Here is a 56,637-nt window from a genome sequence, read left to right as displayed (position 1 = left end):
CTGGCCTCGGTCCGCCGCGCCCTCCCCTCCGGCTCCCCGTCCTGCTGGGACATGACGATCCTGGCCTACTGGGCCTGGTCGGCCTTCGACGCCCAGGGCCCCAACACCATGCACTCGGCCCAGGGCGCGGGCGGCCTCGGCTACGGCTTCCCGGCGGCCATCGGCGCGGCGACGGCGGACCCGACCCGCCCGGTGCTGGCGGTCTCGGGCGACGGCGGAGCCCTGTACTCGATCGCCGAACTGGCCACGGCCAAGCAGTACGACCTCCCGGTCACCTGGCTGATCATCGACGACGGCGGCTACGGCATCCTCCGCGAGTACATGACGGACGCCTTCGGCCGGCCGACCGCCACGGAACTGACCCGCCCGGACTACGTGGCCCTCGCGGAGTCCTTCGGCGTACCGGGGGTCCGCACGACCCCGGAGACGCTGGAGGCCGACCTGACGAAGGCGCTGACCGCGCCGGGTCCGTCGGTGGTCGTACTCCCGGCGGTGCTGCGGATGTTCGCACCTACGCATCTGGACTAGGGCAGGGTTCCCACGTCGGGGGAGGGCTCTTTCAGGGCTTCGACGAAGCGGGTGAAGGCTCCGGCCGGGAACACGAGGGTGGCCCTGGCCGGGGCTTTCGAGTCGCGGACGGCTATGTGGGCGTCCAGGTCGGCCACTTCGACGCAGGCGTCCCCCTGACCGCCGCCCGAGTAGGAGGACTTCCGCCAGATCCCGGGGATCAGCATGCCTACAGCTCCTTCGCCAGCCGGTGGATGAAGTCACGCGAACGATCGGGGCGGAGTGCCACCGCCTCCACCCTACGAAAGAGCGTTCGGTAGCGGCTGAGCTGAGCCTCGGCATCGATGTAGACGGGGCCGTTCGGGCCGTCACGGATGACGGTGTCGAGCTTGGGAACGGGGCCGCCCGCGTACACCATGGCACTTCCGGCGCCGCCGAAGCCGTCCAGGTCGAAGGGGATGACTCGCACGGTGATGTGGTCGGCTTCGGAGGACTCGAGGATGCGATTGAGCTGACCACGTGCCGTGAGCCGGTCACCGACCCTGATGCGCAGCGCCGCCTCGTGGATCACCGCCTCGTACGGAACAGGGTCCGGGCGTTCGATGACGACCCTCCGCTTCATCCGGTGCTCCACCCAGAGGTCCACGTCGCCGGTCGGGAACTCGGGGTTGACGTAGGAGAAGAGGTGACGCGCGTATTCAGCGGTCTGGAGGAGGCCCGGAACGTGCAGGAACTCCACGTCCCATCGGCAGGTGGCGTGGTGCTCCAGTTCAGGGAGGTCCAAGAAGGGCGTCGGCAGTTGCCCTCGGTACTCCTCCCACCAGCCTTGCGTCCGGTCGGTGGCGATCGCCACCAAGGCCTCGATCAACTCGGCGTCGTGGCAGGCGTAGTTGGTGGCCATCCGGCGCAGACGCTGCTCGCTCACTCCTGAGGTGCCGGACTCGATCTGACTGATCTGAACCGAGTTCACGCCGAGCATGACGGCCGCCTCGCGGGAGCTGAGGCCGGCTGCTTCGCGGAGCCTGCGCAGTTCCACGGCCAACCGCAACTGTCGCGCTGTGGGCTCGCGCTTGGTCCCCATCGGTCGCTCCTCGGTGTTCAACGCGTCTGACTCAGCGACTCGTTCGGGGTCAGATTACGGGATCGGCTTGCCTGCCCTTAATTCTAAGGTCTACCGTCGGTGACGTAGCGCACACACAGCGGAAGCGCACCGCCCCGTCCTGCCATGACGGCCGCGGCAGAGCCACCGCGTGCCAACATCCCATCCCGCAACCGGAGTTGACGACCCATGCCCGAAACCTGGGACTACACGCTCTACATCCCCAACGACCGCAGAGCCGTGACCGTCAGCCGCGGCACCCTCCGCCTGATCCTCACCTTGCACGGGCTGTCCGGCTTGGTCGAGACGGCCGAACTCCTCGCGACGGAACTGGTGTCGAACGCCGTACTGCACACGAAGGGGCCGGCAGCGCTCAGGGTCCGCCGTACCCCGGAGGGTGTGGTGTGGATCGGCGCGTGGGACACCGACCCCGCTCCGCCGGATCCGCCCCGTCCGCTGGACCAGGTGGCGGAACTGGAGGGAGGACGGGGGCTGGGGCTCGTGAAGGCCTGCGCGGACTACTGGGGCTGGCAGCCGTCGGCCCGCTTCGGGGACCGGGGGAAGTACGTGTGGTGTGAACTGGGCGCCGCCTGAGGACGCGACCGAGGCCTGAGGTGGGCCGCGCCGCCTCAGGCCCCCTCCGCCGTCGAAGGGCTCAGCAGCCGCCCGGCCCCACCCCGTCCATCCGGCCGCCGAAGTCGCCCCGGTACTGCGAGCGCCAGTCGCCGTTGAAGACGTCGCGTTTCTCCACCGGGCCCCAGTTGATGAAGCAGGCGCGGGTCGAGGCGACGAAGGAGCCCACGTGGTCGTGGAGGTTCGGCGGCAGGTCGCGGTAGCCGCTGCGGGCCGTCCACTCCCAGTAGTCGCCGCCGAAGCCCTCGCCGCTCCAGAAGCAGACGGAGCCGTCGGGGCAGGCGGGCTGGGCGGCGCGGGCCGACGCGGCGTGCGCGGGCAGCAGTACGGCGGTCAAGGCGAGGGTGGCGGCCAGCGTCCAGGAGCGGAGCTGCTTCATGGGCTCTCCAGAGGGGGAGTCGGAAGGCCCGGCAGTGTGGTGCGCCGGGCATCGCCATGGTGGGGGCGGACCGCCGGGACACGCCCGGGGGCAAGATCGCCGTCGCCGGTGTGAGGGAAGAAGTGGGACTAGTCGGACCGCGGGCGCCTGCGGCCCGGCCGGTTCCCGCGCGGGCCCCCGGACGCCGGCGGTCGCCCGGTGACGGGTCCTTGAGCCGGCCCTGACCGCAGGGCCGTCTCCCCGCTGTCAGAGCTTGCGGGCGATGAGGTCCTCGCCGCTCTCGGTGCGGACGATGAGGTTCCATGCCCTGGCGCCGCCGTCGTCGCCGTCCCACCAGGTCACGAACGCCCCGGCCAGGTCCTTCACTTCGGCCTTCGCGCTGGTGTCGGTGTAGGAGGTGGCGAGTTCGACGTCGTAGTCGTGCGGCCCGAGGTGGACGAGGACCACCCGGCCGGCGTGCTCCGCCGCCTGCTTCTTCCCGTGCGCGGCGGCCCAGGACCGGAATCGGGCGAGGACGTCCGGGTCCGGTTCCCGGCGTGTCACCTGAGCGGTCGGCGGATGCCGGTCCGTGTCGTGTCCCACGCCCTGCTGGCAGCCCAGCACCCAGGCACCGCGGTCCTTCTCCACGACCTCGCGCGGTTCGGCCTTCAGCGACCGGTGGACGCAGCCTCCCCACACGACCTCGCGGACAGCGGCACCCTTCCCGCCGTCCTTGAAGATCTTCTCGCCCTCACGCCAGCCGGCGTCGTACGCCGCCGCGTAGCCGGGTTCGGCGGCGGTGCGGGACGCGGACGACTCCGGCGCGTCACCGCCGCCGCTGCCGCAGGACACGGCGGCCAGGCCGAGCAGGGCCGCTGCGAAGGCACGCCTGAGCGACCGTGCCTGTGTGGGTGCGCGCATGGCCCGTTTCCCCTCCCGATGCCTTGACCGTCCAGCCGGTTAGAGGGAGTTCGCGGCCCCTTGGTTGCCTCCTTAATTCGCCTTTACGTTCGAGGACGGGCGCGGCTAGGGTGCGAGATCGCGACTCGACGGGCCGGACTGACCACCGGCCCGTCAACATGCCCAACAAGGGGGAAACTTGAGGCTGAGACACAGCCTGTTCACCGCTGCCACCGCAATGGTGGCCACCCTGGTCCCGACGACCGCCTGGGCCGACTCGACACCGTCGGTGACAGCGGGACCGACCACTTCACCATTCAGCCCGTCACCGGCCGCCTCGCCGTCGGGTGACGCGGCATCCGCCACTCCGGAAGGGCCGGCCACGCTCTCGGCGAGCCCGGGGACGACCACGGCGTCACCCTCCGACTCCGGAACACCGGGCACGCCCAGCGCATCACCCAGCGCGAGCGCCACGGCCGACGACACGGAACCGGCGACGGAGCTGGAGAAGTTCTGGACGCCGGAGCGCATGGCGCAGGCCGAGCCGGTCGAGGAGGACCAGCCGGACGAGGAGGGCCGGCCCCTGCCGGAACAGACGGCCCCTTCCGGAAGCGGCAGGGCCGTCGCCCGGACCTCGCCCTCGCACACGTTCGAGGGCATCAAGGAGGTGGGCACGTTCTTCTGGCAGGACAGCGACCTGAAATACCGCTTCTGTGCCGGCACGGTCGTCCCGTCCCCGGGCAAGGACCTGGTACTGACCGCGGCGCACTGCTTCGACAGCACCGACCAGCACAAGAAGCTCGTGTTCGTCCCCAAGCACCACCGGGCCGACCCCAAGCCGTACGGCCTCTTCCCGATCAAGGTCGGGCAGATCTACGCCGACCCCCGCTACCTGCGCAAGGGCGGTGACCACGACTACACCGACCTGGACTTCGCCCTGCTGAAGACCGAGCCGCGTTCGGACGGCAAGAAGGTCCAGGACGTGGTGGGAGCCATACCGATCGGTTACGGCACGGGCTTCGACCATCCCAAGACCCGGGTGATCGGCTACCCGTGGCTCCCGGACGACGACGGCAAGTACAAGCCGCACCAGGATCCCCTGGACTGCACGTCCCCGATGAAGAAGTTCACCGCCGACAGCTCCGGCGGCTGGAAGGGCGGCACGTTCTCGCAGATCGACTGCAAGGGCTACGTACGCGGCACCTCCGGCGGCCCCTTCATCATCGGCGGTGACGACCCCAAGGTGATCGGTGTGACCGGCGGCTGGCAGACCGGGGGGCACAGCGACGACACCTCGTACTCCTCGTACTTCGACACCGACCTGAAGCGGATCTACGACGCCGCGGTGGCGGGGAAGAAGCCCGCCCCGATCGTCCTGCCCGCCGCTTCGACGTGGAAGCACGCGAAGGACATCGCCTCCGGCTACTTCGCCCTGGACGGGCCGGTCTCCGACGACCGCATGGACATGTTCGTCCTCTGGTCGGACGGCGAGCTGACGATCTACCGCGGTGCGGACAAGGGCCTGAACTACTTCGACAAGGAGATCAGGGTCCAGAAGCCCAACAAGCTGTGGGCGGATCACGCCATGCAGGTCGTGGCCGGTGACTTCACCGGCGACAACGGTTCCGACCTCATCGTGGTGTGGACGGACGGCGAAGTCACGCTGTACCCCTCCGTCGACGAGAAGGGTTTCCACGGCGAGACCCGGATCGTGGCGCCCAATCCCACGTGGAAGCACGCCACGGCGGTGACGGCCGGCCGGTACGGCGGCAACAAGTGGCAGGACGACCTCGTCGTGCGCTGGTCCGACGGCGAGCTGACCGTCTACCAGAACACCGGCACGAAGCTCGGCAAGGAGATCAAGGTCGCCAGCAAGAACAAGCTGTGGACCCACGCCGTCGAGATCGGATCCGGCGACTACACGCAGGGCGACACCTGGGACCTCGTCGTGCGCTGGTCCGACGGCGAACTGACCTGTTACGACGACTTCACCGGCACCGGTGACTCCTGGGGCGAGCACAAGTGGAAGGCGCCCAACGACCTGTGGGAGCACGCCATGCTCGTCACGGGCGGTGACTTCAGCGACAACCCCTGGCCGGACGACACACTCGTCCGCTGGTCCGACGGTGAGCTGAGCCTCTACACCGAGGGCAACAAGTCCGGCATCGGGGCGGAACACCAGCTGGTCACCCCGTGACCGGCAGGCCCCTCCCCGACGCCGTCCGGCGCCGCCGGACATCACCCGTCCCGATCAGCACCCGCATGCGCGGAAGGAGCACCATGAGCAGCGCGCCACGCGCACTCGCCGTCACCGCACTCACCGCCGGCCTGCTGGCAGCGCCCATGACGATCGGCGCGGCCAGTGCGGCCAGTGCGGCCACGACGACCAGTGCCGCCAGTGCGGCCGGCGGGGACTGCACGACCTGGGTGAGCAATTCCGGGCAGACCGGGAACGTCAAGTGCACCAGCCCGGGCACCGCCATGCGCCAGCACCGGGCCATCGTGACCTGCATCAACGGTGCCGGTCACAAGTTCACGGTCACCGGTGGATGGGTGTACGCGGGCCACACCTCTTCCGCCACGTGCTCGGCCGGCGGTACGGCCGGAGTGCTCGGCATCTCCTACGACCGCAGGACGAAGGGCTAGCCACAGGCCATCCAGTGGGCCGGGGGCGGCCGGATCACCGACCGCCCCCGGCCCGCCGGGTCGAGGCCGGACGGGTCCTGGGCGGAGCCCGCGGGCCGGCCGGTGGGAGCCGGGCGAGGAACTCCCCTCCGGCGAACGCGCGTACAACTTTCGAGCGTCCTGGCGAGTCCAGTCAGGCAGCGCACGGGTGCGCTCAACGGCGTTCAGGGGGACGCCCGTACGACCACCAAGGGGGACTTTCCATGACTTACCGGACATCGGGCCGGGCGGGCGTGCTCGCCGCCGCCGTCAGTGCCGCGCTGCTCATACCGGCCGTGACCGCCGCGACCCCGGCCGCCGCGACCACGCCCACCGTCAGCTGCACGTCCGCCAAGGCGGGGCTGGCCGCGAAGCTGAAGAAGGACATCACGGCCGCCCTCGCGAACCGCAGGGGCACCGTCGCCGTCGGCCTGTACGACCGCAGCACCAAGACCACCTGCACCCTGCGGGCCACCAGCGCCTACGACTCGGCCAGCACCGTCAAGGTCACCGTGCTCGCCACGCTGCTGTGGGACGCCAAGAAGCACAACCGGTACCTGACGAGCACCGAGCAGTCGCTCGCCAAGGCCATGATCACGCAGTCCGACAACACCGCGACCAGCAAGCTCTGGAAGCAGCTCGGCATGACGAAGATCAAGGGCTTCCTGTCCGCCGCCGGCATGACCAAGACCGTGCCGGGCTCGGGCGGCTACTGGGGTCTGACCCAGGAGAACGTCAACGACGAGCAGAAGCTGCTCGGTCTGGTCACCGCCAAGAACAGCGTGCTCAGCGACAACGCCCGCTCCTACATCCTGAAGCTGATGGGCCAGGTCGTCTCCTCGCAGCGCTGGGGCACCCCGGCCGGAGCGCCGTCGTCCGTCTCCGTGCACGTGAAGAACGGCTGGCTGCAGCGCTCCACGCACGGCTGGCGGGTGCACAGCCTGGGCACCTTCAACGGGGCCGGCCACGACTACACCATCACCGTGCTGACGCAGGACAACAGCACCATGAGCTACGGCGTCACCACCATCCAGAACGTCGCCAAGGCGATCCACAAGGACCTGGTGCCGGCCACCTCCGGGATGACCCGCTTCACCCCGACCAGCCGGCCGCACGAGGCGTTCGTCGCGGTGCCGCCGCAGGGCTGAGCCCAGGGCCCCGCGGCGGCGTCCGCCGGGGGCCCCGCCCCTTCCCCGCCGGCGTCCTCAGCCGGCGGGGACGGTGAGCGCCACGGTGTCGCCGCCCGTCACGGCGAACGTGCCGGACTTCCCCGCGGCGACCGTGTCGCTGTGGACCACCACGCCCGCCGGGGTCCTCTCCGTCAGAGTGAGGGTCCGGTCCGTGAGGTTGGTGACCGCGAACCGGGTGGCGCCGGCCTGGACGCCGTCGCCCTGTTCCGTGATGCCGGGCAGGAACACGAACGTCTGCAGGGTCACCAGGTTGCCCGCGCTGCCCTTCTGAACGATCAGCACGTCCCCGGTGGCCGCCGCCGCCGGGCCCGCCGAGGCCGCGGCGGTGCCGAGCCCCGCCAACAGCGCGAGAACGGCTCCGACCGCGGCGCGGCGTCTGCCGGTTGAGGTCCTCATCGTCTTCCCCTCCCTGGTCGTGCCCCCGGCCCGCTTCGGGACGGCGGCCGTGGCGCAGAGCCTCGCCGGACCGGCCGCGGTCGTGGAAGAGGCACGGCAGGGCGCACGAGGGCACACGGACGGCGTCGAGCCCGCCGGAAGCAGTCGACGCCGCCCGGTCCGCGACGTACGGCCATCCCCCTGATCGCTCCAACTCCCGTACTGCGAACATGCGTACAGCCGTCGTACGCCCCCGGTCGCCGCGCCGAGCGGTGCCGGGCGCACCCGACGGTGTCCGCAGGACGACCGAAAGACCGTCAAGGGGGAAGCACTTCATGACCCACCGGATATCCGGCCGAACCGGGGCGCTCGCGTCCGCCCTCGGTGCCACGCTGCTGGTCTCCGCCGTCGCCGCCGTCCCGGCCGCGGCGGCACCCACGACCGGCGTCAGCTGCACATCCGCCAAGACGGGGCTCGCCGCCAGACTGCAGAAGGACATCACGGCCGCCCTGGCCGGCCGCACGGGAACCGTCGCCGTCGGCCTGTACGACCGCTCCACGGACACGACCTGCACGCTGAACGCCGCCACCGCGTTCGACTCGGCCAGCACCGTGAAGGTCACCGTGCTCGCCACGCTGCTGTGGGACGCGAAGAAGAGCAACCGGTACCTGACCGACACCGAGGACGAACTCGCCACGGCCATGATCACCGAGTCGGACAACGACGCGACCAGCAAGCTGTGGAAGCAGCTCGGCACCGCGAAGATCCAGGGTTTCCTGACGGCGACCGGCATGACGAAGACCGTGCCCGGTGCGGACGGCTACTGGGGGCTGACCCAGGAGAACGTCACCGACGAGCAGAAGCTGCTGAAGCTGGTCACCGCCAGGAACAGCGTGCTGAGCGACAACTCCCGTGCCTACATGCTGAAGCTGATGGGACAGGTCGTCGCTGACCAGCGCTGGGGCACCCCGGCCGGTGCGCCGTCGTCCGTCTCGGTGCACGTGAAGAACGGCTGGCTGCAGCGCTCCACGCACGGCTGGCGGGTGCACAGCCTGGGCACCTTCAACGGCGCCGGCCACGACTACGTGATCACCGTGCTCACCCAGGACGCCGCCACCATGGACTACGGCGTCACCACCATCCAGAACGTCGCCAGGGCGATCCACAAGGACCTGGTGCCGGCCGCGCCCGGTGTCACCCGCTACACCCCGACCGACTCGCCGGGCGAGGCGTCCGTCGCCGTGCCGCCGCGGGGCTGAGGTCCCCCCGGGACGGCCCCCGCCGCGGTGTCACCGGGGCCGTACCCGGCGGAGCGGTTTGTTGCGCGGGGATGAAATCCGCTCCCCGCGGCGTTGGTGTCTTCCGGCAGAGCAGGTCGAAAGGAAGGCACCGGCGTGGCAGCGGAACGGGGATGGGCCAGGCGTCTGGCGGCATACGCCTGGCGGTATCCGAAGGACGTCGTCCTCGCCCTCGGCTCCTCGCTCGCCGGCATGGCGGTCATGGCCGTCGTCCCGCTGATCACCAAGGTGATCATCGACGACGTGATCGGCGGCCACACCCGGTCCATGGCCCCCTGGGCCGGCGCCCTCGTGGGCGCCGCCCTCCTCGTCTACGCCCTCGCCTACACCCGCCGCTTCTACGGCGGCCGGCTCGCGCTCGACGTCCAGCACGACCTGCGCACCGCGATGTACGGCACGATCACCCGGCTGGACGGCCGCCGCCAGGACGAGCTGTCCACCGGGCAGGTCGTCGGCCGCGCCACCAGCGACCTCCAGCTGATCCAGAGCCTGCTCTTCATGCTCCCGATGACCATCGGGAACGTCCTGCTCTTCCTGATCTCCCTGGTGATCATGGCGTGGCTGTCGCTGCCGCTGACCCTGGTCGCCCTGGCCGTCGCGCCCGCCCTCGGCTGGATCGCGGGGCGCAGCCGCCGCAGGCTGCACCCCGCGACCTGGTACGCCCAGGCCCAGGCCGCCGCCGTGGCCGGTGTGGTCGACGGCGCCGTGAGCGGGGTCCGCGTGGTGAAGGGCTTCGGGCAGGAGGACCAGGAGACGGACAAGCTGCGCGAGGTCGGCCGCCGGCTCTTCGCGGGGCGCCTGCGCACGATCCGCCTGAACAGCAGGTACACCCCGGCCCTCCAGGCCGTCCCGGCGCTCGGCCAGGTCGCCATGCTGGCCCTCGGCGGCTGGCTCGCCGTACGCGGTCACATCACCCTCGGCACCTTCGTCGCCTTCTCCACCTACCTGGCCCAGCTCGTCGGCCCGGTCCGCATGCTCGCGGTGGTCCTCACGATCGGCCAGCAGGCCCGGGCGGGCACCGAGCGCGTCCTGGAGCTGATCGACACCGAGCCGACCCTGAGGGACGGCACCAAGGAGCTGCCCGCCGAGGCGCCCGCTACCGTCGAGTTCGACGGCGTGTCCTTCGGCTACGACCGCGAGCGCCCGGTGCTGGAAGGGCTCAGCTTCGAGATCCGGCCGGGCGAGACCCTCGCCGTCGTCGGCTCCTCCGGCTCCGGAAAGTCCACCCTCTCCCTGCTCCTGCCGCGCTTCTACGACGTCACCCACGGCGCCGTCCTCGTCGGCGGCCACGACGTCCGCGAGCTGACCCTGGACTCGCTGCGGGCCGCGATCGGACTGGTCCCGGAGGATTCGTTCCTCTTCTCCGACACCGTCCGCAATAACATCGCCTACGGCCGCCCCGACGCCACCCAGGAGGAGATCGAGGCCGCCGCCCGCGCCGCACAGGCGGATCGTTTCATCGCCGAGCTGCCCGCCGGCTACGACACCAAGGTCGGCGAGCACGGCCTCACCCTCTCCGGCGGCCAGCGCCAGCGCGTCGCACTCGCCCGCGCCCTGCTCACCGACCCCCGCCTGCTGGTCCTGGACGACGCCACCTCCGCCGTCGACGCCCGCGTCGAGCACGAGATCCACGAGGCGCTGAAGCACGTCATGCGGGGCCGTACGACCCTGCTCATCGCCCACCGCCGCTCCACCCTCAACCTCGCCGACCGCATCGCCGTACTGGACGGCGGCCGGCTCGCCGACCTCGGCACCCACGAGGAGCTCCAGCAGCGCTCGGCCCTCTACCGCCGCCTGCTCACCGACCCCGACGAGCTGGGCGGGGTCTCCCCGGGCCACGCCCGCCCCGCCGAGCCGCCGCAGGACACCTCCCTGCGCGACGAGCTGGACGCCGAGTTCGACGCCGAGCGGGGCGTGACCCCCCGGCTGTGGAGCGGCGACCGCGCGCCCAAGGACACCGCGCTGTCCGGCACCCCGGCGACCCCCGAGCTGCTCGCCCAGGTGGCGGCGCTGCCCCCGGCCACCGACACCCCCGACATCGACGAGGGCCGCGCGGTCCTGCCCGAGGACTCCTACGGCCTGCGCCGCCTGCTGCGCGGCTTCGGCCTGCCGCTGCTGGTCAGCCTGCTGCTGGTCGCCGTGGACGCGGGCGCCGGGCTGCTGCTGCCGGTGCTGATCCGGCACGGCATCGACTCCGGCGTCACCAAGGCGGCGCTCGGCGCGGTCTGGTCGGCCTCCCTGCTCGGCCTGCTGACCGTGCTCGTGCAGTGGACCGCGCAGACCGGCGAGACCCGGATGACCGGCCGCACCGGCGAACGCGTGCTGTACACGCTGCGGCTGAAGATCTTCGCGCAGCTCCAGCGGCTCGGCCTGGACTACTACGAGCGCGAGCTGACCGGCCGGATCATGACCCGGATGACCACGGACGTCGACGCGCTCTCCACCTTCCTGCAGACCGGCCTGGTCACCGCGTTCGTCTCCGTCGTCACCTTCTTCGGGATCATGGTCGCGCTGCTGGTGCTCGACCTCCGGCTGGCGCTGGTCGTCTTCACCACCCTGCCCCCGCTGGTCGTGGCCACCTTCTTCTTCCGCCGGGCGAGCGTGAAGGCGTACGAACTCGCCCGCGAGCGGGTGTCCGCGGTCAACGCCGACCTGCAGGAGACCGTGGCGGGGCTGCGGATCGTGCAGGCCTTCCGGCGGGAGCGGGACGGCCGGCGACGGTTCGCCGAGCGCAGCGACGGCTACCGGCGCGCCCGCGTCCACGGCCAGCGGCTGATATCCGTCTACTTCCCCTTCGTGCAGCTGCTGTCCTCCGTCGCCGCCGCGGCCGTGCTGATCGCGGGCGCCGGCCGGATCGAGGCGGCCACGCTGACCACCGGCGCCCTGGTGGCCTACCTGCTCTACATCGACCTGTTCTTCGCACCCGTCCAGCAGCTCTCCCAGGTCTTCGACGGCTACCAGCAGTCCACGGTCTCGCTGCGCCGCATCCAGGAGCTGCTGCGCGAGCCGACGTCCACCCGGTCCGCCGACGAGCCCCTCGACGTGCCGTCACTGCGCGGGGACATCGCCTTCGAGGGCGTCCACTTCGCCTACGGCGACGAGGAGGAGGCGCTGTCGGGCATCGACCTGACGATCCCGGCCGGGCAGACGGTCGCGTTCGTCGGCGAGACCGGCGCCGGCAAGTCGACCCTGGTCAAGCTGGTCGCGCGGTTCTACGACCCGACGGCCGGGCGGGTCACGGCCGACGGCACCGACCTGCGCGCCCTGGACCTCACCGCCTACCGGCACCGGCTCGGGGTCGTGCCGCAGGAGGCGTACCTCTTCCCGGGCACCGTCCGCGACGCCATCGCCTACGGCCGCCCCGACGCCACCGACGCCGAGGTGGAGGCGGCGGCCCGCGCGGTCGGTGCGCACGAGATGATCGCCATGCTGGACGGCGGCTATCTGCACGAGGTCGCCGAGCGCGGCCGGAACCTCTCCGCGGGCCAGCGCCAGCTCATCGCCCTCGCCCGCGCCGAGCTGGTCGACCCGGACATCCTGCTGCTCGACGAGGCCACGGCCGCCCTGGACCTCGCCACCGAGGCGCAGGTCAACCAGGCCACCGACCGCCTGGCCGGCCGCCGGACCACCCTGGTCGTCGCCCACCGGCTCACCACGGCCGCGCGGGCGGACCGGGTGGTGGTCATGGACCACGGCCGGGTCGCCGAGGACGGCACGCACGCGGAGCTGCTGGCCCGCGGCGGCCGCTACGCCGAGCTGTGGCGGACCTTCGTCGGCCGGTCCGAGCCGGAGGAGCCGGTGGGCGCCTCCCGCTGACCCCCGGCTGACTCGTCCTGATGACGGTCGTGCAACCATCCGGCACAGGTGTGCGTCCGTACATCAGTACGGGCGCGGGCGTGACCGCGGTGACGGGGAGGACGACAGTGGAGAGTGGTGCGATACGCCGGCGGTTCGCGCTCGGTGCGGCCGTACTGGCCGCGTCCGGCGTGTTGGCGTTCACGGCGGCGGGTACCGCGCAGGCCGGCCCGGCCGTCGGCTGCGCCGGGCACGAGGTGAAGACCCTGCCCTTCAAAACCGGGATCACCCACGTCTACCGGCACAGCGGCTTCGTCTGCGCCGTCACGGTCGCCAGGAAGCCCGGCGCCGTCCAGACCATGTCGGTCAGCGTGCAGGCCCGCGGCAGCCGGCCGGCCGTCGACAAGGGCCGCTACCGCCACCACGCCGGCCCGGTGACCGTGCTCGCCGGCCACCGCTGCGTCCTGATCAAGGGCGCGGTCGGCCGTCACTCGACCGACTCCGGCTGGATCCTGTGCTGAGCACTCCTCAATTCCCTCTGGTGGGGCAGCAGTTGCTGGGATAGCTTCCGGCGCACATCTGTCTCACAGGGGAGAGTGCGCATGCGCAAGGCGCTCAGATGGCTGCTGGCGCTCACGGTCTTCATAGGCACGCTGAGCACGGCGGCCGGCGCGGCCACCGCCGCCGGGTCCGAGCCCACCGACATCAAGGACCGGCTCCTGTCGATACCCGGCATGAGCCTGGTCCAGGAGAAGCCGTACCCCGGCTACCGCTACTTCGTCCTGAACTACACCCAGCCCGTCGACCACCGCCACCCGGACCGGGGCACCTTCCAGCAGCGCATCACCGTGCTGCACAAGGACGTGAGCCGCCCCACCGTCTTCTACACCAGCGGCTACAACGTCTCCACCACCCCCTCCCGCCGCGAACCCACCCAGATCGTGGACGGCAACCAGGTCTCCCTGGAGTACCGCTTCTTCACCCCGTCCCGCCCCGCCCCGGCCGACTGGTCCACGCTCGACATCCGGCAGGCCGCCAGTGACCAGCACCGCGTCTACGAGGCGCTGAAGCCGCTCTACTCCGCCAACTGGCTGGCCACCGGCGGCTCCAAGGGCGGCATGACCGCCACCTACTACGAGCGCTTCTACCCGCACGACATGGACGGCGTGGTGGCCTACGTCGCCCCCGACGACGTCGTGAACAACGAGGACTCCGCCTACGACCGCTTCTTCGCGCGGGTCGGCACGAAGGAGTGCCGGGACCGGCTGAACGCCGTCCAGCGGGAGGCGCTGGTGCGCCGCGAGCCGCTGGAGAAGCGGTACGCGCAGTACGCCGCCGACAACGGCTACACGTTCACCACCATCGGCGGCCTCGACCGGGCCTACGAGGCGGTCGTCCTCGACTACGTCTGGGGCTTCTGGCAGTACAGCCTGCTCAAGGACTGCGACACCGTCCCGGCGCACGCGGCCACCGCGACCGACGACGAGATCTGGACCTCGGTCGACACCATCTCCGGCTTCTCCGCCTACACCGACCAGGGCCTGGAGACGTACACGCCGTACTACTACCAGGCGGGCACCCAGCTGGGCGCCCCCACGATCCACTTCCCCGCCATCGAGGGCAGGCTGATCCGCTACGGCTACCAGCCCCCGCGCAACTTCGTGCCCCGCTCCATCCCGATGCGCTTTCAGCCGCGGGCGATGCGCGACGTGGACGGCTGGGTCCGCCACCACGCCGCGCACATGCTCTTCGTCTACGGCCAGAACGACCCCTGGGGCTCCGAGCGCTTCCGGCTCGGCAAGGGCGCCCGTGACTCCTACGTCCTCACCGCGCCCGGCATGAACCACGGCGCCAACGTCGCGGGCCTGGTCCCGGACCAGAAGACCCTCGCCACGGCCCGCATCCTGAAGTGGGCGGGCCTGTCCCCGGCCGCCGTGGCGCAGGCGAGGCCGCTGGCCCGGTACGACGCGAGGCTGGACGTCCGGGACGCGGAGCGGGAGCCCGCGCTGCGGCCGTGAGACGCGGCTAGTACGTCAGCCCGTACCCGATCGGGTACAGCACCCCGGCCGGGTCGTCCGCCCGCTGCACCGGTACCGGCAGCCTCCCGCGCGGTGCGACCCGGCCGGCGATGACCCGTGCGGCGGCGCGCAGTTCGACGTCCGTCCAGCAGTAGGTGGCCAGGCAGGCCCGGACGGAGGGCAACTGCGCGACGTCGTACGGGTTGCGGATCGCCACCGCGGCCACCGGCCTGCCCGTCGCCAGCAGGCGCTCCACCAGGGTCCGCTGGGCGTTGCCCGCCGTCACGTTGTACGTGGCGACGACCACCGCGTCCGCGTCCCGCGCCGCCGTGACCGCCTTGTCGACGGTCGCCGCGGAGGGCGCGGTGCCGGTGGACAGGGCGGTGGCGTCGAAGCCCAGCTCGGTGAGGGCGGCGGCCAGGACGCCGGTGGGCGGGCCGGTGGTGCCCGACGGGGAGGCGGGGTCGGCGCCGACGACCAGCAGCCTGCGTTGCGCGCGGCGGTCGAAGGGCAGCGTGCCGTCCTCGTTGACCAGCAGGGTGGTGGTGCGCTCGGCGATGCGGTCGGCCGTGGCCAGGTGGGACCTGGTGCCCACCGTGCGGTCGACACCGGCGTGGCTCGCCCAGGGGGCGTCGAACAGTCCGCGCCGGGCCTTCAGGCGCAGGATGCGCAGGACCGATGCGTCCAGCCGGTCCTCGGTCAGCTCGTCCTCCTGCACCGCCTTCAGCACCGCGTGCCAGGCCACGTCGAGCGAGGGCGGGTTGAGCAGCTGGTCCACGCCGGCCTTGAGGGCGAGCACCGGCACCCGGTCGTCACCGTACTTCGTGCGCACGCCCTGCATGCCGAGGGAGTCGGTGATGACGACCCCGTCGTAGCCGAGTTCCTCCCGCAGGATGCCGGTGAGGACGGGGTGGGAGAGGGTCGCCGGGTCCCCGGAGTCGTCCAGCGCCGGGAACTGGATGTGCGCGGTCATGACCGAGTCGATCCCGGCCGCGATCGCCGCCCGGAAGGGCACCGCGTCCAGCCGCTCCCACAGCTCCCGGCTGTGCGTGATGACCGGGAAGCCGTAGTGGCTGTCGACGGCGGTGTCCCCGTGGCCCGGGAAGTGCTTGGCGGTCGCCGCCACCCCGGCCGACTGATAGCCCCTCACCTCGGCGGCGACCAGGGCGGCCACCGCGTCCGGGTCGGCCCCGAAGGAGCGGACGCCGATGACCGGGTTGGCCGGGTTGACGTTCACGTCGGCGTCGGGGGAGTAGTCCTGGTTGATGCCCATCGCGCGCAGCTCGGCGCCCGAGATCCGGCCGAGGGCGCGGGCGTCGGCGCGCGAGCGGCCCGCCCCGAGCGCCATCGCGCCGGGGAAGAGCGTGGCGGGCTTGCCGACCCGGCACACCGCGCCGTGCTCCTGGTCGGTGGCGATGAGCACCGGCAGACCGCGCGGCTGGTCCAGCGACGCCCGCTGGATGCCGTTGGACAGGTCGGCGATCTGGTGCGGGTCGCGGGTGTTGTGCGCCCAGGAGAAGTAGATGATGCCGCCGACCCGGTACTTCGCGACCAGCTCGGCGGCGGTGCGGACGCCGATCTCCTCGAGGTTGGCGTCGACGTCCGCCTGGTCGGGGGCGGTGGCGGAGTGGCCGTACACCCGCATCACGAAGAGCTGGCCGACCTTCTCCTCCAGCGTCATGCGGGAGACCAGGGCGCGCAGCCGGCGTTCGCCGGGGACGAGGTGACCGGTGCCGTGGGCGGCGGCGTGGGCGGTCGTCGGGACGGTGAGTGCGGCGGTGAGGCCCGCGGTCGCGGCGAGGACGGCGCGTCTGGACGGCCGTGCGGTGTTTCCCGTGCTGTCCGTGCCGGTGTCGCTTCCCGTGCTGGAGTCGTGCACGTGCGCTCCTTCCAGAGGAGAACCGCTGAAGGAAACTTCCGAGGAGTCACCAATATCCGGGAAGTTTCTTTCCGTCAAGGGAATGCACACTAACCAGGAAGGCGCCCGCGACCGTGCATTCACGGGGGCGCGTCCAGCCCCTGGAATCCGGTCCCGGCACGCCCGACGGGCCGTCATGATTGCTGTCATGCCCGCAGTCGAGATCCCCGGATCCAAGTCCATCACCGCCCGCGCGCTGTTCCTCGCCGCCGCGGCCGACGGCACCAGCACCCTGGTGCGTCCGCTGCGCTCCGACGACACGGAGGGCTTCGCCGAGGGCCTGATCCGGCTCGGCTACCGCGTCGCCCGTGAGCCCGGCGCCTGGCGGATCGAGGGCCGCCCGCAGGGACCGGCGCACACCGAGGCCGACGTCTTCTGCCGCGACGGCGCCACCACCGCCCGCTTCCTGCCCACCCTGGCCGCCGCCGGCCACGGCACCTACCGTTTCGACGCCTCCCCGCAGATGCGCCGCCGCCCCCTCGGCCCGCTCACCCGCGCCCTGCGCGACCTCGGCGTCGACCTGCGCCACGAGGACGCCGAGGGACACCACCCGCTCACCGTCCACGCGGCCGGCGTCGAGGGCGGCGAGGTCGTGCTGGACGCCGGCCAGTCCTCCCAGTACCTGACCGCGCTGCTGCTGCTCGGCCCGCTGACCCGCACCGGCCTGCGGATCCGGGTCACCGACCTGGTCTCGGCGCCGTACGTGGAGATCACCCTGGCGATGATGCGCGCGTTCGGCGTGGACGTCGTCCACGACGGCACGGTGTACGACGTCCCGCCCGGCGGCTACCGCGCCACCACCTACCCCGTCGAACCGGACGCCTCCACCGCGAGCTACTTCTTCGCCGCGGCGGCCGTCACCCCGGGCCGTGAGATCACCGTGCCCGGCCTCGGCACGGGCGCCCTCCAGGGCGACCTGCGCTTCGTGGAGGTGCTGCGCCGGATGGGCGCGCACGTGGAGATCACCGAGGACGCCACGACGGTACGCGGCACCGGCGAACTGCGCGGCCTGACGGTGAACATGCGGGACATCTCCGACACCATGCCGACGCTGGCCGCGCTCGCGCCCTTCGCCTCCGGACCGGTCCGCATCGAGGACGTCGCCAACACCCGGGTGAAGGAGTGCGACCGCCTGGAGGCCTGCGCGGAGAACCTCCGGCGGCTCGGCGTGGACGTGACCACCGGCCCCGACTGGATCGAGATCCGCCCCGGCACACCCGCCCCCGGAGCCGAGATCAAGACCTTCGGCGACCACCGCGTCGTGATGTCCTTCGCCGTGACCGCCCTGCGGACCCCGGGCCTCACCTACGACGACCCCGGCTGCGTACGCAAGACCTTCCCCGGCTTCCACGAGGCGTTCGCGGCCCTGCCCACCGCCGGCCGGCCGTGACAGAGGCACCCAGGAGAGGCTCACCCGCATGACCCCACGCTCGTACCTGATCCTGCACGGCTGGCAGAACCACCGCCCCCGGGCGCACTGGCAGCACTGGCTCGCCGACCGGCTCACCGCCGCCGGCCACCGGGTCGACTACCCGCAGCTGCCCGACGCCGACGACCCCGACCTGGACGTGTGGCTGGCCGAACTAGCCCGGCACCTGGAGGAGCCGGACGGCCCGGGGGAGCGGGTCGTGGTCGCGCACAGCCTCTCCGCCGTGCTGTGGCTGCACGCCGCCGCCCGCGGCATGAAGCAGCTGCACCACGCCGACCGGGTGCTGCTGGTCGCACCCCCCTCCGGCTCCGTCCTCGCCCGCCACCCCGAGGTGGCCGCCTTCGTCCCGCCCGCGCCCGGCTTCACCCTGCCCGGCCCGGCCCGGCTGGTCGCGGGCGACGACGACCCGTACTGCCCCGAGGGCGCGGGCCCGCTGTTCGCCCAACGCCTCGGCGTCCCCGCCGACATCCTGCCCGGCGCCGCCCACCTCGACCTGGACGCCGGGTACGGTTCCTGGCCGGCCGTCCTGGACTGGTGCCTCGACGGCACCGCACCGCTCACGGCCCGTCCGGCACCCCGGTAGCCCGGGCCCGCAGCTCCGGCGTCGACGTCGCGACCGCCGCCACCGCGAGGACACACAACAGACCGCCGCTGATCAGCGCGGTCGTGCCCGAGGTCCAGCCGGCCAGCAGTCCGCCGCGCACGTTGCCGAGGCTCGGACCGGCCTGACCGACGATCTGCTCGGCCGCCGTCACCCGGCCGAGCAGCGCGTCCGGGGTCCGGGTCTGCACGATCGTGGAGCGGGCCACCACCGCCGTGGCGTCCGCCGCACCGGCGACCGTGAGCAGGGCGAGACCGAGCCACGGGCTGCGTACGAGACCGAACAGGACCAGCGCCGCTCCCCAGCCGGCGGACGCGCACAGCATCACCGGCCCCGGCCGGGCGAGCCGGGTCAGCGGTCCGGACAGCGCGGTCGCGGCGACCCCGCCCACCGCCAGCGCCGACAGGAACAGGCCCAGGGTGCGCGGATCGTCGCCGAACCGCTCGGCGTTGACCAGCGGGAACAGGCTCACCGGGAACGACAGCACGGTGGCGGCGAGGTCGGTGAGCAGCGCGCCCCGCACCACCCGGTGCCCGGCCAGGAACCGCAGCCCGTCCAGCACCCCGTGCACCCCGGCCCGCGACGGCTCGCCCTGCGGCGGCAGCGCGGGCAGCCCGCGGGCGCCGTAGAAGGCGAGTCCGAAGCTGAGGGCGTCCAGCAGGTAGCAGACCCCGATGCCGAACCAGCCCAGCAGCAGTCCGGCCAGAGCCGGCCCGAGCAGCATCATCGACTGCCCGGTGACCTGCTGGAGCGCCAGCCCGGCGGCCACCTGCTCCTTGGGCAGCAAACGCGGTACGAACACCCCGGCGGCCGGGGCCCCGAGCGCGCCGAAGCCCGACTGCACGGCGACGAGCAGCAGGACGACCATCACCGGCACGTGCCCGCCGAACCCCTGCACGGCGAGCAGCAGCGAGCACGCCGCCTGTCCGACGGTCGCCGCGAGGAAGACCCGGCGCCGGTCGGCCCGGTCCACCCACGCCCCGGCGAACAGCCCGAAGACCACCAGCGGGAGCGCCTGCGCGAGCCCCACCGCCCCGGTCCACGCGGTGCTGTGGGTCATGTCCCACACCTGGTACATGACCGTCACCATGGTCATGAACCCGCCGAGCACGGACACCGTCCGGCCGATCAGCAGGCGCCGGAAGACGGGCGAGGTGCGCAGGGGGCGTACGTCGACGAGCGAGCGGGCGAGGCTCATGACCGAGGGTGGGCGCGGGGCGCCGGGTGCTGGATCACCGGGGGAGGGTAGCCGCCTGCCCGGGGGCCGGCCAGTTCTTTTCCGTGCTACGCGGCCTCGCCCAGCAGCCGCGCCAGATGCTCACGGCCGGCGGCCAGGAGCCCGGGCAGCGGTTCGGCGGCCTCGTACCAGCGCTTCTCGTACTCCCAGCACAGCCAGCCGTCCCAGCCCCGCCGGCACAGCACGTCCACGCACTCGGTGAGCGGCAGCACGCCCGCGCCGAGCGGCACCGGGGTGGTGTCCTCGGCGGAGGCGATGTCCTTGACCTGGACGTAGCCCAGGTGCGGGGCGAGGGCCGCGTAGCTGTCCGACGGCTGCTCACCGCCCAGCCAGGTGTGCATGACGTCCCACAGCGCGCCCACCTGCCGGTGCCCGACCGGGCCGAGGATCCGGATCGCGTCGGCGCCGGTGCGGTGCGAGTCGTGGGTCTCCAGCAGGATCCGCACGCCCAGCGCGGCGGCGTCCTCCGCCGCGGTGCCGAGCCGCCGGGCGGCGACCGCGTCCGACTCCTCGCGGGGCCGGTCCGGGTCGGCGCCGGGGAAGACCCGGACGAAGGGCGCGCCCAGGTCGTGGGCGAGCCGCAGGAGGTCCCGGATCTCCGCCAGCACGGGCGCGTCCTCACCCGGGGCGGCGACGCGCGCGTACCCGGCGAGACCGAGCACCTCGATCCCGGCCCCCCGGAACAGGGCCGCGGTCTCGGCCCGTTCGGCGGGCGACAGGCCCGGATGGACGGGTTCCTCGGGGTGGGCGCGCAGTTCGACGCCGTGGTAGCCGTGCGCGGTCGCGAGCGCCAGGACCTCCTGGACGGGCAGACCGGGGACACCGAGAGTGGAGAACGCCAGCTTCATGGAATCGGAACCTACCCCTCAGCCGCCGTGGGCATGCAGTTCCAGCCGCCGGTCATGGCCGACGAGGTCGTGGCCGAGGGAGCGGAGGGGGTGCTCGGCGGTCAGGACGAAGCCGTGCCGCCGGTACAGGCCGCGGGCGCCGGCCAGGACGTCGTTGGTCCACAGCACCGGCTCGCGCGCGATCAGCCGGCCCTCCTCGGACCGGTCGAGGATCCGGCTCAGGTGCCCGGCGTCCCGACCGAGCCCGCCGTGCCCGGCACGGCCACGGCGTCGACCCCCGCGTCCCGCAGCCGCCGCGCGAGCCACTCGGTCTCGGGCAGCGTCCCGCCGTACCCCTGCTCCAGTACGGCCCGGACCTCCCCGAGCCCCAGCCCGAGGTCACGCCGCAGCACCCGCAGCACGGTCACCCGGTCGGCCGACGGTCCCAGCCGCAGCTCCGCCCGCCCGTGCTCGGCGAGCAGCCGCTCCCGCATCCCGTCGGGCAGCTCGGTGCCGCACACCGCCATCGCGGACCCGCAGCCCCGGCACACCACCTCGGTGTCCCACCGCGGCGAGCCGTCGTCCAGCAGCACCTGCACACCGTGCCAAGCGGCCGGGGCGCCGCAGTCCGGGCACGGAACCGAGTCACTCGGCGACGCGGCCGGACCCACGCGGCACCCCCGTGGACCCCCGCACCGTCAACTCCCCTGGCCGGGGCGTCGCGGTCCGGGCAGGGAGGAGTCACTCGGCGACGCGGCCGGACCCACGCGGCACCCCCGTGGATCCCCGCACCATCAACTCCCCCCGCACCGAGGCGATCCCCCCGGGCGGGGGCTCCTCGCGGCCCATCGCTATGCGGCCGGCGCGGGCGCCCGCCTCGGCCAGGGGCAGGCGGACGGTCGTCAGGGACGGCACCGCGTCCACGCTGAACGGCAGGTCGTCGAAGCCGGCCACCGAGACGTCCCCGGGGATGCGCAGGCCCGACTCGCGCAGGGCGGCGCAGGCGCCGAGGGCGACGGAGTCGTTCGCGGCCACGATCGCCGTCAGGGACGGATCGCGGCGCAGCAGTTCCAGCGTGGCCTCGTAGCCGGACCGGCGGTCGTAGCGGCCGTGGACCGTCCAGCGCGGGCCCTCCTCGATGCCCGCCGCCGACAGCGCGGCCCGGTGGCCCTCCAGGCGGTGCCGGGTGGTCGTGCGTTCCTCGGGGCCGGCGATGTAGCCGAGCCGGCGGTGGCCGAGGCCGATCAGATGGTCGGTCAGGGCACGGGCGCCGCCCCGGTTGTCGAAGGTGAGCGCGACCGCCTGGGTGTCGGGCGCCGGCGGGCGTCCGCACAGCACCACCCGGGTCCCCGCCTCCGCGAGCTTGCGCAGCTTCGCCGCGACCGCCGTCGCGTGCGGCTCCTCCTCCACCGCCCCGCCGGTCAGCACCACGGCCGCGGCCCGCTGCCGTTGCAGCAGCGTGAGGTACGTCAGCTCGCGCTCCGGTGAGCCGCCCGTGTTGCAGACGACGGCCAGCCGCTCGCCGCCCGCGCGCCCGCCCGGCCCGCCGATCTCGGACTGGATCGCGCCGGCCATGATCCCGAAGAACGGGTCGGCGATGTCGTTGACGAGGATGCCGACCAGATCGGAGGTGGCGGCGGCGAGCGCGCTCGCCGGGCCGTTGAGGACGTAGTCCAGCTCGTCCACCGCCCGCAGCACCCGCTCGCGCGTGGACGCGGCGACCGGGTAGTTGCCGTTCAGTACGCGCGACACCGTCGCGGGGGAGACCTGGGCGCGGGCCGCCACGTCCGCCAGGGTCACGGTCATCTCGTCCTCCGGTCACGCATCATGTCGTACGCCCTCGTAGACAACCGGGCACACGTCCTGGTTCCGAGCAGACCTTAAGGCCATGACCCCCGGTTGTTCGCCCCCTCGAACAACTCGAAGCAGACACGGTCTTGTACAGACCCCGTCCAGAGGCTAGCTTCTCCTCGTCTAGAAAGCGCTTACTAAAGCGTGCTGCAGCCTGCCACACCGGCCCACGAAAGGGAGTCACGTGACACGCAAGACGGTGCGTATCGCCATGAACGGCGTCACCGGGCGCATGGGCTACCGCCAGCACCTCGTCCGGTCCATCCTCGCCCTGCGCGAACAGGGCGGCCTCGACCTCGGCGACGGCACCGTGCTCTGGCCCGAACCGATCCTGCTCGGCCGCCGCGAACACGCCCTGCGGGAGATCGCCGAGCGGCACGGCCTGGACCAGGTCTCCACCGACGTGGACGCCGTCCTCGCCGACCCGACCGTCGACATCTACTTCGACTCCCAGGTCACCTCCGCCCGCGAGGAGGCCCTCAGGAAGGCGATCGCGGCCGGCAAGCACGTCTACACCGAGAAGCCCACCGCCACCGGCCTCGACGGCGCCCTCGCCCTCGCCCGCCTCGCCCACGACAAGGGCGTCCGGCACGGCGTCGTCCAGGACAAGATCTTCCTGCCGGGCCTGCTGAAGCTGAAGCGGCTCGTCGACGGCGGCTTCTTCGGCCGGATCCTCTCCGTGCGCGGTGAGTTCGGCTACTGGGTCTTCGAGGGCGACTGGCAGCCCGCCCAGCGCCCCTCCTGGAACTACCGCGCGGAGGACGGCGGCGGCATCGTCGTCGACATGTTCCCGCACTGGGAGTACGTCCTGCACGAGCTGTTCGGCCGCGTGAAGTCCGTCCAGGCCCTCGCCACCACCCACATCCCGCAGCGCTGGGACGAGAACGGCAAGCCCTACGACGCCACCGCCGACGACGCCGCCTACGGCATCTTCGAGCTGGAGGGCGGCACCGTCGCCCAGATCAACTCCTCCTGGGCCGTGCGGGTCCACCGCGACGAACTGGTGGAGTTCCAGGTCGACGGCACCGAGGGCTCCGCCGTCGCCGGCCTGCGCACCTGCCGCGCCCAGCACCGCGGCGCCACTCCCAAGCCCGTCTGGAACCCGGACGTCCCCGCCACCGAGGTCTTCCGCGACCAGTGGCAGGAGGTGCCCGACAACGCCGAGTTCGACAACGGCTTCAAGGCCCAGTGGGAGCTGTTCCTCCGGCACGTCTACGCCGACGCCCCCTACCACTGGGACCTGCTGGCCGGCGCCCGCGGCGTCCAGCTCGCCGAACTGGGCCTGAGGTCCTCCGCCGAGGGCCGCCGCATCGACGTACCGGAGATCTCCCTGTGACGATCCGACTCCCCGACGCCCGGGGCGGGCTGCGGGCCTACGAGCCGCGCACCGAGCCCCTCGCCCTCACCCCGGGCGCCCCCCTCACCTCCCGTACGGTCTTCTCCGCGGCCCACGTCGTCGCCGACCCGTACGCCGACACGAGCCCCGACGCGCCCGCCGCCGTCGACTGGGACGCCACCCTCGCCTTCCGCCGCCACCTGTGGTCCCACGGCCTCGGTGTCGCCGAGGCGATGGACACCGCCCAGCGCGGGATGGGCCTGGACTGGCCGGGCGCGGCCGAACTGATCCGGCGCAGCGCCGCCGAGGCGCGCGGTGTGGGCGGCCGGATCGCCTGCGGCGTCGGCACCGACCAGCTCACCGCGGGCACCCTCGCCGAGATCCGGGCCGCGTACGAGGAGCAGCTCGCCGTCGTCGAGGAGGCGGGCGCCCAGGCCGTCCTGATGGCCTCCCGCGCGCTCGCCGCGGCGGCCCGGGGTCCCGAGGACTACCTGGAGACCTACGGCCACCTCCTGCGCCAGGCCGCCCGGCCGGTCGTCCTGCACTGGCTGGGCCCCATGTTCGACCCCGCCCTGCGCGGCTACTGGGGCTCAGCCGACCTGGACGCGGCCACCGACACCTTCCTGCAGGTGATCGCCGCCCACCCCGAGAAGGTCGACGGCGTCAAGATCTCCCTGCTCGACGCCCGGCGCGAGGTCGACCTCAGGCGGCGGCTGCCGCAGGGCGTGCGCTGCTACACCGGGGACGACTTCCACTACCCCGAGCTGATCGCGGGCGACGACAAGGGCTTCAGCCACGCCCTGCTCGGGATCTTCGACCCGCTGGGCCCGCTCGCGGCGCAGGCCGTACGGGTCCTGGACACGGGTGACGTCCAGGGCTTCCGGCACCTCCTCGCCCCCACCGTGGAGCTGTCCCGCCACCTCTTCCAGGCCCCCACCCGCTTCTACAAGACCGGCGTGGTGTTCCTCGCCTGGCTGGCCGGCCACCAGGACCACTTCACGATGGTCGGCGGCCTCCAGTCGGCCCGTTCCCTGCCGCACCTCACCCGCGCCTACGAACTCGCCGACCGCCTGGGCCTGTTCCCGGACCCCAGGCTCGCCGAGGAACGGATGCGGAACCTGCTGTCCCTGTACGGGGTGGACCAGTGACCGGCCTCGCGCGTTTCTCCGTCAACCAGATGACGGTCAGACAGCTGTCCATGCCCGAACTGGCCGACGCCTGCGCGCGGGCGGGCATCACCCACGTCGGCCTGTGGCGCGAACCCGTCCAGGCGTACGGCCTGGAGGCGACGGCGAAACTGGTCCGCGACGCGGGCCTCACCGTCACCACGCTCTGCCGGGGCGGCTTCCTCACCGCGGCCGACCCCGTCGAACGGGCCGAGGCGCTCGACGACAACCACGCGGCCATCGAGGAAGCGGCCACGCTCGGCACGGACACCCTGGTCCTGGTCTCCGGCGGACTCCCCCGGGGAAGCAAGGACCTGCACGGAGCCCGCGAGCGCGTCGCCGACGCCCTCGCCGTCCTCGCCCCCCACGCGGCCGACCGCGGCGTCCGCCTCGCCATCGAGCCCCTGCACCCCATGTACGCCGCCGACCGCTGCGTGGTCTCCACCCTGGCCCAGGCTCTCGATCTCGCCGAACGCTTCCCCGCCGAGCAGGTCGGGGTCACCGTGGACACGTACCACGTCTGGTGGGACGACCAGGCCCCCGCCCAGATCGCCCGCGCCGGCGCGGCCGGCCGCATCCACTCCTTCCAGCTGGCCGACTGGACCACCCCCCTGCCCGAGGGCGTCCTCAACGGCCGCGGCCAGATCGGCGACGGCTCGATCGACATGCGGGAGTGGAAGGGTTACGTGGAGGCCGCCGGCTACACCGGCCCCATCGAGGTCGAGCTGTTCAACGAGGCACTGTGGGCCCGGGACGGGCGGGAGGTGCTGGCGGAGACGGCGGAACGGTTCGTGGAGCACGTGATCCGCTAGCCGGGCCGTCCGCGGACGCGAAAAAAACCGGAAGCGGGTGCAACCGATTGCCCGCCCCCGGTGTCGTAACCGTCGTCGGAACCACGGGGGACCCGGGGGGTCGGGGTTCCGGCAGGGGAGGGGAGCAGAGGGGGCGTATCCAGGCCGTCGGGCCGGGAACGCCCCCTCGAAGTGCCCCGGGTGGTGCCGGTCCGGCTAGAAGAACACCCCGCACCGCAGCAGCACGTTCGCGTACGGCCGGGCCTCCCCGGTGCGCACCACCAGCCGGGCCCCCGCCGACAGCTCCTTCAGCCGCTCGTGCGGGACGAGGGCCAGCTCCGGGAACCGGTCCGCCAGCAGCCCGGCCGCCGCCGGATTGGCCGCCCGCACCTCCTCCGCCGCCGTCGCGCCCTCCACCACCAGCTCGGCCAGCAGCCCGTCCAGCACCTCGGCGAAGGACGGCACACCGGCACGGAACGCCAGGTCCACCACCCGGGGCCCGTCGGGTATCGGCATGCCCGCGTCACACACCAGCACCCCGTGCCCGTGGCCCAGTTCGGCCAGCGCACCCGACAGCCCGCGGTGGAGGATCCCCGCCTTCTTCACCGTGCGTCCCCTCGCCCGTCGGTCCCGGGTGCGGTGTCCGGCCCCTGGCCGGGGTCCCGAGGGCTGTCCCCCGGGAGGGCACGGCACAGCGCCTCGACCTCCGCCGCCGTCGGGTACGACTCCTGCGCGCCCCGCTTCGTCACGGCCGCCGCGCCGACCCGGGCCGCGTACGCCGCCGCCTCCACCGGATCCGCGCCCGTGCCCAGCCGCCACGCCAGGGCCGCCGTGAACGCGTCCCCGGCGCCCGTGGTGTCCACCGCGTCCACCGTCACCGACGGCACCCGGGTCACGCCCGAGCCGTCGGCCACCAGCGCGCCCCGCGCACCCAGCGTCACCACCACCGACCGCGGCCCCTTGGCCAGCAGCAGCCGGGCCCAGTCCGCCGGCTCCTCGCTCACGCACGCCTCACCGAGGATCACCCGCGCCTCGTGCTCGTTCACGATCAGCGGGTCACAGGCCGCCAGCACCTCGGCGGGCAGCTCCCGCGGCGGAGACGGGTTCAGCACGAACCGGCCTCCCGGCGCCAGGTTCCGTACGACCTCCACCACCGTCTCCAACGGGATCTCCAGCTGCGCCGACACCACCCGCGAGGTGTGGAACAGGCTCACCGCCGCCCGCACGTCCTGCGGCAGCAGCCGCGAGTTGGCGCCCGGCGACACCACGATGCTGTTGTCACCGGACGGGTCCACGGTGATCAGCGCCACGCCCGTCGGGGCCCCGCCCACCAGCACACCCACCGTGTCGACCCCGGCCGCGCGCAGGGAGTCCAGCAGCAGCCGGCCGTGGCCGTCGTCACCGATCCGCGCCAGCAGGGCCGTACCGGCACCCAGCCGGGCGGCGGCGACCGCCTGGTTGGCGCCCTTGCCACCCGGGTGCACGGCCAGGTCGCCGCCGAGCACCGTCTCGCCGGCGGCCGGCCGCCGCTCCACACCGATCACCAGGTCGGCGTTGGCCGATCCCACGACCAGGAGGTCGTAGTCGTACATCAGTTGACTCCCCTGAGAGATGACGTCAGGCGGGCCGGCCCCGGAAGTGCCCCCGGGGCCGCCCGCCCGACTCGCCCGTCGTCAGCCGCTGAACCCGGCCACGTTGTCCTTCGTGACCACCTTCACCGGCACCTTCACCATCGGCTCCACCTTCTCGCCCCGGACCGCCTTGAGGGCGTTGTCCACGGCGATCCGCCCCAGCTGGCTGGGCTGCTGGGCGACGGAGGCGTACAGCGTGCCGTCCTTCACCGCCGTCAGCCCGTCCGGGGTGCCGTCGAAACCGACGACCTGCACCGACTTGCCGGCCTTGGAACCGAGCGCCTTGATCGCGCCCAGGGCCATCTCGTCGTTGGCGGCGATGACGCCCTGCACGTCCGGGTGGGCCTGGAGCAGGTTCGACATCACGTCGAGGCCCTTGGTGCGGTCGAAGTCGGCGGGCTGCTGGGCCAGCACCCGTATCCCCGGATAGGCCTTCAGACCCTTGGCGAACCCGGCCGCCCGCTCCCGTGCCGCCGACGTGCCCGCCTGCCCCTGCAGGATGACGATCCGGCCCTTGCCGCCCAGCTTCTCGGCGACGGTCTTCGCGGCCAGCTCGCCGCCCGCGACGTTGTCCGAGGCCACCAGCGTGTCCACGGACGCGTGGTTGACACCGCGGTCGACGGCGACGACCGGGATCCCCGCCTTGCCGGCGGCCTTCACGGAGTTGCCCGCCGCGTCCGAGTCCACCGGGTTGACGATGACCGCGCCCAGGCCGGAACCGGTGAAGTTCTGCAGCTGGTTGGCCTGCTGGGAGGCGTCGTTCTGCGCGTCGGTCACGGTCAGGTCCACTCCCAGCTTCTCCGCCTCGGCCTGGGCGCCCGCCCGGATCTGCACGAAGAAGGGGTTGTTGAGGGTGGACAGCGACAGACCCATCCGCGGGGTCGTGGACGACGGGGAGCCGCCGTGCAGGAAGGAGGTCGCACCGACGATCGCCACGGTGACCACGGCGGCCAGCGCGTACGTCGCCGCCTGCCGCCCCTTCGGCCCGCCCGCACCGGCGGCCACCGGGGTCGCCCCGGCCTTGCGGCGCACGGTGTCCAGCAGCACCGCCAGCGCGATCACGACACCGATCACGACCTGCTGCCAGAACGCCGAGACGGACAGGAGGTTGAGGCCGTTCCTGAGCACCGCCAGGATCAGCGCGCCGATCAGCGTGCCGGACGCCTTGCCGGTGCCGCCCGCCAGCGAGGCACCGCCGATGACGACCGCGGCGATCGCGTCCAGCTCGTAGCCGTCGGCGGCCTGCGGCTGCGCAGAGGACAGCCGGGCGGCGAGCACGATGCCCGCGACGGCGGCGAACAGACCGGACAGGGCGTAGACGGCGAGCTTCTGCTTCGGCACACGCAGGCCCGACAGCCGGGCCGCCTCCTCGTTGCCGCCGATCGCGTACATGGACCGGCCGATGTACGTCCGCCCCAGCACCAGCGCGGCGACCAGCCCCATCACCACCATGACCAGCACCGGCACCGGCAGCCAGCCGCCCAGGGTGTCCCCGAGACGGGAGACCGAGTCCGGGAAGGCGATGGGGGAGCCCTGCGAGATCACCAGGGCGAGGCCGCGGCCCACCGACAGCATGGCCAGCGTCGCGATGAACGGCGGCAGCTTGCCGTAGGCGATGAGGAAACCGTTCACCAGACCGGCGACGACACCCGTGGCCACCGCCAGCAGGACCGCGAGCACCACCGGCACACCGTGCCGCGTGGCGCTCCAGGCCAGCATCGTCGCCGACAGCGCGGCCACCGAGCCGACCGACAGGTCGATGCCCGCGGAGACGATCACGAAGGTCACGCCGAAGGCGAGGATCGCCGTCACGGCCGCCTGGACACCGATGTTCAGCAGATTGTCGGTCGTCAGGAAGTCCCCGGACAGCGCCGACAGGGCGATGACCAGGACGATCAGCGCGGTGAGCGCGCCGTTGTCGAGGAGCAGGCGGCGGAAGCCCCCCGGGGCGCCACTCGCGCCCGCCCGGCTCTTGAGCGTGTCAGTGGCCACGGACGGCCTCCTTCTCGGTGTCCTTCTCGGTGGTGGGGAGGGAGACGGCGAGGGACATCACCGCGTCCTGCGTGGCCTCGTCGGCGGAGAGTTCACCGGCGATCCGGCCCTGGGCCATCACCAGCACCCGGTCGCTCATGCCGAGCACCTCGGGCAGATCGCTGGAGATCATCAGGACGGCGGCACCGGCGGCCGTCAGCTCGTTGATCAGCTGGTAGATCTCGACCTTCGCCCCGACGTCGATACCGCGCGTCGGCTCGTCCAGGATCAGCACCTTGGTGTCGGCCAGCAGCCACTTGCCGATGACGACCTTCTGCTGGTTGCCGCCCGACAGGGTCCGCACCTGCTGCCCGAGGCCCGCCATGCGCACCCCCAGCTGCCCGGCGATCCGCTCGGCGGCCGCGTACTGCCCCTTGCGGTCGACGAGCCCCGCCCGGGTGGCCGCGCGCAGGGTCACCAGCCCCAGGTTCTCCGCGACGGACGCGTCCAGCACCAGCCCCTGTCCCTTGCGGTCCTCCGGTACGAGCCCGATCCCGGCCGCCATCGCGGCGTTCACGTCATGCCGCCGGACCGCCTTCCCCGAGACCCGCACGACCCCGCGGTCGTACGGATCGGCCCCGAACACGGCCCGCACGACCTCCGTCCGCCCGGCCCCGACGAGGCCCGCGACCCCGACGACCTCACCGGCGTGCACCTCGAAGCCGACGTCGTGGAAGACACCGTCCCGCCCGAGCCCCTCGACGGACAGCAGGGCCGGGCCCTTCTCCGGCCGTTCCCGCGGGTACTGCTGCTCGATGGACCGCCCGACCATCAGCCGGACCAGCTCGTCCTCGCCGGTGGAGGCGGGCACCTGCCCGACGCTCCGCCCGTCCCGGATGACGGTGACCCGGTCCCCGAGCGCGGCGATCTCCTCCAGATGATGGGTGATGAAGACGACCCCCACGCCCTCCTCGCGCAGCGCCCGCACGATGGCGAAGAGCTTCTCCACCTCCTCGGAGGTGAGCACGGCGGTCGGCTCGTCCATGATCAGTACGCGCGCGTCCAGACTGAGCGCCTTGGCGATCTCGACCATCTGCAGCCGCGCGATCCCGAGCTCCCGCACGCGCGCGCGTGGCGACACATCGACCCCGACCCGCCGCAGCAGCGTCCCGGCCTCCGCCTCCATGCGCTTCCTGTCGATCAGCCCGAACCGGCGTGGCTGCCGCCCCAGGAAGATGTTCTCGGCGACGGTCAGATCGGGAACGAGGTTGAACTCCTGGTAGATGGTGGCGATCCCGAGACGCTCGGAGTCCTGCGCCCCGTGGATGCGCACCTCCTCACCGTCCACGAGAATCCGGCCGGCGTCGGGGGTGTAGGCACCGGAGAGCATCTTGATGAGCGTGCTCTTACCGGCACCGTTCTCACCGAGCAGCACATGGACCTCACCCCGGCGCAGGTCGAAGTCGACGCCGTCGAGCGCGACCACGCCGGGGAAGGTCTTGCGTATGCCCTCGATGCGCAGCAACTCGTCCGCGTTGCTCACGACGTGCTCCTTTGCACTGGGGAGGGGGACTGCGGGGAGGGGGTGGGGGGTGCGCTCCGAGGTGCGGACGCTCCGCACGAGCGGCGCACGACGAGCCGCGCGGGCAGCGTCACGGACTGCGGGGCACGCCCCTCGATCCGGTCGACCAGGGCCCGTACGGCGGCCCGCCCCAGCTCACCGGTCGGCTGGGCGATCGCGGTGACCGGCGGGTCGGTGTGCACGAACCAGCGGATGTCGTCGAACGCGGCCAGCGCGAGGTCGTCCGGCACCCGCAGCCCACGCGCGCGTACGGCGTCCAGCGCGCCCAGCGCCATCAGGTTGTCGGCCGCGAAGACGACCTCGGGCGGCTCCGGCAGATCGAGGAACCCCTCGGTGACCCGCCGTCCGCTCTCGGCCTGGAAGTCACCCTGCCCGATGTAGGCGTCCGGCAACGGAAGCCCGTACTCCGCGAGCGCGGCCCGGAAGGCCTCGACGCGCTCACTGCCGGTGGTGGTGGCGGCGGGCCCGGCGATGATGGCGAGCCGCCGGTGCCCGAGCCGGTGCAGATGCCCGACGAGATCCCGCACGGCACCCCGCCCGTCGGCCCGTACGACCGGCACCTCCACCCCGGGGATCCACCGGTCGACGAACACCATGGGCGTCCCGGCCCGAGCGGCATCGAGCATGAGAGGCGACCCGCCGTCGGTGGGCGACACCAGCAGCCCGTCGATCCGCCGGTCGAGCAGATTCCGCACGTGGTGGTCCTGCAGCTCGGGCCGCTCGTCGGCGTTCCCGATGATCACGCTGTACCCGAGCGCCCGGGCCTCCTCCTCGACGGAGCGGGCCAGCTCGGTGAAGTAGGGATTCAGCACATCGCTGATCACGAGCCCGAGGGTGTGCGTCTGATCGGTCCGCAGCGACCGGGCGACGGCATTGGGCCGGTACCCCAGCTCCGCCACGGCCCCCATCACCCGCGCCCGCGCTTCGGCGCTGACGGACGGATGCCCGTTCAACACCCGCGACACGGTCGCCACGGACACCCCCGCCGCAGCGGCGACATCCTTGATGCCTGCCATCGCCGGCGCCACCTCCTCGTGACTCGTGGAATCGATTACATCCCTCGGTGTAGGAAGGATTGGAATCGATTACACGGGGCGCGGGCAAGAGGCGGGCGGTGGCCGAAACCCAATCGTGACCGGCGTGCCGATCACCACCAGGGGGCGCCCGGTGCGCGGTCCCCCCGCCGCCCGGCTATGCGGAGGGGGAGGAGGACGGAACCGGTGTCTTGCGCGACCAGAAGTCGGAGTGGACGTACGGAAGCCCCTCGGACTTGAACGCCTCCGGGTCGACAGGCTTGCGCGAGGGCTCGGTGACCTTGGATTCGGTGACGCACGGAGAAACCACGGCGAAGTTGGCCTGACCCGCGTGCCCGAATTCGAGGGCGACTCGAAAACCGTTCGGGGCGGTGGCGTGGATCGCCGGCATCTCCTTGTTGTCCACCACTGATGTGATCTTGTAGTCGTGCTGCTTCCAGTAGCGCTCCACGACACCGAGGACATTGCCCCGCCGCTCGCTCGAGATGATCGTCACCACGGCACGCCGGCGCGTCACTGATCCGGTGCCGGTGCTGTCGTCCTTGAAGTCGGAACACGCGGATGCGCTGGACGCTCCGGGGATCACCTCCACGGACGGATGGATCGCACCAAGGAACGCGTCGAGCATCGCCTCTGCCCGGTCACCGGCCTCCTGCATGTTCATGTGGTTCTCCTTTGCCGATCCCCCCTGCCGGCCTGCGTCGGCGCCGTCACCGACGAAACCGCAACCGGAAACGAGGAGTGCTGTGGCCGGCAGGGTCACGACGCGCGTCTTCATCGGTTTTCGCCCCACTTCACGAGCTCGGGGCGGTTGGCGACCAGTGCCGCGATGTTGGCGGCGGACCTCGGATCGTCCTCCGGGCCGAAGTAGTCGGAGTGTGCGGGTGTCGGGCCCTGCCCGTCGATCAGCGGCCTGGGCCCGTCGGCAACCTCGAAGCGTCTGGCCCCGAACGCCTCGCTGGCGGTCGTCGACGGACCGTACCCCGTCCGCCGCGCGGTGGTTGAGGTCCTGCTGCGGCTCCCCGTTGGCCCCTCACGTCGCACTCCAGCGGCAATGGCGGATTCGGGCCACCTCGGCCGACCGGCCCACCTCCGTGGCCAGTTCACCTCTGCCACGCTCTTGGCCCGAGTTCGCCCATCCCTCCGGGTGCGAGTTCCCAGCGGCTCGCGGGTGGCGGGGGCGGGCGCGAGGGAGCGCTTCGCGGGCACGCCGGGTGGGTCGGGCGGCTCGCGCGCCGCCCTCGCGCACCCTCGCTTCTTACGCGGAAGCCCGACACGGCCGAGAAGCGAGCGGCCCGACGGCCACTTGTTCACTCGTCGGTGAACAACTCCGTCGCCTCGGCGGCGTGGACCGCGCGCTGAGCCCAGACCTCCAGTTGACCGAGGTTCGTGCAGGCCAGCACCCGCTCCCGGACCGCGTCGGACACCGAGATGCCCCGCCATTCCAGGATGCGGAGGGTCATTTCCTGGCGGTCCTGGACGCGGCCCTGCTCCAAGCCCTGCTCCCGCCCTTCCTCGCGTACCTGCTCGGCCAGCGGATGCCGCCAGAAGTACTGGATCGCCGTCATCAATTCCCTCCACGTCTGCTTCGCCTGGGGGTCGGCCAGGCACGAGTCGACGAACTGCACGAAGACCGCGGCACTGTCGGGGTCGATGGTCCGCAGGGCGGACGCCAGGGATTCCAGTATGGCCGGAGCCTGCGGCCCACGACCGTGTGTCATCGCCGACAGCACCGCAAGAGGGACATCCCGCTCGGCCTGCCGCTCGTCCGCGATCACCGGCACGTTGTCCGGGCCGAGCACGAGCGGCCGTACCGTCAGCGACTCCCACCCCGGGAAACCGAGCCGGATCGGACGCGAGGCCCACTTCTCCGTGGCACTGCTCTGCGTGATGACGATGAGCACCGGCCCGCACCGGTACTTCTCGTACAGGTACGACAGGTAGTAGGGCCAACTGCCCCGCTTCCGGTCGTCCACCTTGCCCTGCGACTCCACCACCAGCAGATACGTGCCCTCGTCCGTCTCCGCCCGCAGCAGCGTGTCCACCCGACGCTCGACCGGCTCGACCTCCGTCAGGTCCACGTTCAGCGCCGCGATCTCCCTTGGCTCAGGGAACGGCACGTGCAGCACCTTCTGTAACGCCTTCGTCAGCAGCGTCGGATCCTTCTGGAAGATACGGTGCAGCGCCTCATGCGACGAGCCCACCATCACGCCACCCCCAGCTCACACCACACGTACTTCCCCCGGTCCCCGAACCGAGCCGACGGCTGCCATCCCCAGTACTCCGCGCAAGCCGACACCAGCCCCAGCCCCCGCCCCTCCTCCCGCTCCAGCGCCTGCTCCAACGGGACCGGCGGCTCCGGGTCCGTGTCCCACGCCCCGATCCACACCAGCCCCTGCGCCGACCTGCGCACCCGCAACGCCGCCGGCCCCTTCGTGTGCCGCACCGCGTTCGAACCCAGCTCCGTCGCCAGCAGCTCCGCCGTCTCCACCAGCCCCGTCAACCCGTGCAGGGTCAGGATGGCGCGCAGGGTCCGGCGGCAGACCGTCACCGCTCTCAGGTCGTTGGGGACGTAGAGGGTGTAGTCCCAGGTCTCGCCGGTTTCCAAGCTTTCGGGCATGCGTCGTCAACTCCAGTCACTGAGCGGGGGAATGGGGCGTGCAGTGGCATTGCCGTGGCCGTCATGGCAGGACGGCACGGTGCGCTTCCGCAGCGTGTGCGTTGCGTCACCGACCGTAGGGCTAATTGTTTAACCACCGCAAGCTGATCCCGTAGGGTGACGCCCGAACGAGTAACGCGTACCAGCGCGTTGGGAGGACCGTCGATGGCGTTGAGAAACGAGCCGACAGCACGTCAGCTGCGTCTGGCGGTCGAATTGCGGAGGCTCCGCGACGCGGCAGGATTCACGGCCCGGCAGGCGGCTGCCCTGCTGGGAGTGACCGCCCCGGTCATCAGCCAGATCGAGTCCGGCATCGCAGGCGTCAGCGAGAATCGGTTGCGCCGCCTCGCCTCTCACTACGTCTGTACGGACGACGAGTTCGTCGATGCCCTGGTCGCCATGGCCACCGATCGCACGCCTGGTTGGTGGGAGAAGTACCGGGGCCGGCTGCCCACACCCTTCCTGGACCTGTCGGAGCTGGAGCACCACGCCCGGTTTCTGCACCACGTGGCGATCCTGTACGTGCCGGGCCTGCTGCAGACGGAGGACTACGCGCGTGCCGTCTTCTCGTCCAGGCTTCCGGAACTCAATCCTGAAGAGCTGGAGTTGCGCATTCAGCACCGAAAGGAGCGCCAGCGGATCACCATCCCCTACGAAGCGCTGATCCATGAGGCGGCCCTTCGGATCAGGGTCAGTGACCGTGCCACCTCCAAGGGCCAGTTCGCCCGGCTCCTGGAACTCTCCGAAGCGGATCACGTCACCTTGCGTGTCATCCCCTTCGACCTGGACGGCTTCGCCGCTTCCAGCACGATGACGTACGCGGGAGGCCCCCTGCCCAAGCTGGACACCGTGGTACGGGACGCGCCCCACGGCACAGTCCTTATCGACTCCGAGGCCCAGCTCAGCATCTATCGAACTCGCTTCCGTATGGTGGAGGCCGTATCACTCGAACCGGTCGAGTCCCGTGACTTCATCCACAGGCTGGCGAAAGAGCTGTGAGGCACCCCATGGACAACTGGCGCAAGTCGTCCTACTCGGGCGAAGGCGACGGCAACGAGTGCGTGGAGATCGCCACCACCCCCACCCACACCTCCGTCCGCGACTCGAAAACCCCCGCCCGCGCCACCCTCACCTTCCCCACCCCCGCCTTCACCACCTTCCTCCGGGCCCTCAAGGCGCACCCCCGCCCCTGACCCCGTGACCCGTTGTCACACCCCACCGGTACCGTCGGATCATGGCTCAACAGGCGGGGACCCAGACCGGTGAGCGGCGGCTTGCCGTGGTCGAAGGTGTGCTGGAGCGGATCACGTACGCCAATGAGGAGAACGGGTACACGGTGGCCCGGGTCGACACCGGCAGAGGGGCCGGGGATCTCCTCACCGTGGTCGGCGCGCTGCTCGGTGCGCAGGCCGGGGAGTCCCTGCGCATGGAGGGCCGCTGGGGGTCGCATCCGCAGTACGGCAAGCAGTTCCACGTCGAGAACTACACGACCGTGCTGCCGGCCACGGTCCAGGGCATCCGGCGTTATCTGGGATCCGGGCTGGTCAAGGGGATCGGGCCGGTGTTCGCCGACCGGATCACCCAGCACTTCGGGGTGGACACGCTAAGGATCATCGAGGAGGAGCCGAAGCGGCTCGTAGAGGTCCCCGGCCTTGGCCCCAAGCGCACCAAGAAGATCGCCGATGCCTGGGAGGAGCAGAAGGCGATCAAGGAGGTGATGCTCTTCCTCCAGACGGTCGAGGTGTCCACGTCCGTCGCCGTGCGGATCTACAAGAAGTACGGGGACGAGTCCATCTCCGTCGTCAGGGAGCAGCCGTACCGGCTCGCCGCCGATGTCTGGGGCATCGGGTTCCTGACCGCCGACAAGATCGCCCAGTCCGTCGGCATCCCCCATGACAGCCCCGAGCGGGTGAAGGCCGGTCTGCAGTACGCGCTGTCGCAGTCCGCCGACCAGGGGCACTGCTTCCTGCCGGAGGAGCGGCTGATCGCCGATGCCGTGAAGTTGCTCCAGGTCGACACCGGGCTGGTCATCGAGTGTCTCGCCGAGCTGGGTAGGGAGCCGGAGGAGGGGGCCGATCCGGGGGTCGTACGGGAGCGGGTGCCGGGGCCCGACGGCGGGGGAGACGAGCCCGTCAGCGCCGTCTACCTCGTGCCCTTCCACCGCGCCGAGCTGTCGCTGTCCGCCCAGCTGCGGCGGCTGCTGCGCACGGAGCAGGACCGGATGCCGGGCTTCCGGGAGGTGGACTGGGAGAAGGCGCTCGGGTGGCTGAAGGCGCGCACCGGCGCGGATCTCGCGCCCGAGCAGGAGGCGGCGGTCAGGCTGGCGCTGACGGAGAAGGTCGCCGTCCTCACCGGCGGACCGGGGTGCGGAAAGTCGTTCACCGTCCGGTCCGTCGTGGAGCTGGCCCGGGCCCGGCGCGCCAAGGTGCTGCTGGCCGCCCCGACCGGGCGGGCCGCCAAGCGGCTGGCCGAGCTGACCGGGGCCGAGGCCTCCACCGTGCACCGGCTGCTGGAGCTGAAGCCGGGCGGTGACGCGGCCTACGACCGGGACCGCCCGCTCGACGCCGACCTGGTGGTCGTGGACGAGGCCTCCATGCTGGACCTGCTGCTCGCCAACAAGCTCGTGAAGGCCGTACCGCCGGGGGCGCACCTGCTCTTCGTGGGGGACGTGGACCAGCTGCCCAGTGTGGGGGCGGGGGAGGTGCTCCGCGATCTGCTCGCCGACGGGAGCCCGGTCCCGGCCGTAAGGCTCACCCGGGTCTTCCGGCAGGCCCAGCAGTCCGGAGTCGTCACCAACGCGCACCGGATCAACGCGGGGCAGCATCCGCTCACCGACGGGATGAAGGACTTCTTCCTCTTCGTGGAGGACGACACGGAGGCCGCGGGCCGGCTGACCGTGGACGTGGCCGCGCGGCGGATTCCGGCCAAGTTCGGGCTGGACCCGCGCCGGGATGTGCAGGTGCTCGCGCCGATGCACCGGGGGCCGGCCGGCGCGGGCGCGCTGAACGGGCTGCTCCAGCAGGCCATCACGCCCGGGCGGCCCGACCTGCCGGAGAGGCGGTTCGGCGGCCGGGTCTTCCGCGTCGGCGACAAGGTCACCCAGATTCGCAACAATTACGAGAAAGGGAAGAACGGTGTCTTCAACGGCACCGTGGGCGTCGTCACCTCGCTCGACCCGGTCGACCAGCGCCTGACCGTGCTGACGGACGAGGACGAGGAGGTTCCGTACGAATTCGACGAACTGGACGAACTGGCGCACGCGTACGCCGTGACCATCCACCGCTCGCAGGGCAGTGAATATCCCGCCGTGGTGATTCCGGTCACCACCGGGGCATGGATGATGCTCCAGCGGAACCTGCTCTACACGGCGGTCACCCGGGCCCGGCAGCTGGTCGTCCTCGTCGGTTCGCGCAAGGCGATCGGGCAGGCGGTGCGCACGGTGTCGGCCGGGCGGCGGTTCACGGCCCTGGACTTCCGGCTGCGGGCCTGAACCCCCGGTCCGGCGTCCGGTGAACTCCGGCCCCGGGGCCGGTGGATCCCGGGCCGGGCACCGTCAACCACGGGTCTGTACAAAAAATGATCGATCAAATGAGTCACGAAGGTCACAGAGCACTTCCAGATGCCCCTCCGAGGGGGCAGGATGAGCAGGTTGACGGCACTGAGTGCCGCCAATAGGCCCAATGGTCGACCCCGAGTGCACTCTGCTGAGCCAAATGGGGGATGGTAGAGACAGTCAGGGCACCTCGAAGATGAGGCACTACGTCGGTGAGGGAAGACGTGAGCGACAACTCTGTAGTACTGCGGTACGGCGACGGCGAGTACACCTACCCGGTGGTCGACAGCACCGTCGGTGACAAGGGCTTCGACATCGGGAAGCTCCGCGCCCAGACCGGTCTGGTGACCCTGGACAGTGGGTACGGCAACACGGCCGCCTACAAATCCGCGGTCACCTACCTCGACGGCGAGGCGGGCATCCTCCGCTACCGCGGCTACCCCATCGAGCAGCTGGCCGAGCGCTCCACCTTCCTTGAGGTGGCGTACCTGCTGATCAACGGCGAGCTGCCGACCGTCGACCAGCTGACGGCGTTCAAGACCGACATCACGCGGCACACCCTGCTGCACGAGGACGTCAAGAACTTCTACCGGGGCTTCCCGCGCGACGCCCACCCGATGGCGATGCTGTCCTCGGTCGTCTCGGCGCTGTCCACCTTCTACCAGGACAGCCACAACCCGTTCGACGAGACCCAGCGCGACCTCTCCACGATCCGGCTGCTCGCGAAGCTCCCGACGATCGCCGCGTACGCGTACAAGAAGTCGATCGGCCACCCGTTCGTCTACCCGCGCAACGACCTCGGCTACGTCGAGAACTTCCTGCGGATGACCTTCTCGGTGCCGGCGCAGGAGTTCGAGCTCGACCCGGTCGTCGTCTCCGCGCTGGACAAGCTGCTGATCCTGCACGCCGACCACGAGCAGAACTGTTCGACCTCGACGGTCCGCCTGGTCGGCTCCTCGCAGGCCAACATGTTCGCGTCGATCTCGGCCGGCATCAGCGCGCTGTGGGGCCCGCTGCACGGCGGCGCCAACCAGTCCGTGCTGGAGATGCTGGAGGGCATCCGTGACTCGGGCTCCGACGTCGACACCTTCATCCGCAAGGTGAAGAACAAGGAGGACGGCGTCCGCCTGATGGGCTTCGGCCACCGGGTCTACAAGAACTTCGACCCGCGCGCCAAGATCATCAAGGCCGCCGCGCACGACGTGCTCTCCGCGCTGGGCAAGGAGGACGAGCTCCTCGACATCGCCCTGAAGCTGGAGGAGCACGCGCTGTCCGACGACTACTTCGTCGAGCGCAAGCTGTACCCGAACGTGGACTTCTACACCGGTCTGATCTACCGGGCCATGGGCTTCCCGACCGAGATGTTCACGGTCCTGTTCGCCCTCGGCCGCCTGCCGGGCTGGATCGCCCAGTGGACCGAGATGATCAAGGAGCCGGGTTCCCGCATCGGCCGCCCGCGCCAGATCTACACGGGCGTCGTCGAGCGCGACTTCGTTCCGGTCGAGGAGCGCTGAGCGTACGTACCGAGCGGAAGGGCCTGCCTGTCCGGGCGGGCCCTGAAGCGGTGATCCGGCGTCCCCTGGCGCCGCGATCCACACGGCGAGAGAACCCATTCGGCGAAAAGAAGAAGGCGCCCTGAGTCGCCGGTCCCCCCACGGGCCGACGACCAGGGCGCCTTCCCATGTCCCGGTGCGGATTCCCCCCACGGGATCCGGCCGGGCGCTCGGAGAGGACAGCGCCTGAATCGCTGTCGGTGAGCACAACGAGCAAAACTCGCCGTACTCCAGTGATGCGGTGCGATCTGCCGGGACAGCGCACGCTGGGAGGGCCGCTCAAAGCTTCCCGGTGTACGTGCCCCGGCAACGCATCTCTGAGGAAGTCCCCCAAGACATCCTCAGACGCCAGTCAGCGCCCCCCAAGACGCTGGTCTGACACCGCCAACTTAGACCTTCGAACCCCTTCGATGGTTACGTTCGCATCACTGTGATCTGCGTCTCTTGCATATGTCCTTTTAAGTGCGCAAGAGCCCCGATACAGCAATCGGGGCTCAAGCGTAAGGATGATGCGCGAGCCTTGTGAAGAGCTTATGTGAGGTCCGCGTCGGACTCCAGGGGGACTCCGACATCGGTCACGGGCGATCGCCGCCGGTCCCGCGGCTCCACCGCCGGCTCACCGGAAGGCGCGCAGCCGCAGGCTGTTGGTCACCACGAACACCGAGGAGAAGGCCATGGCCGCCCCCGCGATCATCGGGTTGAGCAGCCCGGCCGCGGCCAGCGGCAGCGCGGCGACGTTGTAGCCGAAGGCCCACACGAGGTTGCCCTTGATGGTGGCGAGCGTCCGGCGGGACAGCCGGATCGCGTCCGCGGCCACCCGCAGGTCCCCGCGGACCAGCGTCAGATCGCCGGCCTCGATCGCCGCGTCCGTGCCGGTGCCCATGGCCAGGCCCAGGTCGGCGGTGGCGAGCGCGGCCGCGTCGTTCACGCCGTCGCCGACCATGGCCACGGAGCGCCCCTCGCGCTGCAGCCGTCGTACGACCTCCACCTTGTCCTCGGGCAGCACCTCGGCGTGGATGTGCGCGGAGTCGATGCCGACGGTCCGCGCGACCGCCTCGGCGACGGTCCGGTTGTCGCCGGTGAGCAGCACCGGCGTCAGCCCCAGCGCGCGCAGCTCGCGGACCGCCTCGGCGCTGGTCTCCTTGACCGCGTCGGCGACGGCGATGACCCCGCGTGCCCGCCCGTCCCAGCCCGCCACGACGGCCGTACGGCCCTCCTGCTCGGCCTCGCGGGCCGCGCGGGCCAACTCCTGCGGCAGCGCGTCGTACAGGCGCCCCACGGCCACCTCACGGCCTTCCACGCGTCCGCGTACGCCCCGTCCGGGCACGTTCTCGAAGTGCTCCGCCGGCGGCAGGGCCCCGGCGCGTTCCTCCGCACCGGCGGCGATCGCACGGGCCACCGGGTGCTCGGAGGCGTGCTCCAGGGCACCCGCGAGCCGCAGCACCTCCTTCTCGTCCTCGCCCTCGGCGACGTACACCGCCTGCAGGCTCATCCGGCCGGTGGTGACCGTGCCGGTCTTGTCGAGGACCACCGTGTCGACGCGGCGCGTGGACTCCAGTACCTCCGGGCCCTTGATCAGGATGCCGAGCTGGGCGCCGCGGCCGGTGCCGACCATCAGCGCGGTCGGGGTGGCGAGGCCCAGCGCGCAGGGGCAGGCGATGATCAGTACGGCGACGGCGGCCGTGAACGCGGCGGCCGTGTCGCCGGTGACGCCCAGCCAGACCCCGAAGGTGCCGAGCGCGACGAGGATGACCACGGGGACGAAGACGGCGGAGATCCGGTCGGCTAGCCGCTGCACCTCGGCCTTGCCGTTCTGGGCGTCCTCCACCAGCCGCGCCATCCGGGCGAGCTGGGTGTCGGCGCCGACCCGGGCGGCCTCCACGACGAGCCGGCCGCCCGCGTTGACCGTCGCGCCGGTGACCCGGTCGCCGGGGCCCACGTCGACCGGCACGGACTCGCCGGTCAGCATGGAGGCGTCCACGGCGGAGACGCCCTCGACCACCGAGCCGTCGGTGGCGATCTTCTCGCCGGGCCGTACGACGAACCGGTCGCCCACGGCCAGGGACGACACCGGTATCCGCACCTCGCGGCCGTCCCGCAGCGCCGCCACGTCCTTGGCGCCCAGCTCCATCAGCGCCTTCAGGGCGGCACCCGCGCGGCGCTTGGAACGGGCCTCCAGGTAGCGGCCGAGCAGGATCAGCGCGACGACCCCGGAGGCTACCTCCAGGTAGATCGTGGAGGCGCCGTCCGTGCGGGAGACGGTGAGGCGGAACGCGTCGTTCATGCCGGACATGCCCGCGTCGCCGAAGAACAGCGCCCACAGCGACCAGCCGAAGGCGGCCAGCGTGCCGACCGAGACGAGGGTGTCCATGGTCGCGGCGCCGTGCCGCAGGTTGGTCCAGGCGGCCCGGTGGAAGGGCGCGCCGCCCCAGACGACGACCGGTGCGGCGAGGGTGAGCGAGAGCCACTGCCAGTTGTCGAACTGGAGCGCCGGGATCATCGCGAGCAGCACCACGGGGGCGGCGAGCAGCGCGGAGACGAGCAGGCGGTGGCGGAGGGCGCCGAGTTCGGCGTCCGGTGCGGGGGTTCCCGGTTCCGCTTCGGGCGCGGGGGTGGGCGGCGGGGGTTCCTCGGCGGTGTAGCCGGTCTTCTCCACGGTGGCGATCAGGTCGGCGACCTGGACGCCGTCGGCGTACGCGACCTTGGCCTTCTCGGTGGCGAAGTTGACGGTGGCGCTGACGCCGTCCATCCGGTTGAGCTTCTTCTCCACCCGGGCGGCGCAGGAGGCGCAGGTCATCCCGCCGATGAGCAACTCGACCTCGCCGGTCGTGCCCGCGTCGGCGGCCGTCTCTGCGGTGGTGCTGGTCATGTCCGGACTCCAGACATCGGACCGGGCCGTACGGATCCAGTATCAGCTGGTCGGCACGGCCCGGTCGGGGGATCGGAGGGTGTTCCCGGGTTCCTCCCGGGGTTCCCCGGATTCGTCCCGGGTCTTCCGAGGGTTGTCGTCCCCGGGTTCCCGGGTTCGTCCCGGGCTTTCCGGGCTTCGCGCCCGGGGTCCCCGGCTTCGTTCCGGGTCTTCCCGGGCTCCGTGCCCGGGGTCCCCGGGGCCCCGGGTTCTTCCCGGTTCTTCCCGGTTCTTTCCCGGCTTCTTCCTCAGGCCTGGCCGGCCAGCTCGAAGCCGGCCTCGTCCACGGCGGCGCGCACGGCCTCCTGGTCCAGCGGGGCCGCGGAGACGACGGTCACCTCGCCGGTCGACGCGACGGCCTTCACCGAGCTGACGCCCGGGATCTGCGAGATCTCGCCGGAGACGGACCCCTCGCAGTGGCCACAGCTCATGCCGGTCACCTTGTAGACGGCGGTGACGGGGCCCGGGGTGTCGGTCTGAGCGGTCATGTCGTTACTCCTCGTCGAGGCGTGTGGGGCCAGTGGGGTCCCGCGGAGTGCCGCGGGGGATCCCCATGCTCTCCAGACTATACCCCTAGGGGGTATTAATCCACCGCAGGGGCACCGGCCCGACGGCCGGTCAGCGGCTCCAGGTAGCGGATGAGGACGTCCTTGGTCTCCCGGACGTAGGCCGCGCGCTCGGCGCCCTCGTGGGCCAGGACCAGTTCCAGGCCGGCCTTGTAGATGCCGAGGCAGACGTGGGCGGTGCGGGTGACCTCGGCCGCGGTGGCGTCCGGCATGAGCGAGTCGAGCAGCCCCTCTATCCGGCCGATCACGGTCGTGTGCAACTGGTCGTGCGCCTCGGCCATCCGGCCCGGGATGTCGGGGCCGTGCATGAGCGCGAAGAAGACCGGGTGGTCGGTGTTGAAGGCCATGAACCGGTCGACGGCCGAGCCGATCGCCTCCTCCAGCGGGGTGGCGGGGTCGACCGGTGCCAGCGCCTCGCCGTACGCCTCCCGCATCTCGTGCATCAGGCGGTCGCCCAGCTCGATCGCGATCGCTTCCTTGTTCGGGAAGAACTGGTAGAGGGTGCCGGGCGAGACGCCGGCCTCGCGGGCGATGGCGTTGGTGCTGGCGGCGGTGTAGCCGGTGGTGCAGAAGACCTGGGCGGCGGCCTGGAGCAGCTGTGCGATGCGGCGCTCGCCGCGGGCCTGGCGGCGGCGCGGCTGCGGCTCCTTCTCCGTGGTGTCGGACACGCGTTATCCCCAGCTCTCCGAACGCGATTGACAAACGCGAGCGGTCACTCGCATTCTGGTGAAACGCGAGCGATCTCTCGTGTTTTTCAGTCTATGGCAATGACTGATCCATGCTGCCGTGCCCGCGCACGGCCGCGCTGGTCAGGGTGAAGGGGACACCGCACGATGACCGAAGTCAACAAGGCGCCGCGGCCCGCGGACGCACCACCCCGGATCGGCGGCTGGACGCGGTTCGTCACCGCCCGGCCCCGCCTGTCGCTGCTGGTGGCCCTGGTGCTCACCGCCCTCGCCGTGCTGGCCGGCAGCGGGGTCGCGGACCGGCTCGGCAGCGGCGGCTGGGAGGACCCGGCCGCCGAGTCGACGTACGCGACGAAGGCACTGGAGCGCGAGTTCCCCGGCTCGCAGCCGAACATGCTGCTCCTGGTGGACGCCGGCCGCGCCTCGGTGGACGACCCGGCGGTGGCCGCGCAGGCCCGCGCGCTGGCCCGGCGACTGGCGGGGGAGCCGGGCGTGACCGGCATCGGCTCCTACTGGCAGGCCGCCCCCGCCCAAGCGCCGGCCCTGCGCGCCGAGGACGGCCACGAGGCCCTGATCGCCGCCCGCATCACCGGCGACGAGAGCGCGATGGGCCGGACCCTGGACCGCATGGCGCCCCACTACCGGGGCACGCACGGCCCGGTGCGGGTGAGGATCGGCGGCATCGTCGCGGTGCGGCACGAGATGCAGACGATCATCAAGGAGGACCTCGCCCGCGCCGAGCTGATCGCCCTGCCGATCACCCTGGTGCTGCTGGTCATGGTCTTCGGCAGTGCGGTCGCGGCCCTGCTCCCGCTGTGCGTCGGCGTCGTCGCCATCCTGGGCACGAACGCGGTGCTGCGCGGCCTGACCGCCTTCACCGACGTCTCCGTCTTCGCGCTGAACCTCACCACGGCCCTCGGCCTCGGCCTCGCCATCGACTACGCGCTCTTCATCGTCCGCCGCTACCGCGAGGAGCTGTCCTCCGGCGCCGACCCGCTGACCGCGGTGGGCACGACCCTGCGCACGGCCGGCCGCACCGTGCTCTTCTCCGCCCTGACGGTCGCGGTCTCGCTGGCCGCCATGATGCTCTTCCCGCAGTACTTCCTGCGGTCCTTCGCCTACGCCGGCATCGCCGTGGTCCTCCTCGCGGCGGCCGCCGCCCTGATCCTGCTCCCGGCCGCGCTGGTCCTGCTCGGCCACCGGGTCGACTCCCTCGACCTGCGCCGCCTGTTCCGCCGGGGCCGCGAGCCGAAACCGGCCGAGGGCACCGCATGGGCGCGCGCGGCCGGCCTGGTGATGCGCCGCGCCCCGCTCTTCGCCCTCGGCACCACGGCCCTGCTGATGATGCTCGGACTGCCTTTCCTGGGCGTGACGTTCGGTACGGCCGACGACCGGCAGCTGCCCTCGGCCGCCGAGTCCCACGTGGTGCAGCAGCACATCCGCGAGGGCTTCCCCGGCAGCCCCGGCGGCGGCCTCGAAGTCCTCGCCGAGGGCCGGGCCACCCCCGCCCAGTACGCCGCCTACAGGCAGCGCGTGGCCGCCCTGCCGGAGGTGGTCCGCGTCGACGGCCCCCTGGTCGAGGGCGACACCGCCTACTTCACGGTCCAGGCCAGGGGCGAGGCGGTGGACGACCCCGCGCAGCGCCTGGTCGGCGACCTGCGCGCGCTGCGCGCCCCCTTCGACACCGAGGTGACCGGCACGGCCGCCGTCCTCGTGGACACCAAGCACGCGATAGCCGAACGCCTGCCCTGGGCCGCCGTGTTCATAGCCGGCGTCACGCTCCTGCTGGTCTTCCTGCTCACCGGCAGCGTGCTGATACCCCTGCAGGCCGTGGTGCTCAACGCGCTCAGCCTGACGGCGATGTTCGGCGCGGTCGTCTGGGTCTTCCAGGACGGCCACCTGTCCGGCCCGCTCGGCTTCACCAGCCCCGGGTCCATCGAGACCACCCTGCCCGTCCTGATGTTCTGCGTGGCCTTCGGCCTCTCCATGGACTACGGCGTGTTCCTGCTCTCCCGCATCAAGGAGGAGTACGACCGCACGGGCGACCACGAGCGAGCGGTCCGTCTCGGCCTCCAGCGCACGGGCGGCCTCATCACGGCGGCGGCGGTCATCCTCGCGGTGGTGATGGTGGCGATCGGCACCTCCCGGGTGACCAACACCAAGATGCTGGGCCTCGGTATCGCCCTCGCGGTGCTGATGGACGCGCTGGTGGTCCGCAGCCTCCTGGTCCCGGCCGTCATGCGGCTGACCGGGAGGGCGACCTGGTGGGCGCCGGGGTGGCTCAGGCGCTTCCACGAACGGTTCGGTCTGAGCGAGGGTGAGCGGGAGGAGCCCTGGAGCAGCGCGGGGACGGGTGCGAGCGGTCGGGAGGAACCGGCACTGGCCGCACCCCCCGGCGGCGCCCGGAGCGTCTAGCCTGCGCGCGGGTTTCCGCAGGTTTCCGAAGGGAGCAGGCATGCGAGCCGTGGTGTTCGAGGAGTACGGAAAACCGGCCGAGGTGCGGGACGTACCCGACCCGGAGCCCGCGGAGCACGGCGTGGTCGTCCGCGTCGAGGCCACCGGTCTCTGCCGCAGCGACTGGCACGGCTGGATGGGCCACGACCCGGACATCACGCTGCCGCACGTGCCGGGGCACGAACTCGCCGGTGTGGTGGAGGCGGTGGGCGCGCGGGTGACCGGCCGGCGGCCCGGCGACCGGGTCACCGCGCCGTTCGTCTGCGCCTGCGGCGGCTGCCCGTCCTGCGCGGCGGGCGACCAGCAGGTGTGCGAACGCCAGACCCAGCCCGGCTTCCACCACTGGGGTTCCTTCGCCGAGTACGTCGCGCTCGACCACGCCGACGTCAATCTCGTCGCGCTCCCGGACGACATGGCGTACGCCACCGCCGCCGCCCTCGGCTGCCGCTTCGCCACCGCGTTCCGTGCCGTGGTGCAGCAGGGCCGAGTGGCGGCCGGGCAGTGGGTCGCGGTGCACGGCTGCGGCGGGGTCGGCCTGTCGGCGGTGATGATCGCGGCGGCCTCGGGGGCCCGGGTGGTCGCCGTCGACGTGTCACCGCGAGCGCTGGAGCTGGCGCGGACGTTCGGCGCCGCCGTGTGCCTGGACGCGACCGGCGTGTCCGACTCGGCCGCCGCGGTCCGGGAGCTGACCGGCGGCGGCGCCCACCTCTCCCTGGACGCGCTGGGCTCGCCGGCCACCTGCGCGGCTTCGGTGAACGGCCTGCGCCGCCGCGGCCGGCACGTCCAGGTCGGCCTGCTGCCCTCGGCCGACGGCACCACCCCGGTGCCGCTGGCCCGTGCCATCGCCCTTGAGCTGGAGCTGCTCGGCAGCCACGGCATGGCCGCCCACGCCTACCCCGGCATGCTGGACCTGGTCCGCTCCGGCGCCCTGCGCCCGGACCTCCTGGTGACCCGGACGATCACGCTCGACGCGGCCCCGGCGGCGCTCGCGGCGATGGACACGGCACCGGGCGCCGGCGTCACGGTCATCAACCCCTGGAGCTGACACCGCCCCCGCCACCCCCGCCGACAGCCGCCCCCCCCGCCGCCCCCGCACCCTGGGAACCACCGCCCGGCCACCGCTCCCGAGAGCGACACCGCCTGGCCGCCGCACCCCGGGGCCCACCGCCCGACCGCCCGCGTCCACAGCCCCCAGGGCCACCGTCCGACCGCCGCTCCCTAGGGGCCACCGCCCGACCGCCGCTCCCGGGGGTCACCGCCCGGCCGCCTCCCCCGACAGCAGCCCCCGGGGGACCGCCCGACCACCGCTCCCCGGGGCACCACCGCCCGACCTCCCCCGGGGGCCCCCAGACCGCCCCCCGGGGACAGCGGTCAGCCGGTCAGTCGTCTCTGCGGCCGCGGTTGCGGGGGCGGGAGGCGACCCAGGCGCGGACCGTGTCGGCGTACCAGTAGGGCTTGCCGCCCTCGACGTGGTCGGGCGGGGGCAGCAGCCCGTGCTTGCGGTAGGACCGTACGGTGTCCGGCTGCACCCGGATGTGCGCCGCGATCTCCTTGTAGGACCAGAGCCTTCGGTCGGCCATGCGTTGCACCTCCCCGCGCGCACCGCGGCGACGAGCCGGGAACGGCCGCCGGGGGGACCGGGCGCTGCGCTGATCACCCACCCTGTGCCCGGTGAACGACGCGCAGGGACCAAGGGCTCACTCCTGTCGATCAGGTGTGACGGAGGGTTCGCGTACATGCAACATGTGTGACAGGAAGCGGTTGTTTGTGACGAAAGGATCACGGATGGTGATGCCCGGCAGGTCGGCAGGCGCCCTGCCCGCTCCCCGAAGGGGACTGGTCCGAATGTCTGGACAAAACATTGACAGGGCTCGTCGTGCGGGGCTAGAAAGCCGGGGAGAGCCGTGACGAAGGGAAGCCGATGGCCTACGACCTGATCACCATGGGGCGGATCGGAGTGGACCTGTACCCGCTGCAGACCGGTGTCCCGCTCGCGCAGGTGTCGTCCTTCGGCAAGTTCCTCGGCGGGTCGGCGACGAACGTCGCGGTCGCCGCCGCCCGGCTCGGCCGGCGCACGGCCGTGATCACCCGCACCGGCGACGACCCGTTCGGCGCCTATCTCCACGAGGCGCTGCGCGGCTTCGGCGTCGACGACCGCTGGGTCACCCCCGTCCCCGGCCTGCCCACCCCGGTCACCTTCTGCGAGGTCTTCCCGCCCGACGACTTCCCCCTCTACTTCTACCGGCAGCCCAAGGCGCCCGACCTGGAGATCGACGCCCACGAGCTGGACCTGGGCGCCATCCGCGAGGCCAGGATCTTCTGGGTCACCGGCACCGGCCTGAGCGAGGAGCCGAGCCGTACGGCGACCCTCGCGGCCCTCGCCCACCGGGCCAAGGCCGGCATCACCGTCTTCGACCTCGACTGGCGCCCCATGTTCTGGGCCGACCCCGACACCGCCCGCCCCTTCTACGCGGAGGCCCTGCGCCACACCACCGTCGCCGTCGGCAACCTGGACGAGGTGGAGGTCGCGACCGGCGTGCGCGAACCGCATGCCGCCGCCCGCGCCCTGCTGGACGCCGGTGTCGAGCTGGCCGTCGTCAAGCAGGGGCCCAAGGGGGTCCTCGCCGTCGACCGGCGGGGCGAGACCGCCGAGGTGCCGCCGCTGCCCGTCACCGTCCTCAACGGACTCGGTGCCGGAGACGCCTTCGGCGGCTCCCTGTGCCACGGCCTGCTCGCCGGCTGGGGCCTGGAGGCGATCATGCGGTACGCCAACGCGGCCGGTGCCCTCGTCGCCTCCCGTCTGGAGTGCTCCTCCGCGATGCCCACCCCCGACGAGGTGGCCGCCGCGCTCGACGCCGGAGCGGTGCTGTGAGGGCCGGCCGTGTCGTGGGCACGCACCAGGAAGGCGGCTCGGGCGGCCGGACCTCCCGCGTGGACGTCGCCGAACTCGTCCGCCTCCGCACCCGCCACCCCGAGGCGATCGCCGAGGCCGCCGCGCGCCGGGCGCGCAGGCCGCTGCTCAACGAGACCGGCCGGCTGATGATCGTCGCCGCCGACCACCCGGCCCGCGGCGCGCTCGGGATCGGTGACCGCAAGCTCGCCATGGCCAACCGTGCCGACCTGCTGGAACGGCTCTGCCTCGCGCTGTCCCGGCCCGGCGTGGACGGCGTCCTCGCCACCGCCGACATCCTGGACGACCTGCTCCTGCTCGGCGTCCTGGACCACAAGGTCGTCATGGGCTCGATGAACCGCGGCGGGCTGCAGGGTGCCAGCTTCGAGCTGGACGACCGGTTCACCGGCCACCGCCCGGAGGACATCGAGCGTCTCGGCTTCGACGCGGGCAAGCTGCTGCTGCGCGTCGACTACGCCGACCCGGGCTCCCTGACCACCCTGGAGTCCACCGCCCGGGCCATCGACGCCATGGCCGAGCGCCGGCTGCCGGTGTTCGTGGAGCCGTTCATCAGCCGCCGCACTCCGGAGGGGAAGGTGGCGAACGACCTGTCCGCCGAGGCGGTCACCCGGTCCATCGCCATCGCCTCCGGCCTCGGCGGCTCCTCCGCCTACACCTGGCTGAAGGTGCCGGTCACCGCGAACCCGGACGACATGGCCCGGGTCATGGAGACCTCCACGCTGCCCGCCGTGCTGCTCGGCGGGGACATCGGCGACTCGCCCGAGGACCAGGTCGCCGCCTACGAGAAGTGGCGCGGCGCACTCCGACTCCCCACCGTGCGCGGCCTGGTGGTCGGCCGCTCGCTGCTGTACCCGGCGGACGGCGATGTGGCCGCCGCCGTGGACACCGCCGTAGGACTGCTGTGAGGGCCGAATGACCAGCACCGATCTGCATCTGCCCAGGGGCGCCACCGCGAACGCCCCGTACGCCGTCGACATCGGCCCCGAGCTGGCCGGCTGGGCGCACAGCAGCCTGCGGGTGGTCGAGTTGCCGCCCGGTGGCCGCGAGGAGCTCACCGCCGGGGACAGTGAGTGGATCGTGCTTCCGCTGGAAGGCGGATGTACCGTACAAATTGAAACTGCGTCACATGAGCAGTGCGAGTTCCAACTCCTGGGCCGGAAGAGCGTGTTCGCGAGCGTCTCCGACTTCGCGTACGTTCCCCGGGACGCCCGGGTCCTGATCGCCTCCGGCGCGGGAGGCCGCTTCGCCCTGGCAGGAGCGAAGTGCGAGCGACGACTCCCCGCCCGCTACGGCCCCGCGCCGGAGGTCCCCGTCGAGGAACGCGGCAGCGGCACCTGCGCCCGCCGGGTGCGCAACTTTGCCTCCGCGGACTCCTTCGACTGCGACAAGCTGATCGCCGTGGAGGTGATCACCCCGGGCGGCAACTGGTCCTCGTACCCGCCGCACAAGCACGACGAGCACCGGCCGGGCGAGGAGTCCGAGCTGGAGGAGATCTACTACTTCGAGATCGACGGGCCGAACGGGCTGGGGTACCAGCGGGTGTTCCCCTCGCGCGAGGGCGGGGCGGACGTCCTCGCCGAGGTCCGCTCCGGCGACGCCGTCCTCGTGCCCGACGGCTGGCACGGCCCGTCCATCGCCCAGCCCGGGCACGACATGTACTACCTGAACGTCATGGCGGGCCCCGGACGGACCCGGGAGTGGCGGATCTGCTTCCACCCCGACCACACCGACACCACAGGGGGATACCGATGACGATCCGGCTCACCGTCGCCCAGGCGCTCGTCCGCTTCCTCGCCGCCCAGTACACCGAACGGGACGGCGAACGGCGGCGGCTGATCGGCGCCACCTGGGGCATCTTCGGGCACGGCAACGTCGCCGGCATCGGCCAGGCGCTGATCGAGCACGGCGACGTCATGCCGTATCACCAGGGCCGCAACGAGCAGTCCATGGTGCACGCGGCGGTCGGCTACGCCCGCCAGTCGAACCGCCTGTCCACGCACGCGGTGACGACGTCCATCGGCCCCGGCGCGACCAACCTGGTCACCGGCGCCGCCCTCGCCACCATCAACCACCTGCCGGTGCTGCTCCTGCCCGGCGACGTCTTCGCCACCCGCCCCGCCGACCCGGTCCTGCAGCAGCTGGAGGTGCCGTACGCGGGCGACGTGTCGGTCAACGACACGCTGCGCCCGGTGTCGAGGTACTTCGACCGCATCACCCGGCCGGAGGCGTTGATTCCGTCGGCTCTGCAGGCCATGCGGGTCCTCACCGACCCCGTGGAGACCGGCGCGGTCACCCTCGCCCTCCCGCAGGACGTGCAGGCGGAGGCGTACGACTGGCCGGAGGAGTTCTTCTCGGCGCGTGTGTGGACCGTACGGCGGCCGGGCGCGGACCCCACCGAGCTGGCGGAGGCGGTCCGGGCGGTCCGCTCCGCCGCCAGGCCGCTGGTGATCGCGGGCGGCGGGGTCCACCACAGCCGCGCCGAGGAGGCCCTCGCGGAGTTCGCGGCGGCGACCCGCATCCCGGTCGCCTCCACCCAGGCCGGAAAGGGCTCGCTGCGGCACGACCACCCGCAGGACGTCGGCGGGATCGGCCACACGGGCACCGCGACCGCCGACGAGCTGGCCCGCACCGCGGACCTCGTGATCGGCGTCGGTACCCGCTACACCGACTTCACCACGGCCTCCGGCACCCTCTTCGAGAACCCGGACGTCCGCTTCGTGAACCTCAACATCGCGCCCTTCGACGGCCACAAACTGGCCGGCCTCCCACTGGTCGCCGACGCCCGCAGCGGCCTGGGCGAGCTGACCGAGGCGCTGGCCATGCACGGCCACACCGTCGCCGACGCCTACGTCAGCCGGTACAGCGAGGACAAGGAACGCTGGGAGCAGCGCGTCGACGCCTGCTTCGAGGCCGGGGAGCCGGACGTACGGCCGTCCCAGCCGCAGGTCATCGGTGCCCTGGACGCGCTGGTGGACGAGTCGGACATCATCGTCAACGCGGCCGGTTCCCTCCCCGGCGACCTGCACAGGCTGTGGCGGGCGCGGTCCCGCGACCAGTACCACCTGGAGTACGGCTACTCCTGCATGGGCTACGAGATCCCGGCCGCCCTCGGCGTGAAGCTCGCCGCACCCGGGCGGAACGTGTGGGCGCTGGTCGGGGACGGTACGTATCTGATGATGCCGACGGAGATCGTGACCGCGGTCCAGGAGGGCATCGCGATCAAGATCCTGCTGGTGCAGAACCACGGGTACGCCTCGATCGGCGGACTCTCGGAGTCGGTGGGCGGCGAGCGGTTCGGCACCGCCTACCGCTTCCCGACCGAGGAGGGGACGTACACCGGCGCTCCGCTGCCCGTCGACCTCGCCGCCAACGCGGCCAGCCTGGGCATGCGGGTGCTGCGCGCGAAGACCGTACGGGAGCTGCGCGCGGCGCTCGCGGAGGCGCGTGCCGCCGACACTCCCACATGTGTCTACGTGGAGACCGAAACGTCCGACACTGTGTCGGGCGCGCCTCCCGCGCAGGCCTGGTGGGATGTTCCTGTGGCCGAGACCGCGACCCGACCGTCCGCGGTCAAGGCACGTGAGCTGTACGAACGGCACGTCTCGACCCGACGCCGCCATCTGTAGAAGGAGTCTTAGGGCATGACGAAGATCGTCAACCACTGGATCGGCGGCAAGACCGTCGAAGGGGCGTCGGGTACGTACGGGCCGGTCACCGACCCGGCCACCGGCGCGGTCACCACGAAGGTCGCGTTCGCGTCGGTCGAGGAGGTGGACGCGGCGGTGGCGGCCGCCAAGGACGCCTATCTGACCTGGGGCCAGTCCTCGCTGGCACAGCGGACCTCGATCCTCTTCAGGTTCCGGGCGCTGCTCGACGCCCACCGCGACGAGATCGCCGAGCTGATCACGGCCGAGCACGGCAAGGTGCACTCGGACGCGCTCGGCGAGGTCGCCCGCGGCCTGGAGATCGTCGACCTGGCCTGCGGCATCAGCGTCCAGCTCAAGGGCGAGCTGTCCACGCAGGTCGCCACGCGGGTGGACGTCTCCTCGATCCGCCAGCCGCTCGGTGTCGTCGCCGGCATCACGCCGTTCAACTTCCCGGCGATGGTCCCGATGTGGATGTTCCCGATCGCCATCGCGTGCGGCAACACCTTCGTGCTCAAGCCGTCCGAGAAGGACCCGTCGGCGTCGATCAGGATCGCCGAGCTGCTGTCCGAGGCCGGTCTGCCGGACGGCGTCTTCAACGTCGTCCACGGTGACAAGGTGGCCGTCGACCGGCTGCTGGAGCACCCGGACGTCAAGGCCGTCTCGTTCGTCGGCTCGACCCCGATCGCCCGCCACATCCACACCACCGCCTCCGCCAACGGCAAGCGCGTGCAGGCCCTGGGCGGCGCCAAGAACCACATGCTGGTCCTGCCGGACGCCGACCTGGACGCGGCGGCCGACGCGGCCGTCTCCGCCGCCTACGGCTCCGCGGGCGAGCGCTGCATGGCCATCTCGGCGGTCGTCGCCGTGGGCGCCATCGGCGACACGCTGGTGGAGAAGATCCGCGAGCGGGCCGAGAAGATCAAGATCGGCCCGGGCAACGACCCGACGTCCGAGATGGGCCCGCTGATCACCGCCGCCCACCGCGACAAGGTGGCCTCGTACGTCTCCGGTGCCGCCGCCGAGGGCGCCGAGGTCGTCCTGGACGGCACCGGTTACACCGTCGAGGGCTTCGAGGACGGTCACTGGGTCGGCATCTCGCTGCTGGACAAGGTGCCGACCAGCGCGAAGGCGTACCAGGACGAGATCTTCGGCCCGGTGCTGTGCGTGCTGCGCGCCGACACCTACGAGGAGGGCGTGGCGCTCATCAACGCCTCGCCGTTCGGCAACGGCACCGCGATCTTCACCCGGGACGGCGGCGCCGCCCGCCGCTTCCAGCTGGAGGTCGAGGCCGGCATGGTCGGCGTGAACGTGCCGATCCCGGTGCCGGTGGGCTACCACTCCTTCGGTGGCTGGAAGGACTCGCTCTTCGGCGACCACCACATCTACGGCAACGACGGCACGCACTTCTACACCCGCGGCAAGGTCGTCACCACCCGCTGGCCGGACCCGGCCGACGCCCCGGCGGGCGTGGACCTGGGCTTCCCGCGCAACCACTGACGGCCGGACGGCACGGTGCCCCGCCCTCCCCGCACGGGGAGGGCGGGGCACCGCCGCGTTCAGCTCTGTTGCCTTCGCGGCCGCTCGCTCGCCGGACTTGTCATGGACGCGACGCTTTGCCCGTCCGGATAGCGGACGGTTGACATTTTTTTGATACGTCGGCTGCGGTTCCCGTTTCCAGTGGACGAAACGGGTGGCGAAGGAGTTTCTGCCAGGTTGCCTTTGAAACCAAGGTCACATTCGCTCTGGGCTTGGTGGATGCGCCTGTAAGGCGTCGCGGCCTGCGAAAGTGATGCTCCTGCCGATCACCCGGATCTGCGGATTCCGAAGGTAAACGGCCATTGACGTGGTGGTTTTCGTCGGGGTTCTCTATGCAACGCCGGGAGCGGACGAAACGAACGTACGACGATCCGCCGGAGGCGATAGCGCTCCCGTCCCCCACCTCAGTCGCACGAGTCGATCGGAACCGCCGTATGACCGACACGCTCCAGAAGTCCGTGGCAGACACCGCTTCGGCCCCCGCACCGGGACTCAAGCGTTCCATCGGTGTCGTCGGCGGCACCCTGCTGACGCTGTCCTGCGTCACTCCCGCCTCCACGCTCTTCGTGGTCGTCCCCGATCTGTTCGGCTCGCTCGGCACCGCCACCGCCCTGACGATCGCCATCGGCTCCCTCCTCTGTATCGCGGTCGCGTTCTGCTACTCCGAGCTGGGCACCCTCATCCCCAGCGCGGGTGGCGAGTACGCCATGGTGTCGACGATGGCCGGACGGCTCGCCGGCTGGCTCGTCTTCGTGCTCTCCCTGCTGGTCGTGATGATCGTGCCGCCGGTGATCGCGATGGGCACCGCGGACTACCTCGCCCCGATCGTCCACCTCGACCCGTCCATGACCGGCGCCGGCGTGATGCTGCTGGCCACCCTCGCCGGCCTGCTCGACCTGCGCGCCAACGCCTGGATCACCGGCATCTTCCTGGTCCTGGAGGTCATCGCGGCCGGCGTCGTCGCCCTGCTGGGCTTCTCGCACGGCCACCGCGGGGTCGGCAGCCTGGTCTCGATGCAGGTGGCCGGCGCCCACGGCCACACGGACACCGTGACGGCCATGCTGGTGGTCTCCGGCCTCGCCATCGCCCTCTTCGTCACCCAGGGCTTCTCCACCGCCGTCTACCTCTCCGAGGAACTGGAGGACCCGCGCCGCAACGTCGCCCGCACGGTCCTCGCCACCCTCGCCATCTCGACGGTGGTCATCCTGGTGCCGGTCGCCGCGATCACCATGGGCGCCTCCGACCTGAAGGAACTGACCGGCGGCGACATCAGCTCCATGGTCACCGCCTGGTCCAACTCCGCGGTCGGCACCTTCGTCAGCCTCTGCGTGGCCCTCGCGATCATCAACGCGGGCATCGTCATGGTCATCCAGAACTCCCGCGTCCTGTTCGCCTCCGCCCGCGACAAGGCCTGGCCCGGCCCGGTCAACACCCTCTTCTCCAAGCTCGGCCGCTTCGGCTCCCCCTGGGTGGCCACCCTCGCGGTCGGCGTCCCCGGCGCGATCCTCTGCTTCGTCAACCTGGACACCCTGTACGGCGTCACCGGCGTCTCGGTGACCGGCATGTACCTGCTGGTCGCGGTCGCCGCCCTGCTCGGGCGCCGCGGCTCCCACCGGCACACGGCCGCCTGGCGGATGCCGCTGTGGCCCGCCGTGCCGGTCCTGCTCATCGCCGTCCTGGCGTACGTCCTGACCCAGCAGGAGACCGGCTACCTGCTGTGGACCGGCGGCATCACCGCCGCGGCCACCCTCTACTGGGCCCTGTACCTCCGCCCGCGCCGCGAGACGCACTGGCTGGTGTCGATCCCGGAGGACGCGCGGGTTCCGGAGGTCACCGCGCGCATCCCGGCCCAGGGCGTCCCGGCGCCCGCCCCGGTCGCCGGCGAGGCCCGGGACTGAGCCGCGGCCGGGGGTGCCTCCCCCGACACTCCCGGCCCGCAGCCGCCGCCCCCGT

Annotated in this window: 50 protein-coding genes (1 of these 50 cut by a window edge); 26 read left to right on the top strand and 24 right to left on the bottom strand. The window is 71.9% G+C overall.

The genetic code is table 11. The features are described 5' to 3' along the window. Positions 1 to 528, top strand: partial view of a thiamine pyrophosphate-binding protein gene (locus ACZ7N4_RS04900; RefSeq protein WP_471353824.1) — the 3' end only. The gene continues 1,158 nt to the left of window position 1, outside the view; only the last 528 of its 1,686 coding nucleotides appear in the window; its start codon lies beyond the left edge, outside the window; its stop codon occupies positions 526 to 528. On the opposite strand, the gene ACZ7N4_RS04895 is transcribed toward ACZ7N4_RS04900, so the two are convergent. Together ACZ7N4_RS04895 and ACZ7N4_RS04890 are read right to left on the bottom strand one after the other, a co-directional pair. Continuing rightward, positions 525 to 734, bottom strand: coding sequence for a DUF397 domain-containing protein (locus ACZ7N4_RS04895; protein ID WP_471353822.1), 210 nt, complete (start codon positions 732 to 734; stop codon positions 525 to 527). The genes ACZ7N4_RS04900 and ACZ7N4_RS04895 overlap by 4 nt on opposite strands. Positions 735 to 736: 2 nt before the next feature. After that, a complete protein-coding gene (locus ACZ7N4_RS04890; protein ID WP_471353820.1) occupies positions 737 to 1,588 on the bottom strand; it encodes a helix-turn-helix domain-containing protein in 852 nt (283 codons plus the stop codon). Positions 1,589 to 1,795: 207 nt separating this feature from the next. On the opposite strand from ACZ7N4_RS04890, the gene ACZ7N4_RS04885 reads away from it, so the two are divergent. Beyond that, a complete protein-coding gene (locus ACZ7N4_RS04885) occupies positions 1,796 to 2,200 on the top strand; it encodes an ATP-binding protein (RefSeq protein ID WP_471353818.1) in 405 nt (134 codons plus the stop codon). Positions 2,201 to 2,261: 61 nt separating this feature from the next. Here ACZ7N4_RS04885 and ACZ7N4_RS04880 read toward each other — a convergent pair whose 3' ends face one another. The 3 genes from ACZ7N4_RS04880 to ACZ7N4_RS04870 all read right to left on the bottom strand — a co-directional run bounded on the left by ACZ7N4_RS04880 (position 2,262) and on the right by ACZ7N4_RS04870 (position 4,028). Next, positions 2,262 to 2,618, bottom strand: coding sequence for a peptidase inhibitor family I36 protein (locus tag ACZ7N4_RS04880; RefSeq protein WP_471353815.1), 357 nt, complete (start codon positions 2,616 to 2,618; stop codon positions 2,262 to 2,264). A gap of 246 nt (positions 2,619 to 2,864) precedes the next feature. Continuing rightward, positions 2,865 to 3,518 (bottom strand): hypothetical protein, encoded by a 654-nt coding sequence (locus ACZ7N4_RS04875; RefSeq protein ID WP_471353812.1) that lies wholly within the window; start codon positions 3,516 to 3,518, stop codon positions 2,865 to 2,867. A gap of 153 nt (positions 3,519 to 3,671) precedes the next feature. Next, positions 3,672 to 4,028 carry a hypothetical protein gene (locus tag ACZ7N4_RS04870; protein WP_471353809.1) on the bottom strand — a complete coding sequence of 119 codons (357 nt, stop codon included), beginning with the start codon at positions 4,026 to 4,028 and terminating at the stop codon, positions 3,672 to 3,674. Here ACZ7N4_RS04870 and ACZ7N4_RS04865 point away from each other — a divergent pair. From ACZ7N4_RS04865 to ACZ7N4_RS04855, 3 genes are all read left to right on the top strand, one after another. Further along, positions 4,027 to 5,694, top strand: a complete 1,668-nt coding sequence (locus tag ACZ7N4_RS04865; protein ID WP_471353807.1) for a trypsin-like serine peptidase — start codon at positions 4,027 to 4,029, stop codon at positions 5,692 to 5,694. The genes ACZ7N4_RS04870 and ACZ7N4_RS04865 overlap by 2 nt on opposite strands. A gap of 83 nt (positions 5,695 to 5,777) precedes the next feature. After that, a complete protein-coding gene (locus tag ACZ7N4_RS04860) occupies positions 5,778 to 6,143 on the top strand; it encodes a hypothetical protein (protein ID WP_471353805.1) in 366 nt (121 codons plus the stop codon). Positions 6,144 to 6,385: 242 nt separating this feature from the next. Beyond that, on the top strand, positions 6,386 to 7,309 hold the full coding sequence (locus tag ACZ7N4_RS04855) for a serine hydrolase (RefSeq protein ID WP_471353802.1): 924 nt from the start codon (positions 6,386 to 6,388) through the stop codon (positions 7,307 to 7,309). A 57-nt stretch (positions 7,310 to 7,366) separates the two neighbouring features. On the opposite strand, the gene ACZ7N4_RS04850 is transcribed toward ACZ7N4_RS04855, so the two are convergent. Continuing rightward, positions 7,367 to 7,747 (bottom strand): hypothetical protein, encoded by a 381-nt coding sequence (locus ACZ7N4_RS04850; RefSeq protein WP_471353799.1) that lies wholly within the window; start codon positions 7,745 to 7,747, stop codon positions 7,367 to 7,369. 314 nt (positions 7,748 to 8,061) lie between these two features. On the opposite strand from ACZ7N4_RS04850, the gene ACZ7N4_RS04845 reads away from it, so the two are divergent. From ACZ7N4_RS04845 to ACZ7N4_RS04830, 4 genes are all read left to right on the top strand, one after another. Next, positions 8,062 to 8,985, top strand: a complete 924-nt coding sequence (locus ACZ7N4_RS04845) for a serine hydrolase (RefSeq protein ID WP_471353797.1) — start codon at positions 8,062 to 8,064, stop codon at positions 8,983 to 8,985. A gap of 135 nt (positions 8,986 to 9,120) precedes the next feature. Beyond that, positions 9,121 to 12,840, top strand: a complete 3,720-nt coding sequence (locus ACZ7N4_RS04840) for an ABC transporter ATP-binding protein (RefSeq protein ID WP_471353795.1) — start codon at positions 9,121 to 9,123, stop codon at positions 12,838 to 12,840. A 107-nt stretch (positions 12,841 to 12,947) separates the two neighbouring features. Further along, positions 12,948 to 13,340, top strand: coding sequence for a hypothetical protein (locus ACZ7N4_RS04835; RefSeq protein ID WP_471353793.1), 393 nt, complete (start codon positions 12,948 to 12,950; stop codon positions 13,338 to 13,340). An 81-nt stretch (positions 13,341 to 13,421) separates the two neighbouring features. Beyond that, complete coding sequence (locus tag ACZ7N4_RS04830; protein WP_471353790.1) at positions 13,422 to 14,837, top strand: S28 family serine protease; 1,416 nt, start codon at positions 13,422 to 13,424, stop codon at positions 14,835 to 14,837. 7 nt (positions 14,838 to 14,844) lie between these two features. Here ACZ7N4_RS04830 and ACZ7N4_RS04825 read toward each other — a convergent pair whose 3' ends face one another. Next, on the bottom strand, positions 14,845 to 16,716 hold the full coding sequence (locus ACZ7N4_RS04825; RefSeq protein ID WP_471353788.1) for a glycoside hydrolase family 3 protein: 1,872 nt from the start codon (positions 16,714 to 16,716) through the stop codon (positions 14,845 to 14,847). A gap of 187 nt (positions 16,717 to 16,903) precedes the next feature. Between ACZ7N4_RS04825 and aroA the strand changes: the two genes are divergently transcribed. Next, positions 16,904 to 18,145, top strand: a complete 1,242-nt coding sequence (gene aroA, locus ACZ7N4_RS04820) for a 3-phosphoshikimate 1-carboxyvinyltransferase (protein ID WP_471353786.1) — start codon at positions 16,904 to 16,906, stop codon at positions 18,143 to 18,145. 28 nt (positions 18,146 to 18,173) lie between these two features. Then, positions 18,174 to 18,767: an RBBP9/YdeN family alpha/beta hydrolase gene (locus ACZ7N4_RS04815; protein ID WP_471353784.1), complete on the top strand. Its 594-nt coding sequence runs from the start codon at positions 18,174 to 18,176 to the stop codon at positions 18,765 to 18,767. On the opposite strand, the gene ACZ7N4_RS04810 is transcribed toward ACZ7N4_RS04815, so the two are convergent. The 5 genes from ACZ7N4_RS04810 to ACZ7N4_RS04790 form a co-directional block, all read right to left on the bottom strand. Continuing rightward, a complete protein-coding gene (locus ACZ7N4_RS04810) occupies positions 18,742 to 19,983 on the bottom strand; it encodes an MFS transporter (RefSeq protein ID WP_471353782.1) in 1,242 nt (413 codons plus the stop codon). The two genes, ACZ7N4_RS04815 and ACZ7N4_RS04810, sit on opposite strands and share 26 nt — an antisense overlap. Before the next feature lie 86 nt (positions 19,984 to 20,069). Further along, positions 20,070 to 20,870 (bottom strand): sugar phosphate isomerase/epimerase family protein, encoded by an 801-nt coding sequence (locus ACZ7N4_RS04805; protein ID WP_471353779.1) that lies wholly within the window; start codon positions 20,868 to 20,870, stop codon positions 20,070 to 20,072. Between the two features lie 18 nt (positions 20,871 to 20,888). Further along, on the bottom strand, positions 20,889 to 21,038 hold the full coding sequence (locus ACZ7N4_RS04800) for a hypothetical protein (RefSeq protein ID WP_471353777.1): 150 nt from the start codon (positions 21,036 to 21,038) through the stop codon (positions 20,889 to 20,891). Between the two features lie 50 nt (positions 21,039 to 21,088). Beyond that, entirely contained in the window at positions 21,089 to 21,442 is a 354-nt protein-coding gene (locus tag ACZ7N4_RS04795) for a hypothetical protein (RefSeq protein ID WP_471353775.1), read from the bottom strand. A 148-nt stretch (positions 21,443 to 21,590) separates the two neighbouring features. Continuing rightward, a complete protein-coding gene (locus ACZ7N4_RS04790) occupies positions 21,591 to 22,655 on the bottom strand; it encodes a LacI family DNA-binding transcriptional regulator (protein ID WP_471353772.1) in 1,065 nt (354 codons plus the stop codon). A 229-nt stretch (positions 22,656 to 22,884) separates the two neighbouring features. On the opposite strand from ACZ7N4_RS04790, the gene ACZ7N4_RS04785 reads away from it, so the two are divergent. Genes ACZ7N4_RS04785 through ACZ7N4_RS04775 form a run of 3 tightly spaced genes read left to right on the top strand, consistent with a single transcriptional unit; the run spans position 22,885 to position 26,014 of the window. Continuing rightward, a complete protein-coding gene (locus ACZ7N4_RS04785) occupies positions 22,885 to 24,036 on the top strand; it encodes a Gfo/Idh/MocA family protein (protein WP_471353770.1) in 1,152 nt (383 codons plus the stop codon). Further along, on the top strand, positions 24,033 to 25,184 hold the full coding sequence (locus ACZ7N4_RS04780) for a dihydrodipicolinate synthase family protein (protein ID WP_471353768.1): 1,152 nt from the start codon (positions 24,033 to 24,035) through the stop codon (positions 25,182 to 25,184). Before ACZ7N4_RS04785 ends, ACZ7N4_RS04780 begins: the two co-directional genes overlap by 4 nt. 29 nt (positions 25,185 to 25,213) lie before the next feature. Next, positions 25,214 to 26,014, top strand: coding sequence for a sugar phosphate isomerase/epimerase family protein (locus tag ACZ7N4_RS04775; protein WP_471354272.1), 801 nt, complete (start codon positions 25,214 to 25,216; stop codon positions 26,012 to 26,014). A 195-nt stretch (positions 26,015 to 26,209) separates the two neighbouring features. Here the strand turns inward: ACZ7N4_RS04775 and rbsD are convergent, their stop codons facing one another. The 8 genes from rbsD to ACZ7N4_RS04735 all read right to left on the bottom strand — a co-directional run bounded on the left by rbsD (position 26,210) and on the right by ACZ7N4_RS04735 (position 34,831). Beyond that, positions 26,210 to 26,599: a D-ribose pyranase gene (rbsD, locus tag ACZ7N4_RS04770; RefSeq protein WP_356154280.1), complete on the bottom strand. Its 390-nt coding sequence runs from the start codon at positions 26,597 to 26,599 to the stop codon at positions 26,210 to 26,212. Further along, the gene (locus tag ACZ7N4_RS04765; RefSeq protein WP_471353766.1) at positions 26,596 to 27,585 is read right to left on the bottom strand and encodes a ribokinase; all 990 of its coding nucleotides are present in this window, start codon (positions 27,583 to 27,585) and stop codon (positions 26,596 to 26,598) included. The genes rbsD and ACZ7N4_RS04765 overlap by 4 nt, the downstream gene beginning before the upstream one ends. Before the next feature lie 81 nt (positions 27,586 to 27,666). Further along, positions 27,667 to 29,616 carry an ABC transporter permease/substrate-binding protein gene (locus tag ACZ7N4_RS04760; protein WP_471353764.1) on the bottom strand — a complete coding sequence of 650 codons (1,950 nt, stop codon included), beginning with the start codon at positions 29,614 to 29,616 and terminating at the stop codon, positions 27,667 to 27,669. Continuing rightward, positions 29,606 to 31,138, bottom strand: coding sequence for a sugar ABC transporter ATP-binding protein (locus tag ACZ7N4_RS04755; RefSeq protein ID WP_471353760.1), 1,533 nt, complete (start codon positions 31,136 to 31,138; stop codon positions 29,606 to 29,608). The genes ACZ7N4_RS04760 and ACZ7N4_RS04755 overlap by 11 nt, the downstream gene beginning before the upstream one ends. Next, the gene (locus ACZ7N4_RS04750) at positions 31,135 to 32,193 is read right to left on the bottom strand and encodes a LacI family DNA-binding transcriptional regulator (RefSeq protein WP_471353758.1); all 1,059 of its coding nucleotides are present in this window, start codon (positions 32,191 to 32,193) and stop codon (positions 31,135 to 31,137) included. The genes ACZ7N4_RS04755 and ACZ7N4_RS04750 overlap by 4 nt, the downstream gene beginning before the upstream one ends. Before the next feature lie 175 nt (positions 32,194 to 32,368). After that, a complete protein-coding gene (locus tag ACZ7N4_RS04745; protein WP_471353756.1) occupies positions 32,369 to 32,989 on the bottom strand; it encodes a hypothetical protein in 621 nt (206 codons plus the stop codon). A gap of 532 nt (positions 32,990 to 33,521) precedes the next feature. Beyond that, positions 33,522 to 34,418 carry an RpnC/YadD family protein gene (locus tag ACZ7N4_RS04740; RefSeq protein WP_471353753.1) on the bottom strand — a complete coding sequence of 299 codons (897 nt, stop codon included), beginning with the start codon at positions 34,416 to 34,418 and terminating at the stop codon, positions 33,522 to 33,524. Further along, a complete protein-coding gene (locus ACZ7N4_RS04735) occupies positions 34,418 to 34,831 on the bottom strand; it encodes an ATP-binding protein (RefSeq protein ID WP_471353751.1) in 414 nt (137 codons plus the stop codon). Before ACZ7N4_RS04735 ends, ACZ7N4_RS04740 begins: the two co-directional genes overlap by 1 nt. Before the next feature lie 204 nt (positions 34,832 to 35,035). Here ACZ7N4_RS04735 and ACZ7N4_RS04730 point away from each other — a divergent pair, with 204 nt between their 5' ends. From ACZ7N4_RS04730 to ACZ7N4_RS04715, 4 genes are all read left to right on the top strand, one after another. Beyond that, entirely contained in the window at positions 35,036 to 35,869 is an 834-nt protein-coding gene (locus ACZ7N4_RS04730; protein WP_471353749.1) for a helix-turn-helix domain-containing protein, read from the top strand. Between the two features lie 8 nt (positions 35,870 to 35,877). Then, positions 35,878 to 36,063, top strand: a complete 186-nt coding sequence (locus tag ACZ7N4_RS04725; RefSeq protein WP_471353747.1) for a DUF397 domain-containing protein — start codon at positions 35,878 to 35,880, stop codon at positions 36,061 to 36,063. Between the two features lie 41 nt (positions 36,064 to 36,104). Next, complete coding sequence (gene recD2 / locus ACZ7N4_RS04720; protein WP_471353744.1) at positions 36,105 to 38,360, top strand: SF1B family DNA helicase RecD2; 2,256 nt, start codon at positions 36,105 to 36,107, stop codon at positions 38,358 to 38,360. Positions 38,361 to 38,647: 287 nt separating this feature from the next. Next, positions 38,648 to 39,937: a citrate synthase gene (locus ACZ7N4_RS04715; protein ID WP_471353742.1), complete on the top strand. Its 1,290-nt coding sequence runs from the start codon at positions 38,648 to 38,650 to the stop codon at positions 39,935 to 39,937. 655 nt (positions 39,938 to 40,592) lie between these two features. Here ACZ7N4_RS04715 and ACZ7N4_RS04710 read toward each other — a convergent pair. The 3 genes from ACZ7N4_RS04710 to ACZ7N4_RS04700 all read right to left on the bottom strand — a co-directional run bounded on the left by ACZ7N4_RS04710 (position 40,593) and on the right by ACZ7N4_RS04700 (position 44,118). Next, positions 40,593 to 42,845, bottom strand: a complete 2,253-nt coding sequence (locus ACZ7N4_RS04710; RefSeq protein ID WP_471353739.1) for a heavy metal translocating P-type ATPase — start codon at positions 42,843 to 42,845, stop codon at positions 40,593 to 40,595. Between the two features lie 287 nt (positions 42,846 to 43,132). Then, a complete protein-coding gene (locus tag ACZ7N4_RS04705; RefSeq protein ID WP_471353736.1) occupies positions 43,133 to 43,372 on the bottom strand; it encodes a heavy-metal-associated domain-containing protein in 240 nt (79 codons plus the stop codon). Between the two features lie 95 nt (positions 43,373 to 43,467). Continuing rightward, the gene (locus ACZ7N4_RS04700) at positions 43,468 to 44,118 is read right to left on the bottom strand and encodes a TetR/AcrR family transcriptional regulator (RefSeq protein WP_471353734.1); all 651 of its coding nucleotides are present in this window, start codon (positions 44,116 to 44,118) and stop codon (positions 43,468 to 43,470) included. A gap of 165 nt (positions 44,119 to 44,283) precedes the next feature. Between ACZ7N4_RS04700 and ACZ7N4_RS04695 the strand changes: the two genes are divergently transcribed. Both ACZ7N4_RS04695 and ACZ7N4_RS04690 read left to right on the top strand, forming a co-directional pair. Beyond that, positions 44,284 to 46,551 (top strand): MMPL family transporter, encoded by a 2,268-nt coding sequence (locus ACZ7N4_RS04695; protein WP_471353731.1) that lies wholly within the window; start codon positions 44,284 to 44,286, stop codon positions 46,549 to 46,551. Between the two features lie 40 nt (positions 46,552 to 46,591). After that, positions 46,592 to 47,635: a zinc-dependent alcohol dehydrogenase family protein gene (locus ACZ7N4_RS04690; RefSeq protein ID WP_471353729.1), complete on the top strand. Its 1,044-nt coding sequence runs from the start codon at positions 46,592 to 46,594 to the stop codon at positions 47,633 to 47,635. Between the two features lie 334 nt (positions 47,636 to 47,969). Here ACZ7N4_RS04690 and ACZ7N4_RS04685 read toward each other — a convergent pair whose 3' ends face one another. Beyond that, positions 47,970 to 48,170 (bottom strand): helix-turn-helix transcriptional regulator, encoded by a 201-nt coding sequence (locus tag ACZ7N4_RS04685; RefSeq protein ID WP_471353726.1) that lies wholly within the window; start codon positions 48,168 to 48,170, stop codon positions 47,970 to 47,972. A 341-nt stretch (positions 48,171 to 48,511) separates the two neighbouring features. Here ACZ7N4_RS04685 and iolC point away from each other — a divergent pair, with 341 nt between their 5' ends. From iolC to ACZ7N4_RS04655, 6 genes are all read left to right on the top strand, one after another. Next, positions 48,512 to 49,462, top strand: a complete 951-nt coding sequence (iolC, locus tag ACZ7N4_RS04680) for a 5-dehydro-2-deoxygluconokinase (protein WP_471353724.1) — start codon at positions 48,512 to 48,514, stop codon at positions 49,460 to 49,462. Positions 49,463 to 49,521: 59 nt separating this feature from the next. Next, complete coding sequence (locus ACZ7N4_RS04675) at positions 49,522 to 50,406, top strand: Cgl0159 family (beta/alpha)8-fold protein (protein WP_471354271.1); 885 nt, start codon at positions 49,522 to 49,524, stop codon at positions 50,404 to 50,406. Positions 50,407 to 50,413: 7 nt separating this feature from the next. Beyond that, on the top strand, positions 50,414 to 51,253 hold the full coding sequence (iolB, locus tag ACZ7N4_RS04670; RefSeq protein WP_471353722.1) for a 5-deoxy-glucuronate isomerase: 840 nt from the start codon (positions 50,414 to 50,416) through the stop codon (positions 51,251 to 51,253). After that, positions 51,250 to 53,127 (top strand): 3D-(3,5/4)-trihydroxycyclohexane-1,2-dione acylhydrolase (decyclizing), encoded by a 1,878-nt coding sequence (iolD, locus tag ACZ7N4_RS04665; RefSeq protein WP_471353720.1) that lies wholly within the window; start codon positions 51,250 to 51,252, stop codon positions 53,125 to 53,127. Before iolB ends, iolD begins: the two co-directional genes overlap by 4 nt. Before the next feature lie 15 nt (positions 53,128 to 53,142). Next, positions 53,143 to 54,645, top strand: a complete 1,503-nt coding sequence (mmsA, locus tag ACZ7N4_RS04660; RefSeq protein ID WP_471353717.1) for a CoA-acylating methylmalonate-semialdehyde dehydrogenase — start codon at positions 53,143 to 53,145, stop codon at positions 54,643 to 54,645. Positions 54,646 to 55,118: 473 nt separating this feature from the next. Then, a complete protein-coding gene (locus ACZ7N4_RS04655; RefSeq protein ID WP_471353715.1) occupies positions 55,119 to 56,582 on the top strand; it encodes an APC family permease in 1,464 nt (487 codons plus the stop codon). Positions 56,583 to 56,637 lie beyond the last annotated feature (55 nt).

The organism is Streptomyces sp. NPDC107654 (assembly GCF_055639035.1).
This window is presented reverse-complemented; position numbering and strand designations above follow the sequence as displayed.

What these genes read in the sequence shown, in the direction of transcription:
- ACZ7N4_RS04895 (WP_471353822.1), bottom strand. Translation starts at nt 734, where the DNA reads ATGCTGATCCCCGGGATCTGGCGGAAGTCCTCCTACTCGGGCGGCGGT.
- ACZ7N4_RS04890 (WP_471353820.1), bottom strand. Translation starts at nt 1,588, where the DNA reads ATGGGGACCAAGCGCGAGCCCACAGCGCGACAGTTGCGGTTGGCCGTG.
- ACZ7N4_RS04885 (WP_471353818.1), top strand. Translation starts at nt 1,796, where the DNA reads ATGCCCGAAACCTGGGACTACACGCTCTACATCCCCAACGACCGCAGA.
- ACZ7N4_RS04880 (WP_471353815.1), bottom strand. Translation starts at nt 2,618, where the DNA reads ATGAAGCAGCTCCGCTCCTGGACGCTGGCCGCCACCCTCGCCTTGACC.
- ACZ7N4_RS04875 (WP_471353812.1), bottom strand. Translation starts at nt 3,518, where the DNA reads ATGCGCGCACCCACACAGGCACGGTCGCTCAGGCGTGCCTTCGCAGCG.
- ACZ7N4_RS04865 (WP_471353807.1), top strand. Translation starts at nt 4,027, where the DNA reads ATGGCGCAGGCCGAGCCGGTCGAGGAGGACCAGCCGGACGAGGAGGGC.
- ACZ7N4_RS04870 (WP_471353809.1), bottom strand. Translation starts at nt 4,028, where the DNA reads ATGCGCTCCGGCGTCCAGAACTTCTCCAGCTCCGTCGCCGGTTCCGTG.
- ACZ7N4_RS04860 (WP_471353805.1), top strand. Translation starts at nt 5,778, where the DNA reads ATGAGCAGCGCGCCACGCGCACTCGCCGTCACCGCACTCACCGCCGGC.
- ACZ7N4_RS04855 (WP_471353802.1), top strand. Translation starts at nt 6,386, where the DNA reads ATGACTTACCGGACATCGGGCCGGGCGGGCGTGCTCGCCGCCGCCGTC.
- ACZ7N4_RS04850 (WP_471353799.1), bottom strand. Translation starts at nt 7,747, where the DNA reads ATGAGGACCTCAACCGGCAGACGCCGCGCCGCGGTCGGAGCCGTTCTC.
- ACZ7N4_RS04845 (WP_471353797.1), top strand. Translation starts at nt 8,062, where the DNA reads ATGACCCACCGGATATCCGGCCGAACCGGGGCGCTCGCGTCCGCCCTC.
- ACZ7N4_RS04830 (WP_471353790.1), top strand. Translation starts at nt 13,422, where the DNA reads ATGCGCAAGGCGCTCAGATGGCTGCTGGCGCTCACGGTCTTCATAGGC.
- aroA (WP_471353786.1), top strand. Translation starts at nt 16,904, where the DNA reads ATGCCCGCAGTCGAGATCCCCGGATCCAAGTCCATCACCGCCCGCGCG.
- ACZ7N4_RS04815 (WP_471353784.1), top strand. Translation starts at nt 18,174, where the DNA reads ATGACCCCACGCTCGTACCTGATCCTGCACGGCTGGCAGAACCACCGC.
- ACZ7N4_RS04810 (WP_471353782.1), bottom strand. Translation starts at nt 19,983, where the DNA reads ATGAGCCTCGCCCGCTCGCTCGTCGACGTACGCCCCCTGCGCACCTCG.
- ACZ7N4_RS04805 (WP_471353779.1), bottom strand. Translation starts at nt 20,870, where the DNA reads ATGAAGCTGGCGTTCTCCACTCTCGGTGTCCCCGGTCTGCCCGTCCAG.
- ACZ7N4_RS04790 (WP_471353772.1), bottom strand. Translation starts at nt 22,655, where the DNA reads ATGACCGTGACCCTGGCGGACGTGGCGGCCCGCGCCCAGGTCTCCCCC.
- ACZ7N4_RS04775 (WP_471354272.1), top strand. Translation starts at nt 25,214, where the DNA reads ATGACGGTCAGACAGCTGTCCATGCCCGAACTGGCCGACGCCTGCGCG.
- ACZ7N4_RS04765 (WP_471353766.1), bottom strand. Translation starts at nt 27,585, where the DNA reads ATGTACGACTACGACCTCCTGGTCGTGGGATCGGCCAACGCCGACCTG.
- ACZ7N4_RS04750 (WP_471353758.1), bottom strand. Translation starts at nt 32,193, where the DNA reads ATGGCAGGCATCAAGGATGTCGCCGCTGCGGCGGGGGTGTCCGTGGCG.
- ACZ7N4_RS04745 (WP_471353756.1), bottom strand. Translation starts at nt 32,989, where the DNA reads ATGAAGACGCGCGTCGTGACCCTGCCGGCCACAGCACTCCTCGTTTCC.
- ACZ7N4_RS04740 (WP_471353753.1), bottom strand. Translation starts at nt 34,418, where the DNA reads ATGGTGGGCTCGTCGCATGAGGCGCTGCACCGTATCTTCCAGAAGGAT.
- ACZ7N4_RS04735 (WP_471353751.1), bottom strand. Translation starts at nt 34,831, where the DNA reads ATGCCCGAAAGCTTGGAAACCGGCGAGACCTGGGACTACACCCTCTAC.
- ACZ7N4_RS04730 (WP_471353749.1), top strand. Translation starts at nt 35,036, where the DNA reads ATGGCGTTGAGAAACGAGCCGACAGCACGTCAGCTGCGTCTGGCGGTC.
- ACZ7N4_RS04725 (WP_471353747.1), top strand. Translation starts at nt 35,878, where the DNA reads ATGGACAACTGGCGCAAGTCGTCCTACTCGGGCGAAGGCGACGGCAAC.
- recD2 (WP_471353744.1), top strand. Translation starts at nt 36,105, where the DNA reads ATGGCTCAACAGGCGGGGACCCAGACCGGTGAGCGGCGGCTTGCCGTG.
- ACZ7N4_RS04710 (WP_471353739.1), bottom strand. Translation starts at nt 42,845, where the DNA reads ATGACCAGCACCACCGCAGAGACGGCCGCCGACGCGGGCACGACCGGC.
- ACZ7N4_RS04705 (WP_471353736.1), bottom strand. Translation starts at nt 43,372, where the DNA reads ATGACCGCTCAGACCGACACCCCGGGCCCCGTCACCGCCGTCTACAAG.
- ACZ7N4_RS04695 (WP_471353731.1), top strand. Translation starts at nt 44,284, where the DNA reads ATGACCGAAGTCAACAAGGCGCCGCGGCCCGCGGACGCACCACCCCGG.
- ACZ7N4_RS04690 (WP_471353729.1), top strand. Translation starts at nt 46,592, where the DNA reads ATGCGAGCCGTGGTGTTCGAGGAGTACGGAAAACCGGCCGAGGTGCGG.
- ACZ7N4_RS04685 (WP_471353726.1), bottom strand. Translation starts at nt 48,170, where the DNA reads ATGGCCGACCGAAGGCTCTGGTCCTACAAGGAGATCGCGGCGCACATC.
- iolC (WP_471353724.1), top strand. Translation starts at nt 48,512, where the DNA reads ATGGCCTACGACCTGATCACCATGGGGCGGATCGGAGTGGACCTGTAC.
- iolB (WP_471353722.1), top strand. Translation starts at nt 50,414, where the DNA reads ATGACCAGCACCGATCTGCATCTGCCCAGGGGCGCCACCGCGAACGCC.
- iolD (WP_471353720.1), top strand. Translation starts at nt 51,250, where the DNA reads ATGACGATCCGGCTCACCGTCGCCCAGGCGCTCGTCCGCTTCCTCGCC.
- mmsA (WP_471353717.1), top strand. Translation starts at nt 53,143, where the DNA reads ATGACGAAGATCGTCAACCACTGGATCGGCGGCAAGACCGTCGAAGGG.
- ACZ7N4_RS04655 (WP_471353715.1), top strand. Translation starts at nt 55,119, where the DNA reads ATGACCGACACGCTCCAGAAGTCCGTGGCAGACACCGCTTCGGCCCCC.